Origin of the sequence: Amycolatopsis sp. NPDC006125, assembly GCF_040614195.1 — a bacterium.
In the GTDB taxonomy this organism is placed as follows: domain Bacteria; phylum Actinomycetota; class Actinomycetes; order Mycobacteriales; family Pseudonocardiaceae; genus Amycolatopsis_E; species Amycolatopsis_E tucumanensis.
The window spans coordinates 1-44,176 of sequence record NZ_JBEXTZ010000075.1 but is presented as its reverse complement, the minus strand read 5'-3'; the positions used below and the strand labels follow the sequence as shown (position 1 = coordinate 44,176).

42 protein-coding genes, 2 tRNA genes and 2 pseudogenes are annotated in these 44,176 nt (G+C 71.6%); 19 read left to right on the top strand and 27 right to left on the bottom strand.

Annotation, left to right across the window (positions count from 1 at the left end):
* Positions 1-893 precede the first annotated feature (893 nt).
* The 4 genes from ABZ193_RS30900 to ABZ193_RS30885 all read right to left on the bottom strand — a co-directional run bounded on the left by ABZ193_RS30900 (position 894) and on the right by ABZ193_RS30885 (position 5,102).
* The gene (locus ABZ193_RS30900) at positions 894-2,297 is read right to left on the bottom strand and encodes an FGGY-family carbohydrate kinase (protein ID WP_354712445.1); all 1,404 of its coding nucleotides are present in this window, start codon (positions 2,295-2,297) and stop codon (positions 894-896) included.
* Positions 2,294-3,625, bottom strand: a complete 1,332-nt coding sequence (locus ABZ193_RS30895) for an MFS transporter (protein WP_027935724.1) — start codon at positions 3,623-3,625, stop codon at positions 2,294-2,296. Before ABZ193_RS30895 ends, ABZ193_RS30900 begins: the two co-directional genes overlap by 4 nt.
* Before the next feature lie 73 nt (positions 3,626-3,698).
* Positions 3,699-4,487, bottom strand: coding sequence for a DeoR/GlpR family DNA-binding transcription regulator (locus ABZ193_RS30890; RefSeq protein ID WP_017985392.1), 789 nt, complete (start codon positions 4,485-4,487; stop codon positions 3,699-3,701).
* A 9-nt stretch (positions 4,488-4,496) separates the two neighbouring features.
* On the bottom strand, positions 4,497-5,102 hold the full coding sequence (locus ABZ193_RS30885) for a histidine phosphatase family protein (protein WP_354712444.1): 606 nt from the start codon (positions 5,100-5,102) through the stop codon (positions 4,497-4,499).
* A gap of 68 nt (positions 5,103-5,170) precedes the next feature.
* Between ABZ193_RS30885 and ABZ193_RS30880 the strand changes: the two genes are divergently transcribed.
* From ABZ193_RS30880 to ABZ193_RS30850, 7 genes are read left to right on the top strand one after another with little or no spacing between them, the layout of a single operon-like run.
* Positions 5,171-5,848, top strand: a complete 678-nt coding sequence (locus ABZ193_RS30880) for an HAD family phosphatase (protein ID WP_020417053.1) — start codon at positions 5,171-5,173, stop codon at positions 5,846-5,848.
* Positions 5,845-7,533 carry a dihydroxyacetone kinase subunit DhaL gene (gene dhaL / locus ABZ193_RS30875; RefSeq protein WP_354712443.1) on the top strand — a complete coding sequence of 563 codons (1,689 nt, stop codon included), beginning with the start codon at positions 5,845-5,847 and terminating at the stop codon, positions 7,531-7,533. Before ABZ193_RS30880 ends, dhaL begins: the two co-directional genes overlap by 4 nt.
* On the top strand, positions 7,533-7,997 hold the full coding sequence (locus ABZ193_RS30870) for a ribose-5-phosphate isomerase (RefSeq protein ID WP_017985389.1): 465 nt from the start codon (positions 7,533-7,535) through the stop codon (positions 7,995-7,997). The genes dhaL and ABZ193_RS30870 overlap by 1 nt, the downstream gene beginning before the upstream one ends.
* Positions 7,998-8,025: 28 nt before the next feature.
* Positions 8,026-9,057 (top strand): 2-hydroxyacid dehydrogenase, encoded by a 1,032-nt coding sequence (locus tag ABZ193_RS30865; protein ID WP_020417051.1) that lies wholly within the window; start codon positions 8,026-8,028, stop codon positions 9,055-9,057.
* The gene (locus tag ABZ193_RS30860; RefSeq protein WP_020417050.1) at positions 9,054-10,502 is read left to right on the top strand and encodes an FGGY-family carbohydrate kinase; all 1,449 of its coding nucleotides are present in this window, start codon (positions 9,054-9,056) and stop codon (positions 10,500-10,502) included. Before ABZ193_RS30865 ends, ABZ193_RS30860 begins: the two co-directional genes overlap by 4 nt.
* A complete protein-coding gene (locus tag ABZ193_RS30855; RefSeq protein WP_237336500.1) occupies positions 10,499-11,149 on the top strand; it encodes a class II aldolase/adducin family protein in 651 nt (216 codons plus the stop codon). The genes ABZ193_RS30860 and ABZ193_RS30855 overlap by 4 nt, the downstream gene beginning before the upstream one ends.
* A gap of 25 nt (positions 11,150-11,174) precedes the next feature.
* On the top strand, positions 11,175-11,678 hold the full coding sequence (locus ABZ193_RS30850; RefSeq protein ID WP_237336407.1) for a GNAT family N-acetyltransferase: 504 nt from the start codon (positions 11,175-11,177) through the stop codon (positions 11,676-11,678).
* Here the strand turns inward: ABZ193_RS30850 and ABZ193_RS30845 are convergent.
* On the bottom strand, positions 11,675-11,980 hold the full coding sequence (locus ABZ193_RS30845; RefSeq protein ID WP_051123489.1) for a hypothetical protein: 306 nt from the start codon (positions 11,978-11,980) through the stop codon (positions 11,675-11,677). The two genes, ABZ193_RS30850 and ABZ193_RS30845, sit on opposite strands and share 4 nt — an antisense overlap.
* Before the next feature lie 120 nt (positions 11,981-12,100).
* Here ABZ193_RS30845 and ABZ193_RS30840 point away from each other — a divergent pair, with 120 nt between their 5' ends.
* A complete protein-coding gene (locus tag ABZ193_RS30840; RefSeq protein ID WP_237336408.1) occupies positions 12,101-12,553 on the top strand; it encodes a hypothetical protein in 453 nt (150 codons plus the stop codon).
* A 565-nt stretch (positions 12,554-13,118) separates the two neighbouring features.
* Here ABZ193_RS30840 and ABZ193_RS30835 read toward each other — a convergent pair.
* The 7 genes from ABZ193_RS30835 to ABZ193_RS30805 all read right to left on the bottom strand — a co-directional run bounded on the left by ABZ193_RS30835 (position 13,119) and on the right by ABZ193_RS30805 (position 19,516).
* Entirely contained in the window at positions 13,119-14,552 is a 1,434-nt protein-coding gene (locus ABZ193_RS30835; RefSeq protein WP_237336409.1) for an MBOAT family protein, read from the bottom strand.
* A 166-nt stretch (positions 14,553-14,718) separates the two neighbouring features.
* Complete coding sequence (gene rlmB, locus ABZ193_RS30830) at positions 14,719-15,675, bottom strand: 23S rRNA (guanosine(2251)-2'-O)-methyltransferase RlmB (RefSeq protein ID WP_020417044.1); 957 nt, start codon at positions 15,673-15,675, stop codon at positions 14,719-14,721.
* Positions 15,676-17,067 carry a cysteine--tRNA ligase gene (gene cysS / locus ABZ193_RS30825; RefSeq protein WP_027935722.1) on the bottom strand — a complete coding sequence of 464 codons (1,392 nt, stop codon included), beginning with the start codon at positions 17,065-17,067 and terminating at the stop codon, positions 15,676-15,678. It abuts the gene before it with no gap.
* Positions 17,068-17,098: 31 nt separating this feature from the next.
* On the bottom strand, positions 17,099-17,785 hold the full coding sequence (locus ABZ193_RS30820; RefSeq protein ID WP_354712442.1) for an HAD family hydrolase: 687 nt from the start codon (positions 17,783-17,785) through the stop codon (positions 17,099-17,101).
* Between the two features lie 41 nt (positions 17,786-17,826).
* Positions 17,827-18,294 carry a 2-C-methyl-D-erythritol 2,4-cyclodiphosphate synthase gene (gene ispF / locus ABZ193_RS30815; protein ID WP_020417041.1) on the bottom strand — a complete coding sequence of 156 codons (468 nt, stop codon included), beginning with the start codon at positions 18,292-18,294 and terminating at the stop codon, positions 17,827-17,829.
* Complete coding sequence (locus ABZ193_RS30810) at positions 18,291-18,926, bottom strand: 2-C-methyl-D-erythritol 4-phosphate cytidylyltransferase (protein ID WP_020417040.1); 636 nt, start codon at positions 18,924-18,926, stop codon at positions 18,291-18,293. The genes ispF and ABZ193_RS30810 overlap by 4 nt, the downstream gene beginning before the upstream one ends.
* A gap of 98 nt (positions 18,927-19,024) precedes the next feature.
* Positions 19,025-19,516 (bottom strand): CarD family transcriptional regulator, encoded by a 492-nt coding sequence (locus ABZ193_RS30805; protein WP_020417039.1) that lies wholly within the window; start codon positions 19,514-19,516, stop codon positions 19,025-19,027.
* Between the two features lie 325 nt (positions 19,517-19,841).
* Here ABZ193_RS30805 and ABZ193_RS30800 point away from each other — a divergent pair, with 325 nt between their 5' ends.
* The 3 genes from ABZ193_RS30800 (at position 19,842) to ABZ193_RS30790 (ending at position 22,610) form a co-directional block, all read left to right on the top strand.
* Positions 19,842-20,519, top strand: a complete 678-nt coding sequence (locus ABZ193_RS30800) for a hypothetical protein (protein ID WP_354712441.1) — start codon at positions 19,842-19,844, stop codon at positions 20,517-20,519.
* Positions 20,520-20,552: 33 nt separating this feature from the next.
* Complete coding sequence (radA, locus tag ABZ193_RS30795) at positions 20,553-21,911, top strand: DNA repair protein RadA (RefSeq protein WP_237336412.1); 1,359 nt, start codon at positions 20,553-20,555, stop codon at positions 21,909-21,911.
* Between the two features lie 525 nt (positions 21,912-22,436).
* On the top strand, positions 22,437-22,610 hold the full coding sequence (locus tag ABZ193_RS30790) for a hypothetical protein (RefSeq protein WP_354712440.1): 174 nt from the start codon (positions 22,437-22,439) through the stop codon (positions 22,608-22,610).
* A gap of 51 nt (positions 22,611-22,661) precedes the next feature.
* Here ABZ193_RS30790 and otsB read toward each other — a convergent pair whose 3' ends face one another.
* The 3 genes from otsB to ABZ193_RS30775 form a co-directional block, all read right to left on the bottom strand.
* Positions 22,662-25,193 carry a trehalose-phosphatase gene (gene otsB, locus ABZ193_RS30785; RefSeq protein WP_237336414.1) on the bottom strand — a complete coding sequence of 844 codons (2,532 nt, stop codon included), beginning with the start codon at positions 25,191-25,193 and terminating at the stop codon, positions 22,662-22,664.
* Between the two features lie 47 nt (positions 25,194-25,240).
* Entirely contained in the window at positions 25,241-26,683 is a 1,443-nt protein-coding gene (locus ABZ193_RS30780) for a trehalose-6-phosphate synthase (RefSeq protein ID WP_017985373.1), read from the bottom strand.
* A gap of 82 nt (positions 26,684-26,765) precedes the next feature.
* On the bottom strand, positions 26,766-28,286 hold the full coding sequence (locus ABZ193_RS30775; RefSeq protein ID WP_020417034.1) for a threonine/serine exporter family protein: 1,521 nt from the start codon (positions 28,284-28,286) through the stop codon (positions 26,766-26,768).
* Positions 28,287-28,436: 150 nt separating this feature from the next.
* Here ABZ193_RS30775 and ABZ193_RS30770 point away from each other — a divergent pair.
* A tRNA-Thr gene (locus tag ABZ193_RS30770) sits at positions 28,437-28,509 on the top strand.
* A gap of 80 nt (positions 28,510-28,589) precedes the next feature.
* On the opposite strand, the gene ABZ193_RS30765 is transcribed toward ABZ193_RS30770, so the two are convergent.
* The 4 genes from ABZ193_RS30765 to ABZ193_RS30750 form a co-directional block, all read right to left on the bottom strand.
* Entirely contained in the window at positions 28,590-29,048 is a 459-nt protein-coding gene (locus tag ABZ193_RS30765) for a tyrosine-type recombinase/integrase (protein WP_354712439.1), read from the bottom strand.
* Positions 29,049-29,503: 455 nt separating this feature from the next.
* A complete protein-coding gene (locus ABZ193_RS30760) occupies positions 29,504-29,779 on the bottom strand; it encodes a hypothetical protein (RefSeq protein WP_255346837.1) in 276 nt (91 codons plus the stop codon).
* Between the two features lie 30 nt (positions 29,780-29,809).
* Positions 29,810-31,099: an ArsB/NhaD family transporter gene (locus tag ABZ193_RS30755; RefSeq protein WP_354712438.1), complete on the bottom strand. Its 1,290-nt coding sequence runs from the start codon at positions 31,097-31,099 to the stop codon at positions 29,810-29,812.
* Between the two features lie 10 nt (positions 31,100-31,109).
* Complete coding sequence (locus tag ABZ193_RS30750; RefSeq protein WP_027935716.1) at positions 31,110-31,550, bottom strand: CBS domain-containing protein; 441 nt, start codon at positions 31,548-31,550, stop codon at positions 31,110-31,112.
* Positions 31,551-31,937: 387 nt separating this feature from the next.
* On the opposite strand from ABZ193_RS30750, the gene ABZ193_RS30745 reads away from it, so the two are divergent.
* The 4 genes and pseudogenes from ABZ193_RS30745 (at position 31,938) to ABZ193_RS30730 (ending at position 33,950) form a co-directional block, all read left to right on the top strand.
* Positions 31,938-32,528: a hypothetical protein gene (locus ABZ193_RS30745; RefSeq protein WP_157358452.1), complete on the top strand. Its 591-nt coding sequence runs from the start codon at positions 31,938-31,940 to the stop codon at positions 32,526-32,528.
* A 60-nt stretch (positions 32,529-32,588) separates the two neighbouring features.
* Positions 32,589-33,398 carry a PrsW family glutamic-type intramembrane protease gene (locus ABZ193_RS30740; protein WP_354712437.1) on the top strand — a complete coding sequence of 270 codons (810 nt, stop codon included), beginning with the start codon at positions 32,589-32,591 and terminating at the stop codon, positions 33,396-33,398.
* Between the two features lie 113 nt (positions 33,399-33,511).
* Positions 33,512-33,781, top strand: a pseudogene (locus ABZ193_RS30735) (nuclear transport factor 2 family protein); the annotation flags it as partial.
* Positions 33,782-33,827: 46 nt separating this feature from the next.
* The gene (locus tag ABZ193_RS30730) at positions 33,828-33,950 is read left to right on the top strand and encodes a polyketide cyclase (RefSeq protein ID WP_354712446.1); all 123 of its coding nucleotides are present in this window, start codon (positions 33,828-33,830) and stop codon (positions 33,948-33,950) included.
* 13 nt (positions 33,951-33,963) lie between these two features.
* Here ABZ193_RS30730 and ABZ193_RS30725 read toward each other — a convergent pair whose 3' ends face one another.
* The 5 genes from ABZ193_RS30725 to ABZ193_RS30705 form a co-directional block, all read right to left on the bottom strand.
* Positions 33,964-35,172 (bottom strand): DUF6596 domain-containing protein, encoded by a 1,209-nt coding sequence (locus ABZ193_RS30725; RefSeq protein WP_354712436.1) that lies wholly within the window; start codon positions 35,170-35,172, stop codon positions 33,964-33,966.
* 2 nt (positions 35,173-35,174) lie between these two features.
* On the bottom strand, positions 35,175-35,519 hold the full coding sequence (locus ABZ193_RS30720) for a YciI family protein (protein ID WP_354712435.1): 345 nt from the start codon (positions 35,517-35,519) through the stop codon (positions 35,175-35,177).
* A 98-nt stretch (positions 35,520-35,617) separates the two neighbouring features.
* Positions 35,618-36,526, bottom strand: coding sequence for an endonuclease/exonuclease/phosphatase family protein (locus ABZ193_RS30715; RefSeq protein ID WP_051123487.1), 909 nt, complete (start codon positions 36,524-36,526; stop codon positions 35,618-35,620).
* Positions 36,527-36,601: 75 nt separating this feature from the next.
* On the bottom strand, positions 36,602-37,897 hold the full coding sequence (locus ABZ193_RS30710) for an MFS transporter (RefSeq protein ID WP_354712434.1): 1,296 nt from the start codon (positions 37,895-37,897) through the stop codon (positions 36,602-36,604).
* A gap of 119 nt (positions 37,898-38,016) precedes the next feature.
* A complete protein-coding gene (locus ABZ193_RS30705) occupies positions 38,017-39,135 on the bottom strand; it encodes a helix-turn-helix domain-containing protein (RefSeq protein WP_354712433.1) in 1,119 nt (372 codons plus the stop codon).
* A gap of 108 nt (positions 39,136-39,243) precedes the next feature.
* Here ABZ193_RS30705 and ABZ193_RS30700 point away from each other — a divergent pair, with 108 nt between their 5' ends.
* A complete protein-coding gene (locus tag ABZ193_RS30700; RefSeq protein ID WP_237336440.1) occupies positions 39,244-40,020 on the top strand; it encodes an SDR family NAD(P)-dependent oxidoreductase in 777 nt (258 codons plus the stop codon).
* 1 nt (position 40,021) lies between these two features.
* Here the strand turns inward: ABZ193_RS30700 and ABZ193_RS30695 are convergent, their stop codons facing one another.
* Genes ABZ193_RS30695 through selD form a run of 3 tightly spaced genes read right to left on the bottom strand, consistent with a single transcriptional unit; the run spans position 40,022 to position 43,610 of the window.
* Positions 40,022-40,426 carry a CoA-binding protein gene (locus ABZ193_RS30695; RefSeq protein WP_020417021.1) on the bottom strand — a complete coding sequence of 135 codons (405 nt, stop codon included), beginning with the start codon at positions 40,424-40,426 and terminating at the stop codon, positions 40,022-40,024.
* A 28-nt stretch (positions 40,427-40,454) separates the two neighbouring features.
* Positions 40,455-42,602 (bottom strand): P-loop NTPase fold protein, encoded by a 2,148-nt coding sequence (locus ABZ193_RS30690; RefSeq protein WP_354712432.1) that lies wholly within the window; start codon positions 42,600-42,602, stop codon positions 40,455-40,457.
* Positions 42,603-42,617: 15 nt separating this feature from the next.
* Positions 42,618-43,610, bottom strand: a complete 993-nt coding sequence (selD, locus tag ABZ193_RS30685) for a selenide, water dikinase SelD (RefSeq protein ID WP_354712431.1) — start codon at positions 43,608-43,610, stop codon at positions 42,618-42,620.
* A gap of 66 nt (positions 43,611-43,676) precedes the next feature.
* Here selD and ABZ193_RS30680 point away from each other — a divergent pair.
* Positions 43,677-43,771: transfer RNA gene (locus tag ABZ193_RS30680), tRNA-Sec, on the top strand.
* Positions 43,772-43,789: 18 nt separating this feature from the next.
* A pseudogene (locus tag ABZ193_RS30675) lies at positions 43,790-44,176 on the top strand (L-seryl-tRNA(Sec) selenium transferase); the annotation flags it as partial.

The window sequence follows — 44,176 nt, the reverse complement described above, 5'->3', positions numbered from 1 at the left end:
CGCCAACCGGCGGCCGAACATGCCAACCTTGCGGCCCTGGCTCAAGGTGATATGCACAAACCGGAAGGCGACGGGATGACCACCCGGCGACCACCTCGCCAAGGTGGGACGAGGCACCCACCCCCTGGTCATCCCGGAGCCTGCCCGTCCGGCGAGGACTCTTTTGATCTTTAGAGCCGCGCTGTCGCGCGGCGGGGAGTCCGCCCTGCGGGCGGAATGCGCCTCACGGCGCTCAAAATGGTCACCTTCCGACCACCCCCGCCCCCTCTCCTTGAGTGTGTTTCAGTCGCCGAGCAGCCGTGTCAAGGCGGGAAAGCGTGCCTTGACACGACTGGTCGGCGACTAAAGATCGGCTGTGGATCGGGGGCGGGGGAGGTCTGGTTGGGGTAGTCGGTGCCGTTGCGTTGCCGGCTTGCTTGTAAAACCAGATCCGATCTCCGGCTTGCCTGCCAGGCCAGGCCCGGTGTGCGGCTTGCCTGCCAGACCAGATCCGGTGTGTGGCTTGCCTGCCAGACCAGGCCCGGTGTGCGGCATGCCTGCCAGACCAGGCCCGGTGTGCGGCATGCCTGCCAGACCAGGCCCGGTGTGCGGCATGTCTGCCAGACCAGGCCTGGTCTCCGGCTTGCCCGTCAGACTAGGCCCGGCCACCGGCTTGCCTGCCAGACCAGGCCCGGCGTCCGGCTTGTCCGTCAGACCAGCCCTGGTCTCCGGCTTGCCCGTCAAGCCAGCCGCGGCCTCAGGCTTGCCCGCCAGACCAGCACGCTCGGGCTTGAGCAGCCCGGCTTTCGGTTTCCCTGTCGGAGCCGGCCCGGTTTCCGGTCTTGCCTATCAGCAGTTTCCGGATTTCCTGTCAGAGCCGCCTCAGTCTTCCCACTCGCCAGAGCCAGCCGCCCTCAGTTCTGCCGCTGGAGCCAGCCCCGGTTCCGCAATTCCTCTTTGAACCGCCGGTAGTTCTCTTCCATCGGCTCTCGCTCCGCCGCGTCCGGCTCGATCACCGATGCTTCTTCGCCGATCATTTCCGCCGCCTCGGTCAGTCCCCCCGGCAATACGGCCGCGGCAGCCAGCATCGCCGCGCCGTAGCCGGTTTCGGCTTGGGGCGACACACGCAGTTCCATCCCACTTACCGTCGCTCGGATGCGGGTCCACAACGGACTCTTGCTGCCCCCGCCGGCGGCCACCAGTGGCCCGGTCACGGGCACTCCCAGCTCCCGCAGCCGCTCCAACGCCAGCCTCTCCACGAAGGCGACGCCTTCCAGACGAGCCCGGTGCAGCTCCACATCGTCCTGCGGCTCGCCCAGTACGAAGCCCCGCGCGTCGGGCGTCACGAACGGGAAGCGCTCTCCCGGCCGCTTCAAGGGGTAGGCCACGACCCGCGCCGGGCCGCGCCGGGCTGCTGCCTCGTCCAGTTCGGCGAGGTTGGGCCCACCGGCCACCGCCTCGCCACCGGTGTTCGACGCTCCGCCGGGCAGCCACCAGCCGTCCGGGTGGCGGTGGCTGTACATCGCGCCGGACGGGTCTCGCACCAGGTGTTCGGTCACGCCCTTCAACACGTAGGTCGTGCCGAGGATCCCCGCGAAACTGCCCGGCGTCACGGCGCCCGTCGCCAGCTGGCCTGCGCAACCGTCGGTCATGCCGGCCACCACCAGGCAGCCCTGGGGCAGGCCGGCGACCGGGCGGGGCAACTCGCCCAGCACGGTCGTCGGCCGCACGACCTCGGGGAGCCAGTCCACCCCGAAATCGAACACCTCGGCCGCCCACTCCTCGCGCAACGGGTCGTACCCGCTCTTCAGGGCATGCGAGGAGTCGGTCGCCACCGGACGGCCGAGGAGCTTCTCACCGATCAGGTCCGGCGTGTGCCGGACACCGGCGGCATCCGGGTAGGCGCGTCGCAGCCAGTTGATCCGGCCCAGCGCCGCCGTCGGCGACACGCTCATCCCCAGCTCGTGCCACCGCTGCGCGCCCACCTCCGCCGCCTTCGCGTTGTCGTCCGCGCCGCGCCGGTCGTCGTACATCAGCGCCGGACCGAGCGGCTCACCCCGGCCGTCGACCGCGACGACCGTGCCCGAGGTGGCCGATACCGCGACCGCCCGCACCGGCTCGGCCAACTCCGCGGTCACCCGCCGCAGCACCGACTCGACCGCAGGCCACCACGCCCGCGCGTCCTGCTCGCTGCGGCCGGACTCGTCCCGGACCGGGGCGGGCAACGGCTCGGCAGCCGTCGCCCGCACCGAGCCGTCGCCGCCGACCGCGAAGGCACGCACCCCCGCGGTCGCGACGTCGACACCGACAACCGTCACGGGCGGACCGCCGTCACGTCCTGCAAGCTGACGTCCTCGTCGATGGCCTTCCGCGTCGCCTCCGGCAGCTTCAGGAACCGGGTGAGCACCGCCGCCACGATGTACAGCGCGGCGAAGATGATCACCACGCCTGCCGCGCCGGCCGGGCCGAGGAACAGCGACACGATCGCAGGCCCGACGAACGCCGCGGCACCGGCGCCCAGGTTCAGCAGCGCCATCGCGCCGCCCTTGTTCTCCGGCGCGAGCGAGGGCAGCAGCGCCGAGATCGGCACGAACCCGGCCAGCGTCGCGCCGTAGAGCGCACCCACGAGCAGAGCCACCCAGTAGTAGTCGGCGCCCAGCGACGTCGGCACGAAGTACAGCAGCAGGATCGAGATGGCGCAGCCGATCGCGCCGAACCAGAAGATCGTCCGCTGCCAGCCGATCTTGTCCGAAGCCACGCCGAAGATCAGGTTGAAGAAGATGTTCGTGCCGTAGATGACCGACACCAGCAGCAGCCACCGGCCCTCGCCGAACCCGATCTGGTCGGCGAAGATCGTCGGGAAGAACACCAGCATGCCGAACTCCGGCGCGGTGTTGATGATCCGCACGATCATCCCGACGCCCACGCGCGGGTTCTTCCACGCGATCGACACGCTGGACACCAGGCTCTGCACCGGCTGGACGCCCTCCGGCGCGAGCCGCGTGAACCCGGTCCGCTCCCGCACCCCGAGCACGCACAGCAGACCGCCCGCGGCCAGGATGCCGACCGACAGCCACAGCGTGCCGTAGTGGCCGAGCACCGGGTTGGTGAAGCTCGCGACCAGCGAGCCGAGCGTGGGCAGGCCGCCGGTGAACGCGAAGTAGAACCAGCCGACCGCGGCGCCGAGCCGCGCGACGGGCGCCACCGCGGTGATCCACACCAGGAACCCGAACGCGAACATCGGGTACCCGAAGCCGCGGATGCCGTAGGTGATCAGCATCAGCGGGTAGTTCTCGCTGGGCACCGCCACGGCGAGGAACAGCACGTCGAACACGAGCCAGATCGCCAGGCCGATCCACATGACGCGGCGCGGCCCCCACAGCTCCGACAACGCGCCGGACAGCCAGGACGCGAGCATCACGGCCACGCCGTACGCGGTGATCACATAGGACGCGTGAATTTCGTCCCCGGCACCGTGGTCGGCCATGAACGGGGCGATGAACCCGGACTCCACGCCGTCGCCGACCATGAACAGCAACAAGCCGACGTACCCGAGGAACAACGGGGCCGGTAGCCCCCACCTGGCGAGAAGCCCCCCGAACCCCCTGTCCGGCTGGGACAACCTCGATGTTGCCGTCTGCGTCATCACGCCTCCATGAGTGTGCGGAACCCAAGTTATCATGGAGCACGTGAAATTAACACGCAAGGGTGTGATTCGATCAGACCTCGGCGACGAGCACGTTCGTCTGGTCCTCGTACTGGTCGAGCAGGTAGGCGGACACGGCTGAGTCGACCACGAGGTGGTGGAAGTCCTCGATCTCGGCCAGGCGGTGCAGTGCGGTGCGCGGCATCTTGCTGGAGTCCATGAGCAGCACCCGGATCTCCGCGCTGGCCAGCATCGCCCGCTTGACCATGACGATCTCGGGTTCCTGGTGGAACGTCATCTCCGCGTTCATCGCCGAGGTCGACACGAACGTGACGTCCACGGTGAGCCGCTCGACGGCCTCCAGGCAGGGCATGCCGAGGAACGAGTCGTGGGTCGCGGAGTAGTCGCCACCGAGCCCGATCAGGCGCACGTCGTCGACCTGCTTGAGCACCTCGATGATCCGCAGGTAGTTCGTCGCCACGGTGAGCGGCGTGACCTGGTGCAGCAGCTTGGCCAGGGCGAGCGCGGTGGTCGAGTCGTCCAGCAGGATCGACATCCCGGGCTCGACCAGCGACAACGCCTTCTCGGCGATCGCGGCCTTCGCCTCGACGTGTGCGTTGAGCCGGTACTCGGTGTTGCTCTCGAACACCGTCGACGGCTGCGCCGAGACCCCGCCGCGGTACTTGCGCAGCAGGCCGCGCCGGGCTAGTTCGTCCAGGTCGCGGTGCACCGTCATCACGCTCACGCCGGTCAGCTCGGCCAGCTCCGCTGCGGAGGCCTGGCCCTTCTTCACGACGTAGTCGGTGATGCGCTGCTGCCGGATGTTACGGGAGCGCGCGCTCCCGCTGGACTTGTCTTCCACGGGACAAGGCTAGGACGTGGGCAGGTTGAAGCGCCGCAGGCTCGTCGCGTCGCCGTCGATCCCGATCTCGGTGATGGCCGCGTTCTCCAGGCGCGGGAACACGCGGCGGTAGTCGCGGACCGGGATGCCGAGCAGCTCGCACAGCGTGAGCCGGATCAGCGTGTTGTGCGCGACGACCAGCACCCGCCCGCCGTCCTCGCGCTTCGCGATGGTGCGCAGCGCCGTCGCGCCCCGGCGCGCGGCGTCGGCCGTCGGCTCGGCCCCGGGGAACGCGCCGGCCACCGGATCCGCCCGGAAGGCGGCCACGACCTGCGGATCCAGCTCGGACAGCACCTTGCCCTCGGCGATCCCGAAGTGCATCTCGCGCAGCGCGTCGAGCACGACGGGCTCGAGGCCGAGCGCCCGCGCGGACGGCTCTGCGGTGACCCGCGCCCGCCCCTGCGGCGACCGGTAGAGCGCGGTGACCGGTTCGCCGGCGCCGACCAGGTACGCCGCCAGCCCCTCGGCCTGCCTGCGGCCCCGCTCGGTGAGGCTCACCTCGCTGGTGCCGGCGTAGCGGTTCTCCGCGTGCCATTCGGTCTCGCCGTGGCGGACCAGCAGCAACCGCGTTCCCATCGGACCTCCCGTGACAAATCTCGGCAGCGGTGTTAATTTAACACCAACGGCGTGAAAGGGGTTGTTGCATGGGTTTCGCCGCGGTGGTGTTCGACCTCGACGGTGTCCTGGTCGAGAGTGAACACCTCTGGGAGGAGAACTGGGTCGCCTACGCGGCGGCCCACGGTGTCGAGTGGACGGCCGCCGACACCGCCACCGTCCAGGGCATGAGCGCGCCCGAGTGGGCCGCGTACCTGGCGGAGCGCAGTGGCACCCCGGAGACCCCCGAGCAGGTCGAGAAGGCCGTGGTCGACGGGATGATCCGGTCGATCGCCAATGGTGAGGCCCCGCTGCTGGACGGCGCCGACGCGATGGTGCGCGACGTCGCGGCCCGCGTCCCGGTCGCGCTCGCGTCCTCGGCCGCGCGCCGGGTGATCGACGCGGTGCTGGAGACCCACGGGCTGACGGGGGAGTTCTCGGCCACCGTGTCCAGCGCCGAGGTGCCGCGCGGCAAGCCCAGCCCGGACGTCTACGCCGAGGCCGCGTCCCGGCTCGGCTTCCGCGGCGAGGAGTGCCTGGGGGTCGAGGACTCCAGCAACGGCATCCGGGCCGCCGCGGCCGCGGGGCTGACCGTCATCGCCCTGCCCAACCCGACCTACCCGCCGAAGCCGGACGCGCTGGAGCTGGCCGCGCAGGTCGCGGAGTCCAACCACGACGTCCGGAAGCTGCTGCTCGCCTACCTCGCCGGGGAGCTGGTGCGCTCATGACCACGCTCGGAACGGCCGCGACGTTCAAGCGCGACTGGCTGGACGGCTTCGTCACCGCGTACGGGCGCGAGGTGCGCAAGGTGCCGGGCGCGTACGGCGTGCTCGGGCGGAACGTGCCGCGGCGGGGCAAGGTCGCCGTGGTCATCGGCGGCGGCTGCGGCCACTACCCGGCCTTCGCCGGGCTGGTCGGGCCCGGCCTCGCCGACGCGGCGGTGGTCGGTGACGTGTTCACCAGCCCGAGCGCCGAGCAGGTCTACCGCACGGCCCGCGCCGCCGAGGGTGGCGCGGGGGTGCTCTTCGCCTACGGCAACTACGCCGGTGACGTCCTGCACTTCGGCCTCGCCGCGCGCCGCCTGGCCGCGGAGGGCATCGAGAGCCGCACCATCCTGGTCACCGACGACATCGCGAGCGGGCCGGCCGACGCGCCGGAGAAGCGCCGCGGGGTGGCCGGCGACTTCATCGTCTTCAAGGTCGCAGGCGCCGCGGCCGAGCGGGGTGACGACCTCGACGCGGTGCACGCGGCGGCGGTCAAGGCCAACGCGCACACCCGCACCTTCGGCGTCGCCTTCGGCGGCTGCACGCTGCCGGGCGCCGACCAGCCGCTGTTCACCGTCGGCGAGTCCGAGATGGAGCTGGGCCTCGGCATCCACGGCGAGCCGGGGGTTCGGACCGTCGGCCGCCTCGGCGCGGCGGAGCTGGCCGACGAGCTGGTCGACGGCCTGCTGCCCGAGCTGCCGCGGGGCGACGGCCGGGTCGCGGTGCTGGTCAACGGCCTCGGCCGGACCAAGTACGAAGAGATGTTCGTGACTTACACCCGGATCCACGAGCGGCTGACCGGAGCCGGGCTGACCCCGGTGCACACGGAGGTCGGCGAGTTCGTCACCTCGCTGGACATGGCCGGGGTCTCGCTGTCGGTGCTGGTGCTGGACGACGAGCTGGCCGAGCTGTACGGCGCGCCCTGTGACACCCCGGGCTACCGCAGCGGCGGGGCGGTCCTGGAGCCGGTCGAGCTCTCGTCCACTGTGGACAAGCAGCTGGCCCGGCCGGAGGGTGAGGGCGTCGAGGTCGTCGACCGCCTGCTGACCGCGGCCATGCGCCGCATCGAGGACAACGAGTCCGAGCTGGGCCGCCTGGACGCGGTCGCCGCCGACGGTGACCACGGCCTCGGCATGACCCGCGGCATGCGGGCCGCGGTTTCGGCCGCCCGCGAGGCCGCCGGGTCCTCGGTGGCCGACACGCTGCTGGCCGCCGGCACCGCGCTCGCCGACGCCGCCGGTGGCGCGTCCGGCGCCCTGTACGGCGTGCTGCTGGCCGAGACCGGCGCCGGACTGCGGGTCGACGAGATCACCACCACGGTGGTCGCGGACGCGGTCGACGGCGCGGTGCGCGCGTTCACCGAGCTGGGCAAGGCCGAGCTGGGCGAGAAGACCATGCTCGACGCGATCGAGCCGTTCCGGCAGGCGCTGCGCAAGCAGGCCGAGGCCGGCGCCGCGCTGCCGGACGCGTGGCGCGAGGCCGCGCAGGCGGCCGCGCTCGCCGCCGAGGAGACCGCGAACCTGGTGCCCGCCAAGGGACGCGCGGCCCGGCTGGCGCAGCGCAGCAAGGGGCACGCCGATCCCGGCGCGACCTCGTTCGCCCTGATCGTCACGGCGATCGGGGAAGCTCTGGGCAAGGAGGGGAACTGATGCGGGTCGTGGTGGCCGCGGACAACGCAGGCGTGCTGCTGAAGAACGAGGTGCGAGACCTGCTGGCGAAGGACGAGCGGGTCACCGAGGTGATCGACCTGGGCGTGGACAGCCCGGACGACGACCGCGCGTACCCGATCTTCGGCCTGGCGGCGGCGGAGAAGATCGCCAACGGCGAGGCCGACCGCGGCGTCCTGGTCTGCGGCACCGGCATCGGTGTGGCGATCTCGGCGAACAAGGTGCCGGGGGTGCGTGCGACGGTCGCGCACGATTCATACTCGGCCGAGCGGTCGGTGAAGTCGAACAACTGCCAGATCATCACCTTCGGCGCCAGGGTCATCGGGGCCGAGCTGGCGAAGAAGATCGTCACCGAGTGGCTGGGGTACACGTTCGACCCGGGGTCGCCGAGCGCGGCCAAGGTCGCTCACATCACCGAATACGAACAGGTCCACGCGGCCGGCTGAGGCCCGGCGGTTCAAGGAGGAGCCAGAAGTGCGCGTTCTCTGCGCGGGAGACGAGTTCGTCGGCAACAACCTGCTTGCCGACGCGGTCCGGGCCGAGCTGGCCACCGAGCCCGAGTTCACCGAGCTGTCGCTGCCCTGGCCGGTCGAGCCGTTCGGCCCGGTCGGCGGGGTGCACGAGGCGAGCGGCACCGAGGAGCAGGTCATCGAGGCGCTGGCCGGGGCCGAGGTCGCGGTCACCCAGATGGCGCCGTTCACCAAGAAGGTCTTCGCCGCCGCTCCCGAGCTGAAGCTCGTGTCGGTGTGCCGGGGCGGGCCGGTGAACGTCGACCTCGCCGCCGCCACCGAGGCCGGCGTGGCGGTCACCTACGCGCCGGGCCGCAACGCGACCGCCGCCGCCGAGTTCGCGATCGGCATGATCCTCGCCGCCATGCGCCGCATCTCGACGTCGTCGGCCGAGCTGCTCGGCGGCACCTGGCGCGGTGACTACTACGCCTACCCGAACGCCGGGCTCGAGCTGGAGGGCACCACCGTCGGCCTGGTCGGCTACGGCGCGATCGGCTCTCGGGTGGCCAAGGTGCTCGTCGCGTTCGGGTCGAAGGTCCTGGTCGCCGACCCGTACGCGAAGCCGGAGCAGATCGCGGCGGACGGGGCCGAGCTGGTCGAACTGGACGACCTGCTCCGCCGCAGCGCGGTGGTCAGCCTGCACGCTCGCCTGACCGACGAGACGCGCCACCTGATCAACGCCGAGCGCCTTGCCCTGCTGCCCGAGGGCGCGGTGCTGGTCAACTCCGCCCGCGGTGGCCTGCTGGACTACGCGCCGCTGCCGGACCTGCTGAAGTCCGGGCGGCTGGGCGCGCTCGCGCTGGACGTCTACGACGTCGAGCCGCCGCCCGCCGACTGGGCCCTGCGGGACGCGCCGAACGTGATCGCGACGCCGCACCTGGCGGGTGCCAGCCGCCAGACCGCCGAGCGCGCCGCGCGGATCGTCGCCGCCGAGGTGGGCCGGTACGCCCGTGGGGAGCAGCTGGCGAACGTCGCGAACCCGGAAGTGCTGCGATGATCATCGGCGTCGACATCGGTACTTCACTGACGAAGGCCGTCGTGTTCGACGAGGCCGGGGTGTCGCTGCACCAGGCCTGCACGCCGTCTGAGGTGCACCACCTGTCCGGCGGCCGGGTCGAGCAGGACCTCGACCAGGTCGTCGGCACGGTCGCGACCGTCGTGCGCGAGGTCGCGGCGAAACTGGACGCCCCGGTCACCGCGCTGGCGCTGACCGGCCAGGGCGACGGTGTGTGGCTCCGCGACGAGGACGGCAACGCGGTGCGGCCGGCCATTTCCTGGCTCGACGGCCGGGCCAACGCGCTGCTCGCCAAGTGGCAGGCCGACGGTGTGTCGCGGGAGGTGTTCCGGCGCACGGGATCGGGCATGTTCCCCGGCTGCGCGGCCGCGATCCTGTCCTACCTGGACACCCACGAACCCGAGGTGCTGGACCGGGCCGCGGTGGCCGGGTACTGCGTCGACGCCGTGGTGCAGCGGCTGACCGGTGAGATCACGGTCGACGTGTCCGACGCGTCCCTGCCGTTCCTCGACCCGAAGACCCGGCGCTACGACGAGGGCGCGATCGCCGCCGTCGGACTGTCCCACCGGCGGAACCTGCTGGCCGAACCGGCGGCGCCGAAGGCCGTGTTCAGCCTGAACCGCCGCGGCGCCGAACTCCTCGGGCTGCCCGAGGGGCTGCCGGTCACCGCCGGCCCGTTCGACCTGCCTGCCAGCGCCATCGGCGCCGGCGTTCGCGCGCCGGGAGACGGCATCCTCACCGCGGGCACCACGCTGGCCTGCCAGGTGCTCACCGACAACGCCGAGTTCGACGGCGAGGGCGAGCCGGCCGGGATGTTCCTGTCCACGCCGACCCCCGGCGAGTACCTGCACGCGATGCCGGCGATGGTCGGCACCGCGAGCATCGACTGGATCTGCCGCCTGCTGGGCATCGAGGTCACCGAGATCGGGACGCTGCTCGCGCAGAGCCCGCCCGGTGCCGCCGGGGTGCGGGCGCTGCCGTTCCTGTCCGCGTCCGGTGAGCGGGCGCCGTTCGTCGACGCGTCCGCGCGGGCGCAGTTCGCCGGGCTGAGCCTGGAGCACGGGCGGGCGGACGTGGTGCGTGCGCTGTGCGAGTCGATCGCGTACGCGGCACGGCACTGCTTCGACGCGGCCGGGTTGTCCGGCCGGTTGTACGCGTGCGGCGGCGGGGTGCGCTCCGCCGAGTGGACGCAGATCTTCGCCGACGTGCTCGGCCGCCCTATCGTGATCCCGAGCGATCCGGGTGTCGGGGCGCGGGGTGCCGTCCTGGTCGCGGCCGAGGCGCTGAACCAGCCGTTCGACGCGGAGCTGTGGGCGAGCAGTTCGCGGACCGTGTCGCCGGTACCCGAAAATGTCGAGTTCTACCAGAGCGGTTACGCGGACTACCAGGCGTCGCTGACCGCCGCGCGGGGGTTGTGGCGACTGTGATCCTGGCCGACGAACGGCGAGCGGTGTGCGAGTACGCGCGACGATTGACCGCCGACGGGCTCGTGGTGGGCACCTCCGGCAACATCTCCGCCCGCTCGGGCGAGCTGATCGCCGTGACGCCGACCGGCGTGGACTACGGCGTGCTGACGCCTGAGGACATCCCGGTGGTGGCGCTCGACGGGTCCATTGTGGAGGGCAAGCTGCGGCCCACCAGCGAGATGCCGATGCACCTGTCGGTGTACACGAAGGCGGCCGACCCGGACGGCGCGCCGATCACCGGCATCGTGCACACGCACTCGGTGCACGCGACCGCGGTGTCCACTTTGGTCGACGAAGTGCCCGCGGTGCACTACATGCTGGCCACGATCGGCCCGTCCGCGCGGGTGGCCCGCTACGCGACGTACGGCACGGAGGAGCTGGCCGAGTCGATGCTCGCCGCGCTGGAGGGCCGCCGGGGCTGCCTGCTGGGCAACCACGGAACCATCACGTACGGCGACGGTCTTGCGGCGGCGTACAGCCGGGCCGAGCAGCTGGAGTGGCTCTGCCAGGTGTGGCTGCTCGCCCGTTCGGCGGGCAACCCACGGCTGCTGCCGGCCGAGGAGATCGCCCACGTGGTGGAGAAACTGCGGGGGTACGGCCAGAAATAGGTCGCGCGAGCCGGGAGCGGTCGGCATGCTGGGCGGGGTGGAGGAGATCGTCACCCATCTCGAGATGACCAGCCCGGCCGACCTGCGCCCGGCGCCGCCCGTGCCGGGGGTCGCGGTGGAGCCCGTCCCCGCCGACTCCCCGCTGGTGCGCCCGACGACGGTGCGGATCGGCAAGCCGTACAACTGGCCGAGCTCCCGCTGGTCCGACGACGACTGGGAGTGGTACCTGTCCCGCGAGGGGCGCCACTGCGTGCTGATCCGCCACCTGGGCGAGGTCGCGGGCCTGGCGGACTACCAGTCCCACGGCGACGGCGAAGTGGAGATCACTACTTTCGGCCTGGTCCCGGAGTACGTGGGCAAGGGCATTGGCGGCTACGCGCTGACCCTGGCGGTCGAGCAGGCGTGGCAACTCACACCGGACGTCCGCCGCGTGTGGCTGCACACCTCGGACCTCGACCACCCGCACGCCCTGCCGAACTACCACCGCCGAGGCTTCCGCACGTTCCGCACCGCCCGCGGACAACGCTAACCGTCCTCCCGCCCCGGCAGCGGCTCACCGCGGAGGAAGGCCTCGTAGGCTTCGCGGGCGTCCTCTTCGACCTCCGGAAGCTCGGGGCCGTAGCGGGTGTCCGTCCGGTCGCGTTTCGGGCCGGAGAGCCAGAACAACTCGTCCGTCTCGACGTCGACGAAGTTCGCGCTCGGCAGCCCGGTCCAGCGGCGCAGCGTCCGGCCGTGGAAGTAGGCCGTCTGCCACGTCCGGGAAAACCGCACCCACCCGATCCACGACGGACCACGATCGGTGTCGAAACCGGTCTTCAGCTGAACGAACATGATCCGCTCCGGCACGGCATCCCCCTCACCCCGGTGATACTGGGAAACGTAGCGTCGAGCAGGCGAAACAGCCACCGGTTAAGTCGCGGGCAGCGTCAGAGCCAGACAAGGAGCCGGCCGATGTTCCAGAACTTCGGACTGAAACCCGCCGTCCGCGGTGGCGCCGTGCTGGGGGCTGGTGCAAGGCGCAGGCGACGGGAGTTCCTGGACTTCGTGATCGATGACCGGCCCCTGCTGTCGCTCTTCGACGGGGAGGACGTGGTTTCGGCGCTCGCCACTGATCTTCCGCCGCGTGCCCTGAGCGGAGAGGTGGACCGTCTGCTGCTCCGCGGCCCGTCCAGCCTTCCGGACGGGCGACAGGTGCTCTACTGCTGCCCAGAGTGCGGCGATCTCGGCTGCGGAGCCATCACCGCGATGATCATCCAGCAGGACGACTGCATCATCTGGCGCGACTTCCGCTGGCAGGACTCACAAGACCAGGAGCTCGAAAGCTACCCGGGCGTCGGCCCTTTCCGGTTCAGCGCGGACGAGTACCGGAACGCCCTGGAGCACGCCGCCACTCAGAGCTGGTAGTACTCGGTATGAAAGTAGTGTTGACCAGCCGAAACGGCCACTGATTAAGCCGCCAGGCCGTCACTAGGCCGTTCGGGGGACACAGGTCGTGCGCCGAAGACCTGATCGATAGCCCGGCGGGTCCGATCCTTGCTCGAAGGCATGAGGTAAGCGTGCACGTCCGCAAGGTGAAGCCCGGGTCGGAGTGGCCCAGGTACTCCGCGAGCGCCGTGATGGTCTCCCCGGCGTCAAGGCGCGCCGCCGTCGGCGGCGCGCTCGGCCCGGTGCGCTGGCAGCCACGCGAGTCCCGAGCGCGGCATAAGCCGGGCTGCCGCTCCGCTTCGCCCGGCGAGCCGCGCGGGCACGGCCTGGGTGCCGTCCCCGGCAGCTCGGCCGACAGCGGCGCGCAAGCCCACGGGAGACCGCGGCACGAGCAAGGGGCAGGACGACGGCCCGGCGCTCTCAGGCCGTCTCCAGGCCGTCAAGCGTCGGGCACGCGCGAGAATCCGTGAGAACTGTCGAGACCTGAACCAGCAGGTCAGAGGCGGTTTCGAGCTACCGGAGCCAGGTCGCCGCCGAACGGCGATCAGAACTGGTAGTACAGGAACGGGCTGAAAGTCCCGTTCGCGACCAGGATCGCGGCGTACAACGCGCCTGCCGTCATCACGCCGATCCGCAAGCCGACGGCGCCGCGGGTTCGGGCGGACTCCAGCAGCGGCCCGGTGACCGGGTTGGCAGGCACCGCGAAGATCGCCAGCGCGGCGATCAGGATGACCACCCGCTGGTTGGTCAGCGCCGCCTCGACGACGTCCGTCAGGCCGTCGAAGTCGGGGACCAGCATGTGCCCGATCATGGTGAACGCGTGCCCGATGTCGGCCGACTTGAAGAACACCCAGCCGAACACCACGAGCACCAGCGTCAGCACTCGGCGGCCCACCCTCGAGCCCACCGCGGCCGGGGTGCGGTCCCAGCCGAACCGCCGCTCGATGATCAGCAGCAGCCCGTGGTAACAACCCCACACCAGGAACGTCCAGTTCGCGCCGTGCCAGAAACCCGTCAGCACGAACACGATGCACAGGTTCCGGTACGTCTTCGCCGCGCCCGCCCGGTTGCCGCCGAGCGGGATGTACACGTAGTCGCGGAACCAGCGGCTCAGCGACATGTGCCAGCGCCGCCAGAACTCGGTCACCGTCACCGACGAGTACGGCCGCGCGAAGTTCTCCGGCAGCCGGAACCCGAGCATCCGGCCCAGCCCGATCGCCATGTCCGAGTAGCCAGAGAAGTCGAAGTACAGCTGCAGCGTGTACCCGACCGCGCCGAGCCACGCGATCGCGAACGTCATCTCGTCGCCGGGCGTCGCGAAGCACGCCTCCACCATCGGGCTCAGCGAGTCCGCGATGATCGCCTTCTTGCACAGGCCCAGCGCGAACCGCGGGAAGCCCGCGGCGATGTCGTCCAACCGGTGCGACCGGTGCTGCGGCAACTGGTCCGCGATCTCCCGGTACCGCACGATCGGCCCCGCCACCAGCTGCGGGAACATCGCGATGTAGGTCACGAACGACACCGGGTTCCGCAGCGCCCGCCGCTCACCCCGGTAGATGTCGACCACGTACGAGATGTGGTGGAACGTGAAGAACGAAATGCCGATCGGCAACGCCAGGTGCGCCACCGGGAACGAGCCGCCGAAGAGCTGGGTGAAGTAGTCGATCTGCTGTGTGGCGAACCCGGCGTACTTCCAGACCACCAGGATGCCGACGTCGAAGCAGATGACCGCGATCAGCAGCGACCGCTTCCGGCTCGACCGCGGCTCCCACGGGTTCGGTTCCAGCGCGGTGCCTGCCGCGAAGTTGACCACCATGCACGCCAGGAGCAGCAGGGTGAACGCGCCCGCGCCACTGGCGTAGAAGATCAGGCTGGCGACCGCGATGATGCCGTTCCGCCAGCTCCTCGGCAGCACCAGCACGGCGAGCAACGTCGCCGGGAGGAAGTACCAGAGGAACAGCGGTGAAGCGAACGACATCGACCTGGGGTCCCCCTGTGCAAGCGGATCAGCGCACTGACCTTAGCCGACCCGGTTGGCCCGAAGGAGTGAAACTCACCGCTTCAGCAGCGGGTGTGTGAAGTTCCCCGCTGCCCGCCACAAGAAGAAGCGGCGCCGGAGACCGGCGCCGCTCGAACAGCCACGATCAGATGCGACCCGCCACCCGACGCCGCCGCGCGACCTCCGCCAGCAGCACCGCCGCCGCGACGGACGCGTTCAGCGACTCCACCCCGGCGGCCATCGGGATCGACACCGTCTCGTCGCAGGTCTCGCGCACCAGGCGGGACAGGCCACGCCCCTCGGAGCCCACCACGACCACCAGCGGATCCGTCGCCAGCGACAGGTCGTCGATCCCGACCGAGCCGTCCGCGTCCAGGCCCGCGATCATCAGGCCCTCCTCCGCCCACAGCTTCAGCTGCCGGGTCAGGTTGGTCGCGATCGCGATCGGCATCTTCGCCGCGGTGCCGGCGCTCGTCCGCCACGCCACGGCCGTGACGCCCGCGCTGCGACGCTGCGGCAGCAGCACCCCGTGCGCCCCGAACGCCGCCGCCGAACGCACCACCGCACCCAGGTTCCGCGGGTCGGTCACGCCGTCGAGCGCCACCAGCAGCGGCGGCTCACCCGAGTTCTTCGCGATCGCCAGCAGGTCGTCCGGGTGGCTGTACTCGAACGGCGGGACCTGCAGCCCGAGCCCCTGGTGCACCGCGCGGTTGGTCTTGCGGTCCAGCTCCTCGCGCGGGATCTCCAGGATCGAGATGCCCTTGTCCGCCGCCAGCCGCACCGCTTCGGTGACCCGGTCGTCGGCGTCGATGTTCAGGGCCACGAACAGCGTGGTGCCCGGCACGCCCGCGCGCAGGGCCTCGACCACCGGGTTGCGGCCCGCGATGATCTCCGGCCCTTCGCGGCGGTCGCGGGACTTCTCGGCGCGCGCGGCAGCCGCCGCGGCACGCTTCTGCTTCGGGTGCCCGGGGCGCATCTCCGCGCGCGGCGTCGGGCCCTTGCCCTCCAGCCCGCGGCGGCGCTGACCGCCGGAGCCGACGACGGCGCCCTTCTTGGTGCCCTCTTTGCGAACCGCACCCCGGCGCTTGGAATTGCCTGCCATTTAAGCTTCTTTCACGGTCCACACCGGACCATCGGGAGTATCTTCGACCGCGATCCCCGCCTTGAGCAGGCGGTCGCGCACGGCGTCGGCCCTGGCGAAGTCACGCGTGGCGCGCGCCTCCTGGCGCTCCACGAGCATCGCCTCGACCAACTCGGCCAGTGCGGCCCTCGCCGGCGTCTCCGCCGCCGAGCTCTCCGCCCATTCCGGTGCCAGCGGGTCCAGCCCGAGCACACCCATCATCGCGCGCACCGAGCCCGCCGCCGCGCGCGCCTTGGCGTCATCGCCGGAGTCCAGTGCCGCGTTACCCTCGCGGACCAGGTTGTGCACGGCCGCGACCGCCGCCGGCGTGGACAGGTCGTCGTCCATCGCGGCGACGAACTCGGGCGCCAGCTCACCCGGCTCGACCGTGCCCGTCCGCTGCGCCGCCCGCCGCAGGAAGCCCTCGATCCGCCGGTAGCCCTGGGCCGCCTCGGACAACGCGCCGTCGGAGTACTCGATGGTCGACCGGTAGTGCGGCTGCACCAGGTAGTACCGCAGCTCGGCGGCCCGGTAGTTCCGCAGCATCGCCTCGATCGACACGACGTTGCCCAGCGACTTCGACATCTTCTCGCCGGACAGCGTCACCCACGCGTTGTGCAGCCAGAACCGCGCGAACGGGTCACCCGCCGCCTGTGACTGGGCGCGCTCGTTCTCGTGGTGCGGGAACACCAGGTCGACGCCGCCGCCGTGGATGTCGAACTCGGCGCCCAGGTAGGTGGTCGCCATCGCGGAGCACTCCAGGTGCCAGCCCGGCCGCCCGTCGCCCCACGGGGTCGGCCACGACGGCTCGCCCGGCTTGGCGCTCTTCCACAGGGTGAAGTCCCGCGGGTCGCGCTTGCCCTCGGCCAGGGTCTCGCCCTGCTGCACCTCGTCCAGCTTCTGCCGGGACAGCGCGCCGTACTCGGGGAACGTGGACACGGCGAAGTACACGTCGCCGCCTGCCGCGTAGGCGTGCCCGGCGTCGATGAGGCGCTGCATCAGCTCCACCATCTGCGTGACGTGCCCGGTCGCGCGCGGCGCGATGGACGGCGGCAGGCAGCCGAGGACCGTGTAGGCCTCCTCGAACGCCCGTTCGTGCGTCGCCGCCCACTCCCACCACGGCCGTCCGGCGTCGGCGGCCTTGGTGAGGATCTTGTCGTCGATGTCCGTGACGTTCCGCACGAACAACACGTCCAGTCCACTGTGGATCAGCCAGCGGCGCAGGACGTCGTAGTTCAGGGCGCCGCGGACGTGCCCGATGTGCGGAATGCCCTGCACGGTGGCCCCACACACGTACATGGACGCCGTTCCGCTACGGGCGGGGTGGAACTCCCGCACGCTCCTGCTCGCGGTGTCGTACAGATGAAGGGCCACCCTGAAATGGTACGGGTCACCTTGACGCCGCTCAGAGCACCCCGTGCGTGCGCAGGGCCGTGAGCAGGCCGTCCGGGCGTTCGGCGGTCGGCAGCGGGTCGACGAGGGCGAACGCGCAGCCGAGCGCCTTCGCCCCGCCGTCGGCCTCCTCGCTGTCGCCGACCATGAGCGTGTTCTCCGGCGCGACCCCGAGCTTGTCGATCAGCAGCCGGAACACCTCGGGCTGCGGCTTGATGTAGCCCTCCTCGAAGGAGAGCAGGAACTCGTCGACGAAGTCGGTGTAGCCGCGCATCGCGAACGCGGGCCGGATGTCGAAGGCGATGTTGCTCAGCACGCCGACCTTGACGCCCTTGGCGGCGGTGTCCTTCAGCGCGGCCTCGGTGTCCGGGTACGGCGTCCACTCCGCGGGGTCGATCAGGCGGTTGTAGAGCGCCTGGGCCTGGTGGGCGTGCGCGACGCCGGACTTGCGCAGCACCTCGAGGTAGATCTTGCGGTGCAGCGCCGGGTCGAGGTCCCGGTTCTCCCACGCGTGCTGGTACTCCTCGGAGAGCTCGACGACCTGCCCGGTCGGGGCGGTCATGCGGCGCATCAGCTCGGTCTGCGCCTCGACGTCGAGCGGGGCGCCGTCGGGGGTCGTGAGGTCGGACAGCCAGCTGGAGTTCTGCTCGAGCCGGAAGAGGGTGCCGGAGAAGTCGAACATCACCGCCTGAATCGTCACAGAACACAGGCTACCGGGGATGACCTCGGGATTCGTGTGACTTATTCCGCCGGCAGCAGCAGCGCGGTGGCGACCGCGGCGATGCCCTCGCCGCGGCCGGTCAGGCCGAGCCCGTCGGTGGTGGTGCCGCTGACGCTGACCGCGCCGCCCGCGGCCTTGCTCAGGACGTCCTGGGCCTCTTCACGCCGCTTGCCGATGCGTGGCGCGTTGCCGATGACCTGCACCGACGCGTTGCCGAGCCGCCAGCCTTGGGCCTCGACGAGCCGGCGCGCCTCGGCCACGAACTCGGCGCCGTGCGCGCCTGCCCAGCGGGGGTCGCTGGTGCCGAACACCGCGCCCAGGTCGCCGAGCCCGGCGGCGGACAGCATCGCGTCGCACAGCGCGTGGGCGGCCACGTCGCCGTCGGAGTGGCCGGCGCAGCCGTCGGCGCCCTCCCACAGCAGCCCGGCGATCCAGCACTCGCGGCCAGCCTCGATCGGATGGACGTCGACCCCGGTCCCGACCCTCAACCCTGCTCCTCGAGTAGTGCTTCCGCGACGGCCACGTCGAAGGCCGTGGTGAGCCGGAGCGCGGTGGGGTGCCCGGCCACGGTGCGCACGCTACCGGGCAGGTCCGACAGCGGGTCCGCGCCGCGTGCGCAGAGTTCGCGGAGCACTTCGGGGCGGTAGCCGACGGGGGTCTGCACGACACGCAGGTGGTCGCGGTCCGAGGTGGCGGCGATCACGTCGCCGGAAACGAGTTTGACGGTGTCGGTCACGGGTAGGACCGGGATGATCGCCTCTGCCCCGGCGAACACCGCCTCGGCCACCGCGCGGACGGTGGCGGGAGGCACGAACGGACGCGCGACGTCGTGCACGAGCACGACATCGGATTCCCCGGTGGCCTCGACGGCCGCCCGAACGGATTCGGCGCGCTCAGGACCACAGGCCAGTACCCGGCACCGGGAACCGGCGCCGGGTACTGCCCGTATGATCAATTCACAATCCCCGAGCACGGGTTTGGGAACCGCCACCGCCAGGCGGTCCGCGCATCCGGACTCCAGCAGGCCGTCCACGGCGTGCCGCAACAGCGGCGCACCGCGCACGAGCGCGCACGGGTCCGGCCCCTCGGGGTCGGCGATGAGGACTGCCGCGACCTTCATCGCCGGGGTCTCACTTCGCGGGACGAGCTGTGTCTCATGAGGCACACGCAGTAGATGAGCACGTCTGCCCGGCTCATCTCGCGAGGTCAGCCTGTGCTCTAGACGGCCGCTGTCTCCAGGACCTCGTCGAGCAGCGTCTCCGCCTTGCCCTCGTCGGTGCCCTCCGCCAGGGCGAGCTCACTGACCAGTATCTGCCGCGCCTTGGCCAGCATGCGCTTCTCGCCGGCGGACAGGCCGCGGTCCTTCTCGCGCCGCCAGAGGTCGCGCACCACTTCGGCCACCTTGTTCACATCGCCCGAGGCGAGCTTCTCGAGGTTGGCCTTGTACCGACGAGACCAGTTCGTGGGCTCCTCGGTGTGCGGCGCTCGCAGCACGTCGAAAACCCGGTTCAGGCCATCCTGGCCCACGACGTCCCGCACGCCGACGATCTCGGCGTTGTCAGCGGGCACGCGAACCGTGAGGTCCCCTTGCGCGACTTTGAGGACGAGGTACTGCTTCTCCTCGCCCTTGATCACGCGGGTCTCGATCGCTTCGATGAGTGCGGCACCGTGGTGCGGGTAGACGACGGTCTCTCCGACCTTGAAAACCATGTGTCCTCTGCCCCTTTCGCTGCCTCCATCCTAGCACGCGGCGAGGGGGCCCACCTAGCGGGCCGAGATCGTCGTCGCAGGTCAGGGGCCATCCGGGGGGTTGACAAACCGATAAAGTGCATGCTCATGCAGGTGGTGGGGAACCCTGTCGACATTGATTGTCTGATCCATTGTGGACGGTTTCCGGCCCCCGCGGCGCACCCTCGGTGGCGGGCTTTCCGGCCATAGCTAGGCCCCTCCCGCCGGCCCACCACCACCCTCAACGGAGCCGCTTCGCGGCGCAGATAGGATCGGGCTGCCACTGGCTTTAGGAGGGACTGAGACCGTGAGGCTGCAGAAACGTCGTGTGGTCGGCGCGAGCGTGGTCGCCGTGGGTGCCGCCCTGGCTCTGGCCGGGTGCGGGGCCGGGCAGATCACCCAGACCAACACCATGCTGCCCGCGGTCAACGGCGCCATGGCCCAGGCGGGCAAGCTCGTCCTGCGGGACGCCGGCCTGGTGAACCGCAACGACTGCCAGCAGGCCTACGCGTCCGGGTCGAGTGCCCCGCTGACGCTGGTGATCGCCAACGACGGCACCGCCGACGACGAGCTGGTCTCCGTGAGCAGCGCGAACGCGGCGAGCGCCACCGTCGAGGGCCAGAAGGCCATCGTCGCGGGCAGCAAGCTCCTGATCGGCCCGGCCAACGAGGGCGAGTCCGTGCAGCAGCCGGAGTCCAGCTCCGCGGCGCCGAGCTCGACCCAGACCTCGCCCACTTCGTCGGCCTCGCCCACCTCGTCGGCGTCCGCGTCGCCGACCGCGGGCCCCACCGGGCAGCCGACCCGGATCGGTCACGCCGAGGTCGTCCTGCAGGGCATCAAGCAGGTCGTGTGGCCCGGCCAGACCATCCCGGTCACCTTCACCTTCCGCGACGCCGGCCCGGTCACCGTGCAGCTGCCGATCCAGGCGCCCACGGTCGAGCTGAGCTGCCAGCCGTCCGGCGAGGCGGAAGCCGGCGGTCACTAGAACTGTCGGTGGTGCCAGCTAGCGTGACCGACCATGGTCAAGAAGGGCACCAGCTACCGCTGCGGTGAGTGCGGGTACGAGACCGCCAAGTGGGTCGGCCGCTGCCCGGAGTGCCAGGCGTGGGGAACCATCGAGGAGCGCGGTGACGCGCGCCCGGCGATAGCCCGCGTGGCGGCCGGCGCGCCCAGCGCCCCGGCGCGGCCGATCGGCCAGGTCGACATCGAGGCCGCTCGCGCCCGCACCACGGGCGTCGGCGAGCTGGACCGCGTGCTCGGCGGCGGGCTGGTGCCCGGCGCGGTCGTGCTGCTGGCCGGCGAGCCGGGCGTGGGCAAGTCCACCCTCCTGCTCGAGGTGGCCTACCAGTGGGCCCGCGGCGGGTCCGGGCCCGCGCTGTACGTCACCGGCGAGGAGTCCGCGGGGCAGGTGCGGCTGCGCGCCGAGCGGACGAAGAACGTGCACGAGGGCGTGTTCCTGGCGGCGGAAAGCGATCTTTCGGCGATCCTCGGGCACGTCGACGCGGTCAAGCCGGGTGTGCTGATCGTCGACTCGGTGCAGACGATGGCCTCGCCGCAGGTGGAGGGCGCGCCGGGCGGTGTGACGCAGGTCCGGGCGGTCACGGCCGGCCTGGTGGCGCTGGCGAAGGAGCGCGGGCTGCCGGTCGTGCTCGTGGGGCACGTCACGAAGGACGGCTCGGTCGCCGGGCCGCGTGTGCTGGAGCACCTGGTCGACGTGGTGCTGCACTTCGAGGGCGACCGGCACTCCACGCTGCGGATGGTGCGCGGGGTGAAGAACCGGTTCGGGCCCGCGGACGAGATCGGGTGCTTCGAGCTGCGTGAGGACGGCATCGTCGGGGTGCCGGACCCGTCCGGGCTGTTCCTGAACCGGCGGGAGGACGCGGTGCCGGGCACCGCGGTGACGGTCACGGTCGAGGGCAAGCGGCCGCTGCTGTGCGAGGTGCAGGCGCTCGTGTCGAGCGCGGGCGCGCCGCAGCCCAGGCGGGCCGTGAGCGGCCTGGACTCCGCGCGGGTGGCGATGATCCTCGCCGTGCTGGAGAAGCGCGGCGGGATCAAGCTGGGCGACCGGGACGTCTACTCGGCGACGGTCGGCGGGATGAAGGTCACCGAGCCGGCGGTGGACCTGTCGGTGTTGCTGGCGCTGTGGTCGTCGGTGCGGGACGTCGCGTTGTCGCCGCGGCTGGTGGTCGTCGGCGAGGTCGGGCTCGCCGGGGAGGTCCGCCGGGTGACCGGCGCCGGGCGGCGGCTGGCGGAAGCCGCCCGGATGGGGTTCACGCACGCGCTGGTGCCGCCCGACCCGGGCAAGCTGCCGGACGGGATACGGGTGCTGGAGGTCGACTCGGTGGCGGCGGCCCTGCACGCGGCCAACTACGCCTGACGGAGCCTGCCCGGCGTCGGCGCGCGCCGCGATGGTGTTCCCATGAGCGCAACGACCTGGACCGGGATGGGCCCCTTCGAAGACCGGCGCCCTCGCCGTCACCGACACCCGCGGCCGGTCGCGGCGGTCGGCGGACTACTCCGTCGAGGCGTGCGTCCGCGACGTCGACGCCGTCCTCGACGCGACCGGTGTGGAGCGGCCGACCCTCGTCGGCTGGTCCGACGGCGCACTGGGCGGCCCGCAACCCGGAGCGCGTCGCCGGTGTGGTCGTGGTGGACGGCGCGTTGCCCTACGGCCTGACCGGCGAAGAGGGCCAGCAGCGGATCCAGCAGCTGTTCCACCGCATGCGGTTCCTGCTGCCCCTGGCACGCCCGTTCGGGATGGCCGCGCGGATGTCCGCCGAGCAGCACGCCGAGGTCGACATCGAGTTGAACGAGATCGCCGCGGCTCTCGCGCCGGTGCTGGAGAGCGTGTCCTGCCCGATTCGGCTACGTCCTGGCCACCGGGTCGAATCTCGGCGGCGGCGTGGAGGAGATGGAGGCGTCGCGGGCCTCGCTCGAACCGGTGCTCGCCCGCAACCCGAACCTGCGGATCAGCGCGAAGGTCGCCAGCAACCACTCGAAGATTCTGCAGAAGGACTTCCGGGCCGTCGCCGAGGCCGTGCGCGAGGTCGCGGCGGCCGACCGGGTGGCCCGTTGAGATGCGAACGGCCCCTCCGGACGTGCCGGAGGGGCCGTTCGCGCAGTCGGATCAGGCGCCGGACAGCAGCTTGGCGCAGCGGATCAGCCCGAGGTGCGAGTACGCCTGCGGGTGGTTGCCCAGCGAGCGCTCCGCCACCGGGTCGTACTGCTCGGGCAGCAGACCCGTCGGGCCCGCCGCGTCGACCAGCTGCTCGAACAGCTCCTCCGCCTCGGTGCGGCGGCCGGTCAGCAGGTACGCCTCGATCAGCCACGCGGCGCACAGGTGGAACCCGCCCTCGCCGCCGGGCAGGCCGTCGTCGCGGCGGTAGCGGTACACCGTGGAACCGCTGCGCAGCTCGGCCTCGATCGCGGTCACCGTGTGCTGGAACCGCTCGTCCGACGGGTCGATCAGCCCGGCCAGCCCGACGAACAGCGAAGCCGCGTCCAGGTCGGTGCCGTCGTAGGCCGTGGTGAACGCCTGGACCTCGTCGTTCCAGCCGTGGGTCAGCACGTCGGTGGCGATCTCCTCGCGCAGGTCGTGCCACCCGGCCGGGATCTCGCGCCCATACACCTCGCCGAGCTTGATGGCGCGGTCGACGGTCACCCAGCACATGACACGCGAGTACACCCGGTGGCGCGGCACGTGCCGCTCCTCCCAGATGCCGTGGTCGGGCTCCGACCAGCGCCGCGTGACGGCCTCGGCCATCGCGCGCACCAGCTGCCAGTCCTCGTCCCGCAGCTCGCCGCGCACCTGCGCCAGCTCGGCCACCAGCTCGACGACCGGGCCGAACACGTCCAGCTGCACCTGGTGGTTCGCCAGGTTGCCGACGCGCACCGGCCGCGAACCCGCGTAGCCGGGCAGCGAGTCGATCACGGCCTCGGCGCCCAGCTGGGTGCCGTTGATCGTGTACAGCGGGTGCAGCCGCTCCGGGCCGGCCAGCGTCGACAGCACGCCGTGCAGCCACCGCAGGTAGCCCTCGGCCTCGGCCAGCGAGCCCAGCCCGACCAGCTCCCGGACGGTGAACGCCGCGTCGCGGATCCAGCAGTAGCGGTAGTCCCAGTTCCGCACGCCGCCGATCTCCTCCGGCAGCGACGTCGTGGCCGCCGCGAGCACCGCGCCGGTGTCGGCGTTGCACAGCCCGCGCAGCGTCAGCGCCGAGCGCGCGACCAGCTCCGGCTCCACGTTCGGCAGCTTCAGCGTGGTCGCCCAGTCGCTCCAGTAGGCGCCCGCCCGCGCCCGCCGCTCCGGTTCGGACAGTTCGTGCGCGGTCAGGTCGGTGGTGCCGCACCGCAGTTCGAGCACGACCGGCTCGTCCTGGGTGGGCTGGACCAGCGCGGTCGCGGTGTCGTGCAGGCCGTCGGAGGTGATCTCCCACGCCACGCCCGGCGAGCGCAGCACGATCGGCTCCGACGTGCCCAGCACGCGCAGGCCCTCGGGGTCGGGCACCAGCCGGACCGGGACACCGCCGAACTCCGGCCGCGGCGCGAACACCACGGACGCGGCGGCGGTCCCGGAGACCACGCGCACCAGGTCGGTGCGGTGCGGCGGGCCCTCCGGCTCCAGGTAGTCCGTCACCAGCAGCCGTGACCAGCGGGTCTCCACCGTCATCGTGTTCGGCAGGTACCGCTGGCCCAGCGGCAGGCCGTTGTGGTGCGGCTTGATCGAGAAGTGGCCCGCGCTGGTGCCGCCGAGCAGGTCGGCGAACACCGCGGGCGCGTCCGGGCCGGGGTGGCACATCCAGGTCAGCCGGGCGTCCGGCGTGACCAGGGCGACCGCGCGCTCGTTGGACAGCATCGACAGCCGCTCGATCGGCGGCGCCTGCTCGCCGTAGAGCCAGTTGCGGCGCTCCTCCAGCATGAACGCCAGAACCGTGGCGACGTCCTCGGTGCCGGGCACGCGGTAGGCGGCCAGGGTCTCCCCGTCGCCGACCTTGACGCCGACGTCGGGGCCGGACAGCCGCGCGAACGCCTTCTCGTCGGTGACGTCGTCACCGAGGAAGATCGCCGCGGTGGCGCCGACCTGGTGGCGCAGGGTGTCCAGCGCGCGGCCCTTGTCGGTCTGCACGACGGCGAGCTCGACGACCTCCTTGCCGTCGGTGGTCGTCACGCCCTCCCAGGTGCACGGTCCACTGTGGACCTCGTCGAGCACGCGGCGGGCGGCCTCGCGGTCGGCGCGGCGGACGTGCACGGCGATGCTGGCCGGCTTGACCTCCAGGCTCACGCCCGGCACGTCACCGGCGATGCGCTCCAGCTCCTGCTCGACCCTGCGGTGCAGGTCGCGGGCCTGGGCGTCGAGCTCGTGCACGAAGCCGATGTCGAATTCGGAACCGTGGCTGCCGACCAGGTGCACCTCGTGCGGCAGTCGCGACAGGATGGCGAGGTCGCGCAGCGCGCGGCCGGAGATGACCGCGGTGGTCGTCTCGTGCAGCCCGGCCAGCGAGCGCAGCGCGCCCACCGACTCGGGCAGCGGGCGCGCCTCGTCCGGGTTGGTCACGATCGGAGCCAAGGTCCCGTCGTAGTCGCAAGCGACCAGCAATCGCGGCGTGCGAGCGATCTGCACGATCGCACGGCGCAGCTCAGCGGGCAGGGACTCGGCGGTCACCACTCCTCCTTAAGGAGCTCAAAAGCTTGTTGCTGCAGGTGGGCCACTCAGGCGGCCGGTTCGGACCCGAGTGCCTCGAGGAACGACCGTGCCCACCTGTCGACGTCGTGGGTGAGGACCTGACGCCGCAACGCGCGCATCCGGCGTCTGCCCTCGGCAGGGTCGAGCGTAATGGCCGCCTCCAACGCGTTCTTAACCCCGTCGAGATCATGCGGGTTGACGAGAAAAGCGCTGGTCAGCTCGGCGGCGGCGCCGGCGAACTCGGACAGCACCAGCGAGCCGCCGAGATCGTGACGGCACGCGACGTACTCCTTGCAGACGAGATTCATCCCATCGCGTAGTGGGGTGACGACCATGACGTCGGCCGCACTGTAGAACGCGGCCAGCTCCTTGCGGTCGACCGACTGGTGCAGGTAGTGCACCACCGGGTGACCGACGCGGGCGAACTCGCCGTTGATGCGGCCCACCATCTGCTCGATCTCGGTGCGCATCCGCTGGTAGTGCTCGACGCGTTCCCGGCTCGGGGTGGCCAGCTGGACGAAGGTGACGTCCTCGGGCTGGACCCGGCCCTCCTGGAGCAGCTCGTGCAGCGCCTGCAGCCGCAGGTCGATGCCCTTGGTGTAGTCCAGGCGGTCGACCCCGAGCAGGACGGTCTTCGGGTTGCCCAGGTCGCGGCGGATCTGCGCGGCCCGCTCCGCGACCTCCTTCGTGCGGGCGAGGGTGTCCAGGCCGGCCGCGTCGATCGAGATCGGGAACGCGCCGACCCGGACCGTGCGGTTGCCGACCTGCATCATGCCCGGCCGGGACCGCACGCCGACCGCGCCGCGGCTGGGCTCCAGCCCGAGCAGCGTGCGGGCCAGCCACAGGAAGTTCTGCGCGCCGCCGGGCCGGTGGAACCCGACCAGGTCGGCGCCGATCAGGCCGCGCACGATCTCCGCGCGCCACGGCAGCTGCATGAACAGCTCGACCGGCGGGAACGGGATGTGCAGGAAGAAGCCGATGCGCAGGTCGGGGCGCAGCTCGCGGAGCATGCTCGGCACCAGCTGCAGCTGGTAGTCCTGCACCCACACGGTGGCGCCCTCGGCCGAGACCTGCGCGCTGGCCTCGGCGAAGCGGCGGTTGACCTGGACGTAGCTCTCCCACCAGCCGCGGTCGAACACCGGCGGCGCGACCACGTCGTGGTAGAGCGGCCACAGCGTGGCGTTGGAGAAGCCCTCGTAGTAGTCGCGGACCTCTTCGGTGGACAGGGAGACGGGGTAGAGGACCATGCCCTCGTCGCTGAACGGGTCGACGTCGACGCCCGGCACGCCCGGCCAGCCCACCCAGGCGCCCTTGCGCGAACGCAGGAACGGCTCCAGCGCCGACACCAAGCCGCCCGGACTCGCGGTCCAGCGCTGGTTGCCGTCGGCCGTCCGTTCGAGGTCGACGGGCAGCCGGTTGGCGACCACGACGAAGTCCGCCGAAGCCGTGCCGATCCCTGGTTCGCTCACGTGGCCATGCTCCCTTGTCGTCCGCTCGAACACTATCTCGCGACGGCGAACCAAGATCCACCGCGCGGTGGCCCACCAGCGGCTACTCCAGTCGCCGATCGGTCGTCCGCAGCGGACCCGCCATCCGGGGGCCGGCGAGCTTCCGTTCGAGCCGGCCGAGACCGGTCCGGACCGGCTGCGCGAGGTACTCCCCGAGTACCACGCCGGCGGCCAGCGCAAGCCCGATCGCCGCGGCTTTGATCAGCGTGGAGAGGTTGCCGTTGCTCTGCGTGGCCAGCTCATATAGGCCACGGTACGTCGACAGACCGGGCAGCAGGGGCGTGATTCCCGACACCGCCACGACCAGCGGCGTCACCTTCAGGCGGCGGGCCAGAACGCCGCCGGAGAAGCCGATCACGACGGCCGCGACGGCGGAGGAGGTGATGACGTCGAACCGGCCGACGATCACCAGCGCGCCGTAGACACCGGCGCCGATCGCGCCCGCGGCGGCGGCCACGAGCATCGACCGCAACGTCGAGTAGGAGGCGACGGCGAAGCAGGCGGCCGCGGCCGCGCCCGCCGGCACGATCACCAGCAGGCTGTCGGCGGTCTGCGCGGGCAGCACGGGTTCGGCCGGGGTGAAGCCGAGCGCCTTGGCGATGTTCAGCGCGAGGGCGACGCCGGTGATCAGGCCCGCGGACATGAGGATCGTTTCCATCGTGCGGCCCGCGGCGGTGACGTTGTAGCCGGTGATGGCGTCCTGCACCGCGGACACGGTGGACAGACCGGAGAGGAGCACGGTGATCGCCGCGGCGGCGACCAGCGTGGAGAACCGGGTCGGGACGAGGCCGGTGTTGACGGCGAAGGTGGCCAGCCCCGTCGCGACCAGCCCGCCGACGGCCTGCTGGAAGAAGAACGGCAGCGCGACGCGGTTGAGGAGGCGCCCGAGCCGGTCGATGAGGGCGGAGATGATCAGCGCGCCGACCGCGACGTCCAGGGTGCCGCTGAGCAGCAGGGTGATGAAGAAGGCCATGCCGCCCCAGGCCAGCGTGGCGAACCAGCGCGGGTAGGGGTGCGGCGCGGTGGTGATCTTGTGCAGCTCGGTGTAGGCCTCTTCCGCGCTGAGGTTGCCGCGCAGGATCTGCTGGACCAGCATCTCCGTCTGCGAGAGGCGGGTGTAGTCGAGGCTGCGCGAGCGGACGACGCGCAGGGCCGTGATCGGGTTCGCGTCGGTGCCCCGGTGGCAGGTGACGGTGATGGACGTGAAGATGACGTCCACCTCGCAGTGCGGGAGACCGAAGGCCGCGGTGAGGGACAGGATGGTGGCGGTCACGTCGGAGGCGCCGGCGCCGCTGGCCATCTGCACCTCGCCGACCCGGAGGACCAGGTCGAGGACGAAGTTGACCGTCGCCTCGTCCGGCAGGGCGGGACCGAGTTCGGTGGTCGCGTCAGGCGCCGGCTGCTCGCCGGTCGGCGCTTCCAGGATGTGCCAGGCCCGGCGACGCGGCTCGGTCGCCCGCCGCCGCCGGTTCGCCTTCTCGACGCCCGGGTCCTCCGGCGCTTCGAGGATGTGCCAGCCGCGCCTGCGGGTCACCGGGCCCCGGACGCGCTGGGTGCTGTTCATACGGCCGTCACCTCCTTGATTGGCCTCCCGGGTGCCCATCGCCTGGATCACGCCGGTCGTTGCAAAGGGGCAACCGTGGCGTGCGCCACTTCGCCGATCATCCACGAATCCGGGGGGCCCGGCAGCGGTTGCTAGGATGACCCCGATCAGGCCGACTTAGCTCAGCTGGTAGAGCAGCTGTCTTGTAAACAGCAGGTCAGGGGTTCGAGCCCCCTAGTCGGCTCTTCGCGCGGGCCGGGGTGTTCCCTGTGGTGGGAAACACCCTGGTCAGGGCTCGTTTCAGTTTCCGTCTCAGTTGGTCGTTCAGGCCGGTACCGAAGCGGCTGTCGGTTCGTCGCCGTCACCGTCGTCGGGGCCTGTCCAGAGCAGTCCGCCGAGCTGCGTCGCGATGCTCTGCCGTAGCTCGTCGGGCACGTGCTGGTACCGCTGGGCCATGTCGATCTTGGACCAGCCCATCACGTCCATAACCGCCCGCTGCGCGACGCCGAGCACGAGCAGGAACGTCGCGGCGGTGTGCCGGGCGTCATGGAGCCGCGCCTCGCGCACCCCGGCCGCCTTCAGGACGTCCTTCCACTCGCCGTAGTCGGCTCGCGGGTCGGTCGGCCGGCCAGTTGGCTGGGCGAACATCCACCCGTCGTCCTGCCAGACGTCGGCCGCTCGCTGCCGCTCTGCGTCCTGGACCTTCCGGTGTTCGAGCAGCGCGAGCACCAGCGGCGGCGGCACGCTCAGCACGCGTCGACCGGCCCGGGACTTGGGTTCCACGACGACGAGGCCGCCACTGTGTCGTGCCGGGCAGTCAGCGCCCCGCTTACGACCACACTTCTTGTCCGGGTCGCAGCCGTGCTGCCACGTCTGCCGTTGCAACGCTCGCCGGACGGTGAGCATTCCCGTGACCTGGGCAAACGGGCAGTCTTCCGGACGCTTCTTCCCGCACGGCTCCGCCACCCCACACCCGTGGTGCCACTGGCCTTGAGGTCGGTCCACTTGAGGCCGATCGCCTCGCCCTGCCGCAGTCCCAGCGCGAGGGCGATGGCCCAGCGCACGCCGTTTCGCCGGTCATGGGCAACGTGGAGGATTGCCCGCGCGTCGTCCACGGTCAGAGGCTCGATCTCGGTCTCTTCGATCTTCGGTGACCGCACGGCGCGGATCGGATTGCGCGTGATCCGGTTCCGTCGCTCGGCTTCGTTGAGGGACGCGCGCAGAGCGATGTGGACCTGTTACAGGGTTGCCGACTTGGCGCCTTCATTCCGCAGGCGCGCATAGAACCGTTCGATGTGTTCGGATTCGAGCCGCGTCAGCTTGTGCGTGCCGATCCCCGGGACGATGTACTTGTCGACCGCAGTCCAGTAGTAGCTGCGGGTCTTGTAGCGGACGTTCGGCACGGCGATCGTTTCGTACCAGTGCATCACCCACTTCTCGACCGTCCATTCCTGGCCGGGCCTCCGGACCGTGCCCGCGTCGCGCTCTCGTTCGAGTTTCCGGACCTTTTTGATGACCTCGGTTTCCGTCTTGGCTTGAAGGGCTCACCCCAGCACGAAGTACCTCAGCCACAGGTACGGCGCCGCCAGCGTGACGGTCATCAGCGTGACCACCGCGCCTTTCCGGGTGAATTCCCAGAACGAGATCGGTGTGCCGGCGCGCGCGGCGATTCCCAGCATCACCACGTTCGCGCTGGCGCCGATCGCCGTGAGGTTTCCGCCGAAGTCGGCTCCCAGGGCCAGCGCCCACCACAGCGCCTGGGCCTGCCCGGGGTCCGGCAGGTCCGCCACGAGGCCTGCCACGAGCGGGCTCATCGTCGCCACGTAGGGGATGTTGTCGATGAAACCGGAGAGCACCGCGGAGACCACCAGGATCAGCATCACGGCCAGCAGCGCGTTCCCGCCGGTCGCGTCCGCCGCGAGTCGCGCCAGGCGGCCGATCACTCCGGTGTGCACGAGCGCGCCGATCATGATGAACAGGCCCGCGAAGAACAGCAGCGTCTCCCATTCGACCGCGGCCAGGTAGTCCTGCGGCCGGGTGCCCGAGACGAGCACGAGGACCCCGGCGCCGAGCAGCGCCACGACCGACGGGTCCAGGTGGAACACCGAATGCCCGATGAACCCGGTGAACACCAGCGCCAGCACGACGCCGCACTTCACCAGCAACCGCTTGTCGCGGATGGCTTCGCGCTCGTCGAGGGTCATCACCTCGGCGATGCGCGCCGGGTCCGCGTCGAACGCGCCGCGGAACAGCCAGCGCAGCACCAGCGCGAACACGGCGACCTCGACGACCACGATCGGCGCCAGGTGCACGAGGAAGTCGTTGAACGTCAGGCCGGCGCGGCTGCCGATGATGATGTTCGGCGGATCGCCGATCAGCGTCGCGGTGCCGCCGATGTTCGACGCGAACACCTCGGCGATCAGGAACGGCACCGGGCTGATCCCGAGCCGGTCGCACACCAGCAGCGTCACCGGTGCGATCAGCAGGACCGTGGTGACGTTGTCCAGGAACGCCGACGCCGTCGCCGTCAGCAGGACCAGCAGGACCATCACCCGCAGCGGCGAGCCCTTCGCGCGCTTGGCCGCCCAGATCGCGGTGAACTCGAAGACACCGGTGCGGCGCAGGATCCCGACGATGATCATCATGCCGAGCAGCAGGAACACGACGTCCCAGTCGATGCCGGTGTCGTGCGAGTAGAACGCCTCGTCCGAACCGACCACGCCCGCCGCGAGCACGATCCCGGCGCCACCCAGCGCCGCGGCCGCCTTCGGGACGCGGTCGGTCGCGATCAGCAGGTAGGCGACCGCGAACACGACGATCGCGAGCACGGTCACCGCACACCGCCTACCGCAGCGCCAGCTCCAGCAGCCGCGACGCGGTGATCACCCCGGTGAGCCCGTCGCCGTCCACCACCGCCACCAGGGGGCAGCGCAACCGCGCCATCGCCGCGGCGACCTCCACGATCGTGTCGTCGGCTTTGACCACGGGCAGCTCCGGCCGGTCCTCGGGCAGCAGGGCCCGGACGGTCTTGCCGTGCAGCTTCTCCGCCACGCGGTCGGCCATCGACTCCGACAGCACCCCCGCGAGCGACGGGTCGTCCTGGACGTAGTGCGGCACCAGCAACCGCACCACCTGCGACGCGGGCAGGACCGCCACCGGACGGCCGCGCGGATCGGTGACGACCAGGCCGGGCAGCCGGTTCGCGGCCAGCAGGCGGGCCGCCTCGAGAGCGTCCGAATCCGACGCGACGACCGGGAAGTCCTCGGCCATCTCCGACGCGTGCATGCCCGCAGCGTACGACGATCTCGCCGCGGTCACCGGTTCTTGCCGGGATCCTGACGAGCACCACCGCGCCACTCCTGCCGTCGACCGTTCGCCCGGCCCTGCTCAGGATGGGTGTGCCGACCAGACTTCCCGGCGCGCCGACCGTAAAGATGCCGCACGGAGGCGACCGCGGCAAGCCGGGCGGCGTCGACGGTGCACGGAATGACGCGGGTATCGGAATACCTATTGCCAATCGCTCATTCGGCGGAATCGCGGCCGCCCTCCTGGACATAAAGTCCGGCGGGGAGGTTTTCCGTGGGCAGAAGAATCGGCGGTAAGGGCGGTGGTTCCGACCCCGGTCCCGGTAAGAAGACCGGCCGGGTCGTGGCTGCGGCCGCACTGGCCGGCGTGGTCGGCGTGACCAGCGGGACGGTCAGCCTGGGTGGCAGTGCCGCGATCGAGGGCGCGGTCGCGGACTCGGGCGCGAACGCGGTGGCTGGACGTGGCCTGAACAGCCGGAAGGCCGACAGCAAGCGTTCCGCAGGCCGAGGACGTCCGGATGAGGCGTGGCAGCGTCTGGGACTGCGCGGCATGCGGAAAACCGCGAAGCGGGATGCCTCGTGCCTGATTCATTCGCACGGCGAAATCCGCGAATTCTTCCTGCGCACGCCGTGCACTTCGCTGGACCGTCAATTGCTCGCGATCGGTGACGGCAACGGGAACACCGCGCTGGTGTCCGTCGTCTGGGTGAGTTTCCGCTCTCGTGGCCAAGCGCGCGACTTCGAGCGCCTGGAGAAGATCCACGGCAACGGTGACATCACGCCGCTGGCGGCCTCGCTGATCCAGATGGCCGACGTGCGGTTCACGGCGCACCACTTCGACTCCCGGTTGGCGGGCAACACCGTCGTCATCGCCGAGAGTGAACGGGCGACCGGGCAGGTCAGCGAAGCCGTGCTGGACGCGCTGGCCGAGGTGGCCGTCCACCTGCCGCGCGCCTGAGCGGGGTAACGCCGCCCGGCGTCGGGCCGATTTCTGGTCACCGGGCTTAGCGGAGGTGCCATGCGGACGCGGACCGCGACTTGGAAGGTGTCCTGGCGGTGGGCGTGGGTGCTCGTGCTCGTCGTGGGGCTCGGGTTGTTCGAGCTCGTCCGGCGGGTTCTGCTGGACACCGAGAACCCCAACTTGGTGCCCTCCCTGATCCTGCTCGGCGCCGTCGTCGGGCCGGCCACCTTCGTCACCTTCGTGTGGGGGCGGCGGCTCTCCTTCGGGGTCGATCCGGTGCTCGTCGGGCTCGTCGCCATCGTGGGCGGTGTGGTCGGCGTCGTCACGGCCGGGGCGCTCGAGTACGACGTTCTCAAGGACCTCGGTCCCTTCCAGATGGCCGGGGTCGGCGTCATCGAGGAGACCGCGAAGCTCATCGCGCCCGCCGTCGTCCTCGTGGTCGTCCGCGACCGCCGCGCGGCGACCGGGCTCCTGCTCGGCGTCGCGTCCGGGGCGGGCTTCGCGGCGCTCGAAACGATGGGCTACGCCCTCGTCGCGTTCCTCAAGTCCCAGGGCGAGATCAGCGCCGTCGACCAGACGCTGCTGATCCGCGGCGTGCTCAGCCCGGCCACGCACATGGCCTGGACGGGGCTGACCGCCGCCGCGTTGTGGGCGGCGGTCCGGCACCGCGGGCGGTCCCGCTGGATGGGCCGCTTCGCCGTGACGTTCGTGGTCGCCGTGGCGCTGCACGCCGCGTGGGACGGGATCGGCACGACGCTCAGCTACGTCGTGCTCGCCGCCCTCAGCCTCGGGCTGCTCGCGCTGGCGGTGCACCGCATCGGCCACCACCGCTCGCCCTACGGCCGCCGTGTCCGCGCCGCGCGATAAAGAGCCCTAAGCCTCTGGCCGGGTCGCGCGCGCCGGGTGTCCACTGCGGATCGCGGCCGCGGCAGTACTCAGCGGGCGCCGCCCGCCCCGGCGCGGCCGGAAGGAGGCACCTCATGACTTCCGACGAGCGGCGCGAACGGTTGCGCCGGGTGCTGGACCTGATGTGGAACCAGGGCGAGCTCGACGCCTGTGAAGAGCTGTGCGCGCCGCACTGCACGTTCCACGACCCGACCTTCGAAGTGGACGGCGTCGCCGGGTTCCAGCGCCAGGTCAGCGACCTGCGCACCGCCAACCCGGACCTGCACATGGACATCCACGACGTGCTCGTCGACGGCGACCTGTGCGCGGTCCGGTTCACCATGGGCGGCACGTCGCGGGCGGAGTTCCGCGGCCTGCCCGCGACCGGCAAGACCCTACGTGATGACCGGCATGATGTGTGCCAAGTGGGCCGACGACCGGATCGTGGAGATGTGGGTCAACTACGACATGCTCGGCGCGTTGCAGCAGCTGGGCATCATTTCGGAGATGGCGCCCCGCGAGACGGCCGGCTGAAAACCGGCGCGCCTCAGCCCAGTTCGGCGAGGCGCAGGCGCAGGTGGGCGGCCTGCGGTTCGCTCATCCCGAGTGCCAGCGCCTGCCGGTACGCGGTCCGCGCCTCGGCTGCCGCGCCCAGCCGGTGCAGCAGTTCGGCGCGGGCCGCGTGCCACCACGGGTACGAAGTCAGCCCGGGGATCGCGTCCACCAACGCCAGGCCGGCCGCCGGGCCGTCCCGCTCGGCCACCGCCACCGCGCGGTTCAGGCGGACCACCGGCGTGTCCGAGATGCGCAGCAACACGTCGTACCAGGAGATCACGGCGTCCCAGTCCGTCTCGGCGTAGGACGGCGCCAGCGCGTGGCAGGCGGCGATCGCGGCCTGGACGACGTACCGGTCCGGTTCCACCGCGCGCCGCAGGCCGCGGCCCACCAGCGACACGCCCTCCTTGATCGCGGAGCGGTCCCACCGCGACCGGTCCTGGTCCGGCAGGAGCACCGGCACCCCGTCGGCGTCCACCCGCGCGTCGCGTCGGGAGTTCTGCAGCAGCAGCAACGCGAGCAGGCCCAGCACCGTCGGCTCGTCGGGCATCAGCGAAGCCAGCAGCCGCGCGAGCCGGATCGCCTCCGCGGTCAGCTCGGCGCGCACCAGGTCGGCGCCCGCCGCGGCGGCGTAGCCCTCGTTGAAGATCAGGTACACCGTCGCGGCGACCGCCGTCAGCCGGTCCGGCAGCTCGGCCGCCTCCGGCACGCGGTACGGGATCCGCGCCCGCGCGATCTTCTGCTTCGCCCGCGTCAGGCGCTTCGCCATCGTCGCCTCGGGCACCAGCAGCGCCCGCGCGACCTCGGCGGTCGACAACCCGCCGAGCGTCCGCAAGGCGAGCGCCACCTGAGCCTCCAGCGACAACGCCGGGTGGCAGCAGGTGAACACGAGGCGCAACAGGTCGTCCGCGACCACCTCGGCCGGCTCCGGTTCGACGAACGGCATCGCCGCCGCCTCCTTCCCGGATCGCGCGGCCTCGCGGCGGAACAGGTCCACGGCCCGCCGCTTCGCGGTGACCAGCAGCCAGCCACGCGGGTTGTCCGGCACGCCGTCGCGCGGCCAGGTCTCCAGCGCCCGCACGACGGCGTCCTGGACCGCGTCCTCGGCGAGGCCGACGCTGCCGGTGACGCGGATCAGCGTGGCCAGCACGCGGGTCCCCTCGTCCCGCACCAGCCGCGCGACCGCGTCACCGGCCTCCACGGTCAGAACGCGATCACCGGGCGGACCTCGACGACGCCGTCCCAGGCGGCCGGGAGCTGCGCGGCGAGCTTCACCGCCTCGTCGAGGTCGGCGCACTCGAGCAGGTAGAAGCCGGTCAGGGCCTCCTTGGTCTCGACGTAGGGGCCGTCGCTGGTCAGGATTTCGCCGCCCTTCCCGCCGGACACCCGCACGGTGGTCGCGGTCGAGGTCGGGTACAGCGCCTTCCCGCCCCTGATGACGGCGGCGGCGGCTTCGCCGAACTCCCGGTATTCCTTGATCGTCTCCGCGTACTCGGGCTGCGACCAGTCGACGTCCGCGGCGTACAGCAGGGCGGCATAGGTGGGCATTGGCTGCTCCTCCCGTGTGGGCACCGGCGCCGGTCGCCGGTGTTCACGATAAGGACGAACAGCCTCCCACCGCGCTGGACACCGCGGCCGGATTTTTTTCAGCTCAGCCGCACCAGCGCCTGCACCGGCACGTGGTCGGACGGGTAGCGGCCGTCAACGCGGAACGTGTTGATCGCCGCAGCCAGGACCGACACCCGCGAGTTCGCCAGTACCCAGTCGATGCGGTTCGCACCCAGCACCGGGTCGCGGTAGTTCGGGAATGTGCCCCACTCCGGCGTGAGCTGCTTCGCCGCCGTGCGCCAGGTGTCGGACAGCCCGCCCTCGATCAGCGTCCGGTACGACACCGAGTCGGCCGGGGTGTTGAAGTCGCCGGTCAGCACCACCGGCAGCGCCGGGTCGAAGCCGGCGATCCGGTCGCGCACCAAGCCCGCGCTGCGCTGCCGCGCGTTCTCCGACTGGTGGTCGAAGTGGGTGTTGACGTGCACGAACTCCTTGCCGGTGCGGGCATCGCGGAAGCGCACCCAGGTCACCATCCGCACGACGTTGTTGCCCCACGACTTCGACCCGATCACGTACGGCGTGTCGGACAGCCAGAAGTGGTCGAAGTCGAGCGGCTCGACGCGGCGCGTGTCGTAGTAGATCGCCATGAACTCGCCGCGCCCGCCGCCCTCGCGGCCGAGGCCGATCCACTCGTAGTGCTTGGGCAGGTCCGCCGCGATCTCCTTGACCTGGTGGTACAGGCCCTCCTGGATGCCCAGCACGGTGGGCTGCTCGATCTCCAGGAACCGCGCGAGCACCGGCCGCCGGTCGGTCCACGAGTCCGGCGTGCCCGGCGCGGCCTTGGTGTCCAGGCGGATGTTGAACGTGGTCACGTGCAGCGTGTCGCCGGCGGCGCGGCCGATCACCGCGTCGTCCCCGGGCCGGGCCTGCGCCCCGCTCGCGGTCATCAACGTCACCGCACCCGCGCCGGCGAGGCCGAGTGCACCCCTTCGAGTGATGTCAGACATGTGCGCACTTTGTCCGTTCCGCGTGTGGCGGTGCCGACCGTCAGGCGACGCCCGGGCGAACAACGCGCGTCGATCTCACTCGAGTTCGTTGCCCCGGGTCTCGCGCAGGAACCAGACGCACACCGCGCAAATCACCGCTATCCCCGCGACGTACCCGGAAACCGGCAGGGACGAACCCGTCGCGGCGATGAGTTGCGTGGCCAGGATGGGGCTCACCCCACCGCCGATCACGCCGCTGGCGTTGTACGCGATCGACGCGCCGGTGTAGCGGTAGCGGGTCGCGAACAGCTCCGGCAGGAACGCGCCCATCGGCGCGAACAGCGCGGCGAACGCGATCATCCCGACCGCCATCGCGAGCGCGATCAGCACCGGGTTGCCCGTGTTGATCAGGGCGAACAGCGGGAACGCCCAGGCCACCGCGAGCACCGCGGCGCCGAGGCACACCCGGCGGCGGCCGACCCGGTCCGACCACGTCGCGAGCAGCGGGGTCGCCAGGCCCATCACGAGCGCGCTGATCATGGCGCAGACCAGCAGCATGTTCTTGTCCAGCTTGAGCACCGTGGTGCCGTAGGACAGCGAGAACGTGGTGATCGTGTAGAAGAGCGTGTGCGCCAGGATGAACGCGCACGTGCTGAGGAACAGGGTCTTCGGCTGCCGCTGCAGGACCTCGACGATCGGCACCTTCGCCTTGTCGTGCTCGGCCATCGCGCGCTCGAACACCGGCGTCTCGGCGATCTTCATCCGGATGTAGTAGCCGATGACGATCAGCAGCGAGCTGGCCAGGAACGGGATGCGCCAGCCCCAGTCGTCGAAGGACTCCTGCGACATCGTGCCGCCCAGAACCAGGAACGCGCCGCCCGCGATGATGAACCCGATCGCCGGCCCCATCTGCGGGAAGCTCGACCACAGGCCGCGCCGGTTGCGTGGCGCGTACTCGGTGGCCAGCAGCACCGCGCCGCCCCACTCGCCGCCGAGCCCGAAGCCCTGCAGGAACCGGCACAGCACGAGCAGGATCGGCGCGCCGATGCCGATCGCGCTGTAGGTGGGCAGCGCGCCGATCGCGACCGTGCCGGTGCCCATGACCAGCAGCGACGCGACGAGCATCGCCTTGCGCCCGATCCGGTCACCGAAGTGCCCGAACACCACCGCGCCGACCGGCCGCGCGACGAACCCGACCCCGAAGGTCGCGAACGCGGCCAGCGTGCCGGCCAGCGGGGAGAACGTCGGGAAGAACTGGTGCCCGAACACCAGCGCCGCGGCCGTGCCGTAGAGGTAGAAGTCGTAGAACTCGATGGCCGTGCCGATGAAACTGGCGATCGCGATCCGCGAGGCCGACACCGGGGCGGCGGACGTCTGCGCGGCGGTACTCATCGGCTGCTCCTTCGGGGCCGGTTGATCCGGTGGGAGTATCTGCGCAACCCCGGCGGGTGACGACCTACGGTGGTCGGGTTTTGCCGGCTGCGATTCCTCATCCTGTCGAAACGGGCAGGTCAGTCGCGTACCAGGGGGAGCAGTTTCAGGCCGAGGTGCAGGGTGAGCCGGTGTTCGCCGTCGGCGAGGTCGAGTCCGGTGATCTCCTCGATCCGGTGCAGCCGGTAGTACAGCGACGTGCGGTGGATGTGCAGCGCGGCGGCCGTGTCCAGGCTCGATCCGGCGTGGTCGAGGTAGGCGGCGAGGGTTTCCACGAGCCGTCCGCCCGGGTCCTTGGCGACCAGCGCGAGCAGCGGCTCGGGCAGGTGCGCCCTGGCCGGCGCGGGGACGCGCAGGAGCAGTCCGTAGGCGCCGAGGTCGTTCCAGTGCGCGATGCCGTCGAAGCGAGGCAGCGTCGCGGCGGCCCGGACGGCGACGGCGGCGCGGTCCCGGGCGATCCACGCCTGGCCGTCGGCGGACGTGCCGATGCCTGCCACGCAGCGGGCGCCCGCGCCGAGGACGTCCTCGGCCTGCCTGACGATCGCCGCGGCGTCCGCGGCGCCGAGCAGCACGCCCTGCCGTCCGCGCACGTAGAAGGACGGTTCGCGGCCGCGGGTGGCGGCCTCCAGCGCGGTCCGCAGCGCCACTTCGATCCGGGCGGTTTCGCCGGAGAGGACCTCGGCGATCAGGACCGTGGACGTGTCCGGGAAGTCGTGCGTGACCGCGCGCTCGGCCGGGTCCGCGCTGAGCAGGCGTTGCAGGGTCTCCTCGCGGGCTGCGCGTTCCGAGTCGGCGATTAGGAAGTCTCGGTAGAGCAGGGCGGCCATGGGCTCGGCGGCGGTCTTGATCGCGTCCAGGTCGGCGGCGGTGAGGGTGCCGTCCGGGTCGATCACCATCAGCAGGCCGAGGAGGGTGCCGCGCCAGCGCAGCGGCATGCTGACGCGGGCGAGCATGTCCAGGTCGGGCCGGGGCGGGATGACGCCGGGGCCGGTCCACCGGGTCACCCCCTGCGCCAGGATGTGGCCGATCGCCTCGCTGCCCGCGCTGCGCTGCAGCATCGCGCGCACCCGCACGGCGTCCTCGTCGCCGAAGTGCCTGCTCGCGCACAGCAGCCGGACCGACGGGTCGTTGATCGCCACCGACCGGCCGAGATCCTCCGCGAGCGCGTCGACCCTCCGCTGCAGTTCGCTCCCGACCATGGACCCATGATCCACCAGGCCGTTCCTCCGGTTTTCGGAACGGCCGCCGCGCGGTCTTCGACGTCCGTCGGTTCCGGGCAGGCCGGTGGCGTGCCGATACTGCGGGGCATGGGGAGACTGGCCGGCAAGGTGGCGCTCGTCTTCGGCGCGGGCTCCAGCGGTGACGGGATGAGCAACGGCAAGGCGGCCGCGCTCGCCTTCGCGCGGGAGGGGGCGCTGGTCGCGGCGATCGACATCCGGGCCGCGGAGGCGAGGCGCACTGCCGCGGAGATCACGGCGGCGGGCGGTGACGCGCTGGCGCTGACCGCGGACGTCACGGACGAAGCGCAGGTGGCCGAAGCGGTCGAGGCCGCGTCCGAGCTGGGGCCACCGTCGGTGCTGCACAACAACGTCGGCGCGACGCGGGTCGGGGACGTGGCGGACCTGTCACTGGCGGAGTGGGACGCCGCGCTCGCGGTGAACCTGCGGCCGGTGTTCCTGACCTGCAAACACGTGGTGCCGCGGATGCTCGCGGCAGGCGGCGGCGCGATCGTGAACGTCTCGTCGATCGCCGCGATCCGCGACACCGGTTACGTCTACCCGGCCTACAGCGCGGCGAAGGCGGCGGTGAACCAGCTGACGGTCGCGCTGGCGCTGCGGTACGCGGATGCGGGGATCCGGGTCAACGCGATCCTGCCGGGGCTGATCGAGACGCCGCTGGTGACACGCGGCATCGCGGCCGATCCCGGTGAGCTGGCGCGGCGGCACGCGGCCAGCCCGACGGGGCGGATGGGCAGCCCGTGGGACGTGGCCGCCGCGGCGGTGTTCCTGGCCTCGGACGAGGCGGCCTACGTCAACGGGGTCTGCCTGCCGGTGGACGGCGGGCTGACCGCGCGCTGCGCCTGACTCACTTCCGGATCCGGGCGAGGGCGCGGACGACCGCGATGCACCGGTCCTCGACGTAGTTCAGCCCGCCGGACTCGGCGATGCGCCGGGCCTCCGCCGAGACGATGCCCTGCTGCAGCCACAACGTCTTCGCCCCGATCGCGACGGCCTGCTCCGCCACCCCCGGCGCCTCGCGCGCCGGGCGGAAGACGTCGACGATGTCCACCGGCTCGGGGATGTCGGCGAGGCTCCGGTAGACCTTCTCGCCGAGGAGCTCGTCGGCGGAGGGGTGCACCGGGATCACCCGGAACCCGGCGGCCTGCATCGCGGCCGGAACCGAGTGCGCGGCCTTCGCCGGGTCACGGCTCAGGCCCACCACGGCGATGGTGTTCGCGGCTTTCAGGACTTCTTCGGCAAGGTCGGCCATATCCGTGGAAACCGCCGCCGAACAGGCGCTATTCCACGGCGAGCCCGCGGGCGGCGCGGAAGGAGGCGAGCAGGTCCATCGACACCCGCGGGTCGAACGCCATCTGCTGCCGGGCCAGCGCGAGCAGCTGTGGCTCGCCGCCGGGCACGCCGTAGAGCCGGTCGCGGGTGAGGTTGTCGGTGAACACCTCCAGGATCGTCGCGCTGAACAGCAGGTACGCGGCGGCCTGCGTGCGCAGCGCGGCGAGCCCGTCGCCCGAGTCGATCTTCGTCGCCAGCGCGCGCAGCTCCCCGGGCCCGCGCACGGTCGGGATCGACACCAGGTCCGCGATGAGCCCGGACCGCTCCGGCGAGGGTTCGATGCCGCGCGCGGCCCCGGTGAAGGCGTGCGCCTTGCGGTCCAGCTCGCGCCGGACCAGCACCTCGACGACCGCGCTCAGCTGCTGCCCGGCAGGCACGTCGAGCAGTTCGACGACCGTGCGCCGCAGGTCACGGGGCAGGCCGCCGGACAGGCAGTGGCACAGGCAGACGAACTGCTCCGGCAGCCCGAGCACGCGGCGGCTGATCCAGTTCCGCGTGTCGTCCGGGGTGAAGTTGTCCAGCCGCACCATCTCGGAGAAGGCGCTGTCGAACGCGTCGCGCGCCGGGATGCCGCGGCGCTCGAAGGAGACGATCGCGTCGTCGGACACCGACACCAGGAACAGGCACCCGGGCACGTCGAAGACGCCCTTGATGTCGTTGATCAGCTCCTGCGCCTTCTCCGGCTCGGCGATCTTGTCCAGCTCGTCGATCGCGATGACCACCCGCTCGGTCACGCCGGTGGCCCGCAGCACCTCCGCCGCGTGCTCGGCGAAGGCGCGGAACTCGTCGACGACCTCGGGGTAGCTGAGCTGCTGTTCGGCGCTCTGCGTGGAGCGGGTCCACCCGGCCTCGCTCTTCAGCGGCAGGGTGAGCTTGCCGGACCAGCCGGTGGTGTAGGTCTGCAGGAACCGGATGCGCCGCAATTGCTGCCCGGCGACCGCGCGCAGCTCACGCAGGCGCGGGTCGGCCGGCCGCACCGGACGCAGCCCGCGCGCCGCCCGCCAGGCGAACGCGCTCAGGTCGGCGACGACGGCCAGCGCGACGAACCCGGCGAGCACCAGGACCGCGATCCGCCAGCCGGTCAGATCGCGGAACAGCGGCGGCGGATCGGTGACGAACTCCAGCGGCGGCCGTCCCCACGCCCACGCGCCGAGCAGCACCGGCACCGCGATCGCGACGAGGTGGGCCAGCAGGGAGCGGACCACGTGCGCGGCCCGTTCACGTCGCCGGACCGGCGCCGCCAGGCGGGCGAACGTCGCCCACCGCTGCGGTTGCCCGGCGCCGTGGGTGCGGGTGATGACCTCCTTGCACAGCAGGGCGTGCAGGTAGAGGACGAAGTCGCGGGCGTCGTAGCGGGCGGGCGCGGACGCGACCACGGCGAGCGGCGGCCGGTCCGGATCACCGAGCACCCCGCCTGCCACGAACCGGATCGCGGTGGTCTTGCCGACCCCGCGGTGCCCGGCGAGCGCGATCGCCCCGGTCTCCGACCGCGCGACGGCGGTGCGCAGACGCTCCGCGGCGCCCGTGATGACCGGCGTCGCGGAGGGGGATTCGCGGTAGAGGCCGTCGACCGCGCGGTAGGTGAACTCGGTGCTGTCCGGCGGAGTCCGCTTCTCCTCGACGTAGCGGACCAGCGCCGGCCACACGATCTGCTCGACCGCGTACACCCGCCACAGGTCCTCGACGGGCAACGCGCCGACGCGGCGGAACAGCCCGCGCAGCGGCGCGATCCAGCGGTACCCGATGCGGCAGGCGATCGCGAGCACGGCGAGGTAGGCGGCCACCGCGAACGCGGCGAACCCCCACGGCAGCTGCGGCCACGCCCGGACCAGCAGCAGGTGGTAGCCGAACACGACGGCGAAGGCGGCGGCGAGCCGGAGGTCGACGAGCCGGTGCCCGGGCAGCCTCGACGTGATCACGCCCTCGAAGGCGGGGTCGCGCAGGAAGGTGTCGCGCCCGGTGGTCAGCCGTTCGCGCAGCTCCGGGTCCGCGGACAACGCCTCGCGCGCCTCGCGCAGCGGGATCCGCTCCTCGGCGAGCAGGTCGCGCGCGTCGTCACCGAACAGGACGCCTGCGATCAGCTCGTCGTCCCCCATGGCGATCAGGTTAGATCAGCGCACCACCACGACGTGCTCCCCGCGCGGGACGAACTCGCCGATCACCGGGGCGCCCGGGATCTCGCCTGCCAGCAGGAGGCCGCCCGAGGTCTGGGCGTCGGCCAGGAGCAGGGCCTCCTCCTCGGCCACCGCGGACAGGTCGGTGTGCGGCCGCACCCAGTCGAGGTTGCGCCGCGTGCCGCCGCTGACGTAGCCCTCGGCCAGCGCCGCCCGTGCGCCGTCCACATAGGACACCGCGGCGGAGTTCACGACGGCCGTCACCCCGCTGGCGCGCGCCATCTTGTACAGGTGCCCGAGCAGGCCGAAGCCGGTCACGTCGGTGGCCGCGGGAATGCCGGCGTCCAGCGCGGCACTGGCGGCCGGGGCGTTCAGCGTGGTCATCACCTCGATCGCCTCCGGAAAGCGCTCCCCGGTCGCCTTGTGCCGCGAGTTCAGCACCCCGATGCCGAGCGGCTTGGTCAGCGACAACGCCATCCCGGGCAGGGCGGAATCGTTGCGCAGCAGGCGGTCCGGATCGCCGACGCCGGTGACCGCGAGCCCGTACTTCGGCTCCGGGTCGTCCACGCTGTGCCCGCCCGCGAGGTGGCACCCCGCGTCGGCGCAGACGTCCGCCCCGCCGCGCAGCGCCTCCGCCGCCAGCTCGAAGGGCAGCACCTCCCGCGGCCAGCCGAGCAGGTTCACCGCCACCACCGGGCGGCCGCCCATCGCGTAGACGTCGGAGAGCGCGTTGGCCGCGGCGATGCGCCCCCAGTCGTAGGCGTCGTCGACGACGGGCGTGAAGAAGTCCGTGGTGGCGATCAACGCCAGCCCGCCGGAGATCCGCACCGCGGCCGCGTCGTCGCCGTCGTCCAGGCCGACCAGCAGTTCGCCTGCCGGATCGGACGGCTGCCTGCCGACCAGCCCGCGCACCACGTCCTCCAGCTCGCCCGGCGGGATCTTGCACGCGCACCCGCCGCCGTGCGCGTACTGCGTCAGTCGATGGCCCATGCCCACATCGTGCCGCGTTCGCGCTGCGCGGGCCGCGCGAAGTTGCGATCATGGGGTGTCCCCCGAGGAGGCGTATCCGGTCTGGTGACCGGCGCGGTCTTCAAAACCGTTGGGCGGCAGCCGCTGTCGCCGGCGGGTTCGATTCCCGTCCGCCTCCGCCACCCAGGGAGGAGCGAGGAGTGACGGACCCCCGTCGCCGCGTGCCGCGGACCGACGTGCTGCTCGCGCACCCGCGCCTGGCCGAGGCGGAGCGCGTGCTCGGCCGCGCCCTGGTCAAGGCCGCGGTCGTGGCGGCGCAGGACCGGGCGCGGGCCGGGGAGATCGAGCCGGAGCAGGTGGCCGAGCAGGCCATCGCGGCGCTGCCGTCGTCCGCGACCACGCTGCGGCCGGTGGTGAACGCGACCGGGGTCGTCGTGCACACCAACCTCGGCCGGGCCCCGCTGTCGCAGGCGGCGCTGGACGCCGTGGTCACCGCGGGGCGCAGCACGGACGTCGAGTTCGACCTCGCCACCGGCCGCCGGGCCCGCCGCGGCCGGGGCGCGCTGGCCGCGCTCGCCGAGGCGGTG

What these genes read in the sequence shown, in the direction of transcription:
- ABZ193_RS30895 (WP_027935724.1), bottom strand. Translation starts at nt 3,625, where the DNA reads ATGACGCAGACGGCAACATCGAGGTTGTCCCAGCCGGACAGGGGGTTC.
- ABZ193_RS30885 (WP_354712444.1), bottom strand. Translation starts at nt 5,102, where the DNA reads ATGGGAACGCGGTTGCTGCTGGTCCGCCACGGCGAGACCGAATGGCAC.
- ABZ193_RS30880 (WP_020417053.1), top strand. Translation starts at nt 5,171, where the DNA reads ATGGGTTTCGCCGCGGTGGTGTTCGACCTCGACGGTGTCCTGGTCGAG.
- dhaL (WP_354712443.1), top strand. Translation starts at nt 5,845, where the DNA reads ATGACCACGCTCGGAACGGCCGCGACGTTCAAGCGCGACTGGCTGGAC.
- ABZ193_RS30870 (WP_017985389.1), top strand. Translation starts at nt 7,533, where the DNA reads ATGCGGGTCGTGGTGGCCGCGGACAACGCAGGCGTGCTGCTGAAGAAC.
- ABZ193_RS30860 (WP_020417050.1), top strand. Translation starts at nt 9,054, where the DNA reads ATGATCATCGGCGTCGACATCGGTACTTCACTGACGAAGGCCGTCGTG.
- ABZ193_RS30850 (WP_237336407.1), top strand. Translation starts at nt 11,175, where the DNA reads ATGCTGGGCGGGGTGGAGGAGATCGTCACCCATCTCGAGATGACCAGC.
- ABZ193_RS30845 (WP_051123489.1), bottom strand. Translation starts at nt 11,980, where the DNA reads ATGTTCGTTCAGCTGAAGACCGGTTTCGACACCGATCGTGGTCCGTCG.
- ABZ193_RS30840 (WP_237336408.1), top strand. Translation starts at nt 12,101, where the DNA reads ATGTTCCAGAACTTCGGACTGAAACCCGCCGTCCGCGGTGGCGCCGTG.
- ABZ193_RS30835 (WP_237336409.1), bottom strand. Translation starts at nt 14,552, where the DNA reads ATGTCGTTCGCTTCACCGCTGTTCCTCTGGTACTTCCTCCCGGCGACG.
- rlmB (WP_020417044.1), bottom strand. Translation starts at nt 15,675, where the DNA reads ATGGCAGGCAATTCCAAGCGCCGGGGTGCGGTTCGCAAAGAGGGCACC.
- ABZ193_RS30810 (WP_020417040.1), bottom strand. Translation starts at nt 18,926, where the DNA reads ATGAAGGTCGCGGCAGTCCTCATCGCCGACCCCGAGGGGCCGGACCCG.
- ABZ193_RS30805 (WP_020417039.1), bottom strand. Translation starts at nt 19,516, where the DNA reads ATGGTTTTCAAGGTCGGAGAGACCGTCGTCTACCCGCACCACGGTGCC.
- radA (WP_237336412.1), top strand. Translation starts at nt 20,553, where the DNA reads ATGGTCAAGAAGGGCACCAGCTACCGCTGCGGTGAGTGCGGGTACGAG.
- ABZ193_RS30775 (WP_020417034.1), bottom strand. Translation starts at nt 28,286, where the DNA reads ATGAACAGCACCCAGCGCGTCCGGGGCCCGGTGACCCGCAGGCGCGGC.
- ABZ193_RS30750 (WP_027935716.1), bottom strand. Translation starts at nt 31,550, where the DNA reads ATGCACGCGTCGGAGATGGCCGAGGACTTCCCGGTCGTCGCGTCGGAT.
- ABZ193_RS30740 (WP_354712437.1), top strand. Translation starts at nt 32,589, where the DNA reads ATGCGGACGCGGACCGCGACTTGGAAGGTGTCCTGGCGGTGGGCGTGG.
- ABZ193_RS30730 (WP_354712446.1), top strand. Translation starts at nt 33,828, where the DNA reads ATGATGTGTGCCAAGTGGGCCGACGACCGGATCGTGGAGATGTGGGTC.
- ABZ193_RS30720 (WP_354712435.1), bottom strand. Translation starts at nt 35,519, where the DNA reads ATGCCCACCTATGCCGCCCTGCTGTACGCCGCGGACGTCGACTGGTCG.
- ABZ193_RS30715 (WP_051123487.1), bottom strand. Translation starts at nt 36,526, where the DNA reads ATGTCTGACATCACTCGAAGGGGTGCACTCGGCCTCGCCGGCGCGGGT.
- ABZ193_RS30710 (WP_354712434.1), bottom strand. Translation starts at nt 37,897, where the DNA reads ATGAGTACCGCCGCGCAGACGTCCGCCGCCCCGGTGTCGGCCTCGCGG.
- ABZ193_RS30705 (WP_354712433.1), bottom strand. Translation starts at nt 39,135, where the DNA reads ATGGTCGGGAGCGAACTGCAGCGGAGGGTCGACGCGCTCGCGGAGGAT.
- ABZ193_RS30700 (WP_237336440.1), top strand. Translation starts at nt 39,244, where the DNA reads ATGGGGAGACTGGCCGGCAAGGTGGCGCTCGTCTTCGGCGCGGGCTCC.
- ABZ193_RS30695 (WP_020417021.1), bottom strand. Translation starts at nt 40,426, where the DNA reads ATGGCCGACCTTGCCGAAGAAGTCCTGAAAGCCGCGAACACCATCGCC.
- ABZ193_RS30690 (WP_354712432.1), bottom strand. Translation starts at nt 42,602, where the DNA reads ATGGGGGACGACGAGCTGATCGCAGGCGTCCTGTTCGGTGACGACGCG.
- selD (WP_354712431.1), bottom strand. Translation starts at nt 43,610, where the DNA reads ATGGGCCATCGACTGACGCAGTACGCGCACGGCGGCGGGTGCGCGTGC.